At 73.0% G+C, this 56682-nt stretch carries 52 protein-coding genes (2 of these 52 only partly in view); 25 read left to right on the top strand and 27 right to left on the bottom strand.

Features of this window, described 5'->3' with window-relative positions; genetic code table 11:
- Positions 1 to 1901, bottom strand: the 5' portion of a protein-coding gene (locus tag QP090_RS32985) for a SpoIIE family protein phosphatase (protein WP_285943578.1). 589 nt of this gene lie to the left of the window's left edge; 1901 of the gene's 2490 nt are visible here — the first part of the coding sequence; its start codon is at positions 1899 to 1901; the stop codon falls past the left edge of the window.
- A gap of 237 nt (positions 1902 to 2138) precedes the next feature.
- Here QP090_RS32985 and QP090_RS32980 point away from each other — a divergent pair, with 237 nt between their 5' ends.
- The 5 genes from QP090_RS32980 (at position 2139) to QP090_RS32960 (ending at position 8524) form a co-directional block, all read left to right on the top strand.
- The gene (locus QP090_RS32980; protein WP_285943577.1) at positions 2139 to 3248 is read left to right on the top strand and encodes a M24 family metallopeptidase; all 1110 of its coding nucleotides are present in this window, start codon (positions 2139 to 2141) and stop codon (positions 3246 to 3248) included.
- A 339-nt stretch (positions 3249 to 3587) separates the two neighbouring features.
- The gene (locus QP090_RS32975) at positions 3588 to 4820 is read left to right on the top strand and encodes an ABC transporter ATP-binding protein (RefSeq protein WP_285943576.1); all 1233 of its coding nucleotides are present in this window, start codon (positions 3588 to 3590) and stop codon (positions 4818 to 4820) included.
- Positions 4817 to 6157: an ABC transporter substrate-binding protein gene (locus QP090_RS32970; RefSeq protein WP_285943575.1), complete on the top strand. Its 1341-nt coding sequence runs from the start codon at positions 4817 to 4819 to the stop codon at positions 6155 to 6157. Before QP090_RS32975 ends, QP090_RS32970 begins: the two co-directional genes overlap by 4 nt.
- 10 nt (positions 6158 to 6167) lie before the next feature.
- Positions 6168 to 7583 (top strand): carbohydrate ABC transporter permease, encoded by a 1416-nt coding sequence (locus QP090_RS32965; protein ID WP_285943574.1) that lies wholly within the window; start codon positions 6168 to 6170, stop codon positions 7581 to 7583.
- Entirely contained in the window at positions 7580 to 8524 is a 945-nt protein-coding gene (locus QP090_RS32960; protein ID WP_285943573.1) for a carbohydrate ABC transporter permease, read from the top strand. The genes QP090_RS32965 and QP090_RS32960 overlap by 4 nt, the downstream gene beginning before the upstream one ends.
- Before the next feature lie 71 nt (positions 8525 to 8595).
- Here the strand turns inward: QP090_RS32960 and QP090_RS32955 are convergent, their stop codons facing one another.
- Complete coding sequence (locus tag QP090_RS32955) at positions 8596 to 9867, bottom strand: ABC transporter ATP-binding protein (RefSeq protein ID WP_285943572.1); 1272 nt, start codon at positions 9865 to 9867, stop codon at positions 8596 to 8598.
- Positions 9868 to 10026: 159 nt separating this feature from the next.
- On the opposite strand from QP090_RS32955, the gene QP090_RS32950 reads away from it, so the two are divergent.
- Both QP090_RS32950 and QP090_RS32945 read left to right on the top strand, forming a co-directional pair.
- Entirely contained in the window at positions 10027 to 11106 is a 1080-nt protein-coding gene (locus QP090_RS32950) for a LacI family DNA-binding transcriptional regulator (RefSeq protein WP_285943571.1), read from the top strand.
- 91 nt (positions 11107 to 11197) lie between these two features.
- Positions 11198 to 11638 (top strand): Lrp/AsnC family transcriptional regulator, encoded by a 441-nt coding sequence (locus QP090_RS32945; RefSeq protein WP_285943570.1) that lies wholly within the window; start codon positions 11198 to 11200, stop codon positions 11636 to 11638.
- A 39-nt stretch (positions 11639 to 11677) separates the two neighbouring features.
- Here the strand turns inward: QP090_RS32945 and QP090_RS32940 are convergent, their stop codons facing one another.
- From QP090_RS32940 to QP090_RS32900, 9 genes are all read right to left on the bottom strand, one after another.
- Positions 11678 to 12607: a TIGR03619 family F420-dependent LLM class oxidoreductase gene (locus tag QP090_RS32940; protein WP_285943569.1), complete on the bottom strand. Its 930-nt coding sequence runs from the start codon at positions 12605 to 12607 to the stop codon at positions 11678 to 11680.
- Positions 12608 to 12654: 47 nt separating this feature from the next.
- Complete coding sequence (locus QP090_RS32935; RefSeq protein WP_285943568.1) at positions 12655 to 13689, bottom strand: N-acetylglucosamine kinase; 1035 nt, start codon at positions 13687 to 13689, stop codon at positions 12655 to 12657.
- Entirely contained in the window at positions 13689 to 14936 is a 1248-nt protein-coding gene (locus QP090_RS32930; protein WP_285943843.1) for a 6-phospho-beta-glucosidase, read from the bottom strand. The genes QP090_RS32935 and QP090_RS32930 overlap by 1 nt, the downstream gene beginning before the upstream one ends.
- Before the next feature lie 5 nt (positions 14937 to 14941).
- Positions 14942 to 15865 (bottom strand): carbohydrate ABC transporter permease, encoded by a 924-nt coding sequence (locus QP090_RS32925; RefSeq protein WP_285943567.1) that lies wholly within the window; start codon positions 15863 to 15865, stop codon positions 14942 to 14944.
- Positions 15862 to 16836, bottom strand: a complete 975-nt coding sequence (locus tag QP090_RS32920) for a carbohydrate ABC transporter permease (protein ID WP_285943566.1) — start codon at positions 16834 to 16836, stop codon at positions 15862 to 15864. The genes QP090_RS32925 and QP090_RS32920 overlap by 4 nt, the downstream gene beginning before the upstream one ends.
- 2 nt (positions 16837 to 16838) lie before the next feature.
- The gene (locus tag QP090_RS32915) at positions 16839 to 18167 is read right to left on the bottom strand and encodes an ABC transporter substrate-binding protein (protein WP_285943565.1); all 1329 of its coding nucleotides are present in this window, start codon (positions 18165 to 18167) and stop codon (positions 16839 to 16841) included.
- Positions 18168 to 18211: 44 nt separating this feature from the next.
- Positions 18212 to 19417 (bottom strand): ROK family transcriptional regulator, encoded by a 1206-nt coding sequence (locus tag QP090_RS32910; RefSeq protein WP_285943564.1) that lies wholly within the window; start codon positions 19415 to 19417, stop codon positions 18212 to 18214.
- A gap of 169 nt (positions 19418 to 19586) precedes the next feature.
- Positions 19587 to 20126, bottom strand: coding sequence for an FHA domain-containing protein (locus tag QP090_RS32905; protein WP_285943563.1), 540 nt, complete (start codon positions 20124 to 20126; stop codon positions 19587 to 19589).
- Between the two features lie 448 nt (positions 20127 to 20574).
- Positions 20575 to 21795, bottom strand: a complete 1221-nt coding sequence (locus QP090_RS32900) for a hypothetical protein (RefSeq protein ID WP_285943561.1) — start codon at positions 21793 to 21795, stop codon at positions 20575 to 20577.
- Between the two features lie 463 nt (positions 21796 to 22258).
- Between QP090_RS32900 and QP090_RS32895 the strand changes: the two genes are divergently transcribed.
- Positions 22259 to 22570 (top strand): hypothetical protein, encoded by a 312-nt coding sequence (locus QP090_RS32895; RefSeq protein WP_285943560.1) that lies wholly within the window; start codon positions 22259 to 22261, stop codon positions 22568 to 22570.
- An 89-nt stretch (positions 22571 to 22659) separates the two neighbouring features.
- Positions 22660 to 22878 carry a hypothetical protein gene (locus tag QP090_RS32890; protein WP_285943559.1) on the top strand — a complete coding sequence of 73 codons (219 nt, stop codon included), beginning with the start codon at positions 22660 to 22662 and terminating at the stop codon, positions 22876 to 22878.
- Between the two features lie 99 nt (positions 22879 to 22977).
- On the opposite strand, the gene QP090_RS32885 is transcribed toward QP090_RS32890, so the two are convergent.
- Positions 22978 to 23166: a YegP family protein gene (locus QP090_RS32885; RefSeq protein WP_285943557.1), complete on the bottom strand. Its 189-nt coding sequence runs from the start codon at positions 23164 to 23166 to the stop codon at positions 22978 to 22980.
- Positions 23167 to 23348: 182 nt separating this feature from the next.
- Here QP090_RS32885 and QP090_RS32880 point away from each other — a divergent pair, with 182 nt between their 5' ends.
- Entirely contained in the window at positions 23349 to 23987 is a 639-nt protein-coding gene (locus QP090_RS32880) for a sulfotransferase family protein (RefSeq protein WP_285943556.1), read from the top strand.
- Positions 23988 to 24068: 81 nt separating this feature from the next.
- On the opposite strand, the gene QP090_RS32875 is transcribed toward QP090_RS32880, so the two are convergent.
- The 5 genes from QP090_RS32875 to QP090_RS32855 all read right to left on the bottom strand — a co-directional run bounded on the left by QP090_RS32875 (position 24069) and on the right by QP090_RS32855 (position 30515).
- Positions 24069 to 25298 (bottom strand): acyl-CoA dehydrogenase family protein, encoded by a 1230-nt coding sequence (locus tag QP090_RS32875; RefSeq protein WP_285943555.1) that lies wholly within the window; start codon positions 25296 to 25298, stop codon positions 24069 to 24071.
- Positions 25299 to 25365: 67 nt separating this feature from the next.
- Complete coding sequence (locus QP090_RS32870; RefSeq protein WP_285943554.1) at positions 25366 to 26475, bottom strand: DUF3616 domain-containing protein; 1110 nt, start codon at positions 26473 to 26475, stop codon at positions 25366 to 25368.
- A gap of 81 nt (positions 26476 to 26556) precedes the next feature.
- Positions 26557 to 27594: a hypothetical protein gene (locus QP090_RS32865; protein ID WP_285943553.1), complete on the bottom strand. Its 1038-nt coding sequence runs from the start codon at positions 27592 to 27594 to the stop codon at positions 26557 to 26559.
- A 94-nt stretch (positions 27595 to 27688) separates the two neighbouring features.
- Positions 27689 to 29047, bottom strand: a complete 1359-nt coding sequence (locus tag QP090_RS32860) for a cytochrome P450 (protein ID WP_285943552.1) — start codon at positions 29045 to 29047, stop codon at positions 27689 to 27691.
- A 43-nt stretch (positions 29048 to 29090) separates the two neighbouring features.
- Entirely contained in the window at positions 29091 to 30515 is a 1425-nt protein-coding gene (locus tag QP090_RS32855) for a KamA family radical SAM protein (protein ID WP_285943551.1), read from the bottom strand.
- Between the two features lie 170 nt (positions 30516 to 30685).
- Here QP090_RS32855 and kdd point away from each other — a divergent pair, with 170 nt between their 5' ends.
- Positions 30686 to 31780, top strand: a complete 1095-nt coding sequence (gene kdd, locus QP090_RS32850; protein ID WP_285943550.1) for an L-erythro-3,5-diaminohexanoate dehydrogenase — start codon at positions 30686 to 30688, stop codon at positions 31778 to 31780.
- A 51-nt stretch (positions 31781 to 31831) separates the two neighbouring features.
- Positions 31832 to 33163, top strand: a complete 1332-nt coding sequence (locus QP090_RS32845) for a DUF2252 domain-containing protein (protein WP_285943549.1) — start codon at positions 31832 to 31834, stop codon at positions 33161 to 33163.
- 68 nt (positions 33164 to 33231) lie between these two features.
- On the opposite strand, the gene QP090_RS32840 is transcribed toward QP090_RS32845, so the two are convergent.
- The gene (locus QP090_RS32840; protein WP_285943548.1) at positions 33232 to 34893 is read right to left on the bottom strand and encodes a TROVE domain-containing protein; all 1662 of its coding nucleotides are present in this window, start codon (positions 34891 to 34893) and stop codon (positions 33232 to 33234) included.
- 452 nt (positions 34894 to 35345) lie between these two features.
- Between QP090_RS32840 and QP090_RS32835 the strand changes: the two genes are divergently transcribed.
- Positions 35346 to 37712, top strand: a complete 2367-nt coding sequence (locus QP090_RS32835; RefSeq protein ID WP_285943547.1) for an excinuclease ABC subunit UvrA — start codon at positions 35346 to 35348, stop codon at positions 37710 to 37712.
- 684 nt (positions 37713 to 38396) lie between these two features.
- On the opposite strand, the gene QP090_RS32830 is transcribed toward QP090_RS32835, so the two are convergent.
- Positions 38397 to 39164: a bestrophin-like domain gene (locus tag QP090_RS32830; RefSeq protein WP_285943546.1), complete on the bottom strand. Its 768-nt coding sequence runs from the start codon at positions 39162 to 39164 to the stop codon at positions 38397 to 38399.
- 587 nt (positions 39165 to 39751) lie between these two features.
- On the opposite strand from QP090_RS32830, the gene kamD reads away from it, so the two are divergent.
- The 6 genes from kamD (at position 39752) to QP090_RS32800 (ending at position 46366) form a co-directional block, all read left to right on the top strand.
- The gene (gene kamD / locus QP090_RS32825) at positions 39752 to 41377 is read left to right on the top strand and encodes a lysine 5,6-aminomutase subunit alpha (RefSeq protein WP_285943545.1); all 1626 of its coding nucleotides are present in this window, start codon (positions 39752 to 39754) and stop codon (positions 41375 to 41377) included.
- Positions 41374 to 42189, top strand: coding sequence for a lysine 5,6-aminomutase subunit beta (gene kamE / locus QP090_RS32820; RefSeq protein WP_285943544.1), 816 nt, complete (start codon positions 41374 to 41376; stop codon positions 42187 to 42189). Before kamD ends, kamE begins: the two co-directional genes overlap by 4 nt.
- Entirely contained in the window at positions 42186 to 42581 is a 396-nt protein-coding gene (gene kal, locus QP090_RS32815; RefSeq protein WP_285943543.1) for a 3-aminobutyryl-CoA ammonia lyase, read from the top strand. The genes kamE and kal overlap by 4 nt, the downstream gene beginning before the upstream one ends.
- Positions 42582 to 43205: 624 nt before the next feature.
- On the top strand, positions 43206 to 44951 hold the full coding sequence (gene lnt / locus QP090_RS32810; protein ID WP_285943542.1) for an apolipoprotein N-acyltransferase: 1746 nt from the start codon (positions 43206 to 43208) through the stop codon (positions 44949 to 44951).
- Between the two features lie 5 nt (positions 44952 to 44956).
- Positions 44957 to 45703 carry a polyprenol monophosphomannose synthase gene (locus QP090_RS32805; RefSeq protein WP_285943541.1) on the top strand — a complete coding sequence of 249 codons (747 nt, stop codon included), beginning with the start codon at positions 44957 to 44959 and terminating at the stop codon, positions 45701 to 45703.
- Between the two features lie 126 nt (positions 45704 to 45829).
- Entirely contained in the window at positions 45830 to 46366 is a 537-nt protein-coding gene (locus tag QP090_RS32800; protein ID WP_285943540.1) for an FxsA family protein, read from the top strand.
- A gap of 113 nt (positions 46367 to 46479) precedes the next feature.
- Here the strand turns inward: QP090_RS32800 and QP090_RS32795 are convergent, their stop codons facing one another.
- The 3 genes from QP090_RS32795 to QP090_RS32785 all read right to left on the bottom strand — a co-directional run bounded on the left by QP090_RS32795 (position 46480) and on the right by QP090_RS32785 (position 48217).
- Positions 46480 to 46824: an RNA polymerase-binding protein RbpA gene (locus QP090_RS32795; protein WP_285943842.1), complete on the bottom strand. Its 345-nt coding sequence runs from the start codon at positions 46822 to 46824 to the stop codon at positions 46480 to 46482.
- A 143-nt stretch (positions 46825 to 46967) separates the two neighbouring features.
- Positions 46968 to 47573: an ATP-dependent Clp protease proteolytic subunit gene (locus QP090_RS32790; RefSeq protein ID WP_285943539.1), complete on the bottom strand. Its 606-nt coding sequence runs from the start codon at positions 47571 to 47573 to the stop codon at positions 46968 to 46970.
- Positions 47573 to 48217, bottom strand: coding sequence for a ClpP family protease (locus QP090_RS32785; protein ID WP_285943538.1), 645 nt, complete (start codon positions 48215 to 48217; stop codon positions 47573 to 47575). The genes QP090_RS32790 and QP090_RS32785 overlap by 1 nt, the downstream gene beginning before the upstream one ends.
- Before the next feature lie 81 nt (positions 48218 to 48298).
- On the opposite strand from QP090_RS32785, the gene QP090_RS32780 reads away from it, so the two are divergent.
- Entirely contained in the window at positions 48299 to 48589 is a 291-nt protein-coding gene (locus QP090_RS32780) for a type II toxin-antitoxin system Phd/YefM family antitoxin (protein ID WP_285943537.1), read from the top strand.
- 59 nt (positions 48590 to 48648) lie between these two features.
- Here QP090_RS32780 and QP090_RS32775 read toward each other — a convergent pair whose 3' ends face one another.
- Complete coding sequence (locus tag QP090_RS32775) at positions 48649 to 49446, bottom strand: glycerophosphodiester phosphodiesterase family protein (RefSeq protein WP_285943536.1); 798 nt, start codon at positions 49444 to 49446, stop codon at positions 48649 to 48651.
- A gap of 142 nt (positions 49447 to 49588) precedes the next feature.
- On the opposite strand from QP090_RS32775, the gene QP090_RS32770 reads away from it, so the two are divergent.
- Positions 49589 to 49813 carry an EF-hand domain-containing protein gene (locus QP090_RS32770; RefSeq protein ID WP_285943535.1) on the top strand — a complete coding sequence of 75 codons (225 nt, stop codon included), beginning with the start codon at positions 49589 to 49591 and terminating at the stop codon, positions 49811 to 49813.
- Here the strand turns inward: QP090_RS32770 and QP090_RS32765 are convergent, their stop codons facing one another.
- From QP090_RS32765 to QP090_RS32755, 3 genes are all read right to left on the bottom strand, one after another.
- Positions 49814 to 51868 (bottom strand): hypothetical protein, encoded by a 2055-nt coding sequence (locus QP090_RS32765; protein ID WP_285943534.1) that lies wholly within the window; start codon positions 51866 to 51868, stop codon positions 49814 to 49816.
- A gap of 74 nt (positions 51869 to 51942) precedes the next feature.
- The gene (locus tag QP090_RS32760) at positions 51943 to 53136 is read right to left on the bottom strand and encodes an MFS transporter (protein WP_285943533.1); all 1194 of its coding nucleotides are present in this window, start codon (positions 53134 to 53136) and stop codon (positions 51943 to 51945) included.
- A gap of 125 nt (positions 53137 to 53261) precedes the next feature.
- Positions 53262 to 53942, bottom strand: coding sequence for a TetR/AcrR family transcriptional regulator (locus QP090_RS32755; protein ID WP_285943532.1), 681 nt, complete (start codon positions 53940 to 53942; stop codon positions 53262 to 53264).
- 120 nt (positions 53943 to 54062) lie between these two features.
- Here QP090_RS32755 and QP090_RS32750 point away from each other — a divergent pair, with 120 nt between their 5' ends.
- Positions 54063 to 54905 carry an SDR family NAD(P)-dependent oxidoreductase gene (locus tag QP090_RS32750; RefSeq protein WP_285943531.1) on the top strand — a complete coding sequence of 281 codons (843 nt, stop codon included), beginning with the start codon at positions 54063 to 54065 and terminating at the stop codon, positions 54903 to 54905.
- Positions 54906 to 55053: 148 nt separating this feature from the next.
- A complete protein-coding gene (locus QP090_RS32745) occupies positions 55054 to 55392 on the top strand; it encodes a hypothetical protein (protein WP_285943530.1) in 339 nt (112 codons plus the stop codon).
- A 139-nt stretch (positions 55393 to 55531) separates the two neighbouring features.
- On the opposite strand, the gene QP090_RS32740 is transcribed toward QP090_RS32745, so the two are convergent.
- The gene (locus tag QP090_RS32740; RefSeq protein WP_285943529.1) at positions 55532 to 55924 is read right to left on the bottom strand and encodes a PPOX class F420-dependent oxidoreductase; all 393 of its coding nucleotides are present in this window, start codon (positions 55922 to 55924) and stop codon (positions 55532 to 55534) included.
- A gap of 99 nt (positions 55925 to 56023) precedes the next feature.
- Here QP090_RS32740 and QP090_RS32735 point away from each other — a divergent pair, with 99 nt between their 5' ends.
- Positions 56024 to 56284: a hypothetical protein gene (locus tag QP090_RS32735; protein ID WP_285943528.1), complete on the top strand. Its 261-nt coding sequence runs from the start codon at positions 56024 to 56026 to the stop codon at positions 56282 to 56284.
- A gap of 249 nt (positions 56285 to 56533) precedes the next feature.
- Positions 56534 to 56682 carry the 5' end (the start) of an MFS transporter gene (locus tag QP090_RS32730; RefSeq protein WP_285943527.1) on the top strand. It continues 226 nt past the right edge of the window, so the window shows 149 of its 375 coding nt (coding positions 1–149); its start codon is at positions 56534 to 56536; its stop codon lies off the right edge, out of view.

Raw genomic sequence — 56682 nt, 5'->3', positions numbered from 1 at the left:
CCGACCCGGGTGTGCCGCTGGGCCGGCAGGTAGCGGACGGCGGCCCGCATACCGGGCAGCGTGCGGGCGCCGCGGGGGAGCGGCAGGATCGCGCGCTGGAGCTCCACCGCGATGTGCCGCTCCTCGGCGATGTGCCGGCGCTCGCGCTTGAGCTGGAGCCGGGTCGCGGCGAGCACCTCGTCGGTGCGGCGCCGCTGGCTGACGTCCTGGAACACCGTGTGTAGCGCGACCGGCGCGCCGAGCGGGTCGAGGATCGGCTCGGCCATCACCCGCAGGTGCCGCAGGTCGGGCCCGGCCTGGACGCGCAGCTCGACCTCGGCGGGCTCGCGGCGGCCGAGCAGGGTGCGCATGAGCTGCTCGGCCTTCGGCAGGTCCTCGGGCACCACGTGCTCGGCGAGCCGCTCGAGCGCCAGCGGCCCCTCGGTCCGGGGCCGGCCGAAGATGGTGTAGAGCTGCTCGGACCAGCGGACCTCGCCGGTCAGCAGGTCCCAGCGGCTCCAGCCGAGGTTGCCCAGGCGCTGCGCCTGGGCCAGTTGCGCGGCCAGGTCGGCGGTGTCGTCGTGGAAGCGCCAGCTGGCCAGCACGCCGCCGCCGAGCCGGCACGCCCGCACGCTCAGCGTGGCCGGCACCACCCGGCCCGCGTCGATGCTGGCGTAGTCGCGCGGGCCCCGGCGCAGCGGCGTGCCGGTCTCGAGCACTTCCACGTACGCGCCGAACAGGCCGGACAGCCCGAGCCCCGGGTAGCTCTCCAGCAGCCGGACGCCGATGATCTCGTCGCGGTGGCGCCCGAGCAGGTCGGCGGCGTCGGCGTTGACGGCGTCGACCTGGAAGTCGACCACGGTGCCGTCCCGGTCGCGGATCGGGGACATCAGGGCGCTCGGCGCCTGGGTCGTGTCGAGGACCGCGCGCAGCCAGGGGGCGTCGGCGCCGCCGGTCGCGGGCGCCAGCTCGCCCAGCCGCCGCGCGCACGTCGCCAGAACCGCCAGGACGTAGCGGCGGGTGCCGTCGTCGGTGACCGAGCCGAGCGTCCAGCCGATCTCGGCGGCCCCGATGATCCGGCCGCCGGCGACCAGCGGCAGGCACGAGTGCGGCCCCTCGTGCCCGGCCGCCGCGCCGACCAGGGCGAGCGCGCCGGGGTCGGCCGACCAGACCGGCGTCGCCTCGCGGACGGCGCGGACCAGGCCGATGTCGCTGTGCGGCGGGATCCGCGCCCACTCGGAGACCACGTGCGCGGGCAGGTCGTGCGCGCCCGCGACCCGCAGCGCGCCGTCGGGCTCCAGCAGTGTGAGCAGTGCGGACTGCGCGCCGAGCCACCCGAGGGCCTCCTCGGTGAGCCGCCGCGCCAGCTCGTCGGCACTGCGGCACGCGGCGAACGCCGCGGCGGCCAGATGACGGGCGGCGGCGAGCGGCGCCGGCAACGGCCCGATGTCGTCGGACGCGGCGGCGCGCCCGGCCGGGCGCGCGCCGTCGCCGGGCGGGCCGCCCTGCGGGGGAACGGACGCCGAGAGGGGCGCCGGGTCGGACGCCCCGCCCTGCGCCCCGCCCGACGTGCCGCCCGACGTGCTGCCGGGTGGGGGCGGCGCCGCGGAGGCGCCGGGCGGCTCCAGGTAAGTGGCGGGCTCGAAGACCGTGCCGCGCGGGCGGGCCGCCGCGTCGGCCGGGGCGTCGGCGTCGGTGCCCAGCAGCAGCGCGGCGGCGACCGCGGGCTCCACGGCGGCCTCGACGGCCAGCTCCAGCAGATGGTCGTAGGCGGTCTCGATGCCGCAGCCGTGCCGTTCGGCGAGCAGCCCCTTGGCCTGCTCGATCACGGTACGGGCGCGCCATGCGCTGCGCTCGGCCTGCAATTCCAGGCGGAGCCGTTCGATGGTGGCGGCCAAGGCGACGGTCTGGCTCTGGTGCATCGGCGGCTCCGGCGGGGGCGCGGTTACCGGGCGGGCCCCGGCCGGGCCGGGCCCCTCCCGGCGCGACGGGACCAGGCGGGACTTGCCATCCTGGTGTCGTGCCCGAAGTGCGCGATCCTGTATCGGAGCACCTACGGAATGTAACAGTACCTGGTCATAGGGGAGGGAGGAAGTGGTATTTCCGTCGTGCGGCCCCGTGTCGCGGCCGGAGCACCACTACCGAGAATGGAGACGGATGTGACAAAGGAGTTGTATCCGCGTGAGCGGCTCGGACGCGTCCAGGAGGAGGCGGCGCGCGCGGGACTGGGCGCACTGTTCCTGACGCCCGGCCCCGACCTGCGCTACGTCACCGGCTATGACGCGCTTCCCCTCGAGCGGCTGACCTGCCTGGTGGTCCCGGCCGAGGGCGAGGCGTTCATGGTCGTGCCGCGGCTCGAGCTGCCCGCGGCGCGGGAGTCGCCGGCGGGCGGCCTCGGCGTGGAGCTGGTGCCCTGGGACGAGACCGACGACCCGTTCGCGCTCGTGGCGGGCCGGCTGCCGGGCGGCCTGGCGAAGGTGGGCGTGGCCGACCGGATGTGGGCGGTCATGGCGCTGCGGTTCCGCGCCGCGCTGCCGGGCGCCGAGCAGGTCGCCGCCGGGCGGGTGCTGAGCGGGCTGCGGATGCGCAAGAGCGCCGCCGAGATCGCGGCGCTGCGCGAGGCCGGCGCGGCGATCGACCGGGTGCACGCGCGGGTGCCGGGGTTCCTGAAGGCCGGCCGCACCGAGCGCGAGGTGGGCCGGGACATCGCCGACGCCATCATCGCCGAGGGGCACGCCGCGGTGGACTTCGTGATCGTCGGCTCCGGCCCGAACGGCGCCAGCCCGCACGCCGAGCTGTCGGACCGGGTGATCGGGGCCGGTGAGCCGGTGGTGGTCGACATCGGCGGGACGATGCCGAGCGGCTACTGCTCGGACTCGACCCGCGACTACTGCGTGGGCGAGCCGCCGGCCGACTACCTGGCCTATTACGAGGTGCTGAAGGAGGCGCAGCAGGCGTCCTGCGACGCGGTCCGGCCGGGCGCGACGCCCGAGGCGGTCGACGCGGCGGGCCGCGAGGTGATCGCGGCGGCCGGGTACGGGGAGTACTTCATCCACCGCACCGGCCACGGCATCGGGCTGGAGACGCACGAGGAGCCCTACATCGTGGCAGGCAACACCGAGCCGCTCGAGGCCGGCATGGCGTTCTCGATCGAGCCGGGCATCTACCCCGGCCCGCACGGCGCGCGCATTGAGGACATCGTGGTGTGCACCGCCGACGGGCACGAGCGGATGAACCGCACCGGCCGGGGGCTGGTGGTCGTCGGCTGAGCGGAATCCGGACGCGGCGTGGCCGCTTCCGGACACGCGCGGACGGCGCGCGGGCGGGCGTGCCGAGGGGGCGCGGACGGCCGGCGCCGGGGGCGCGCGGACGCGGGCGGGGGCCGGACGGCCCCCGCCCGCGTCATGTCTGGAACGAGCAGATAACGATCTCTGCACCAAATGTGACGACGGCCACTGTTGATCTTGCGGCGGGGCCGTCCGGCCCTGTACTTCCTTGGGGTGTTCCGCGGGGGGCGCCGATGCGCGAGCCCCGCGTCGCGGGCGGACATCCGGGGCCCGACCCCGGGCGGCGCCCGACGCAGCCGTGCAGGACGAGGAGGAGACGCCGTGGCAGAGGTCGCCCTGACGGGCGTCGGGAAGGTCTATCCCGACGGGACCCGTGCCGTGACCGACCTGAACCTCACGATCGCCGACGGGGAGTTCCTCGTCCTCGTCGGCCCCTCGGGTTGCGGCAAGACGACCGCGTTGCGGATGGTCGCCGGGCTCGAGGACATCTCGGAGGGGACGGTCACGATCGCGGACCGGGAGGTCAACCGGGTGCCCGCGCGCGACCGCGACGTGGCGATGGTGTTCCAGAGCTACGCGCTCTACCCGCACCTGTCGGTCCGCGACAACATCGGGTTCGGGCTGTCGCTGCGCCGGATCCCCAAAGCGGAGATCCGGGAGAAGGTCGACAAGGCCGCGCAGACGCTCGGGCTCACCGAGCATCTGAGCCGCAAGCCGCGCAACCTCTCGGGCGGTCAGCGGCAGCGGGTCGCGATGGGGCGTGCGATCGTCCGCGAGCCGCAGGCGTTCCTGATGGACGAGCCGCTGTCCAACCTGGACGCCAAGCTGCGCGTCCAGATGCGCGCCGAGATCGCCCGCATCCAGCGCGACCTCGGCGTCACCACCGTCTACGTCACGCACGACCAGACCGAGGCGATGACGCTCGGCGACCGGGTCGCGGTGATGAAGAAGGGGCACCTCCAGCAGGTGGCCGCGCCGCAGGAGCTCTACGACCGGCCGGCGAACCTGTTCGTGGCCGGGTTCATCGGCTCGCCCGCCATGAACCTGCTCCAGGGCAGGCTGACCGGCGACGCGGAGGACCCGCGGATCGAGGTCGGCGGCCAGACCCTGGCGGTGCCGGGACGGGTGCTGCGCGAGCGGCCCGCCCTCGCCGCCTACCTCGGCCGCGACCTGGTCGTCGGGATCCGCCCCGAGGACATGGAGGACTCCGAGCTGGCCGCCGCCGGCGCCGGCGGCGGGGCGTCGCTGACGTCCACCGCCGACCTGGTGGAGGCGATGGGCTCGGACGTCCTGGTGCACTTCGCGGTCGAGGCCGCCCAGGTCGTCACCGAGGACACCAAGGAGCTCGCCCGCGACGCGGGGACCGACGTGCTCGGGCACCTGGAGGCGCCCCGCACCGACCTGGTCGCGCGCTTCAGCCCGCGCACCCGCGTCAAGGTCGGCGACCCGGTGACGATCCAGGTCGACACCGGCCGCCTGCATTTCTTCGACATCGAGACCGGCGCTTCGATCTGGGAGTCGGCCGCCGGTTCGCCCAGGGAGGACGAGGTATGAGGGTCAGCAGGCGTCTGATGAGCCGGCGGGTGGTGAGCGCCGCCGTGGTGGCGGGCCTGCTCGCCTCCGCCGCGGCGTGCGGCGGCGGGGACGACGACAAGGGCGACGGGGCGGCGCCCGCGGGCGGCGGCGAGCTCAAGGGCACCAAGATCGAGATCGCGGCCAAGTGGACCGGGCCGGAGGAGGCCAACTTCCGCAAGGTCCTCCAGGCGTTCGAGAAGAAGACCGGCGCGACGGTCACCTACGCCTCGACCGGGGAGAACACCGACGCCTACCTCGGCCCGCGGCTGGAGGCCAAGAACCCGCCGGACGTGGCGGTCCTGCCGCAGCCGGGGCTGATGCAGCAGTACGCGGACAAGGGCGCGCTCAAGCCGCTCGCCGCCGACGTGGTGAGCGAGGTCGACAAGAACTTCTCCCCGTACTGGAAGGAGCTCGGCTCGGCCCAGGGCAAGCCGTACGCGGTGCTGGTCAAGGCCGCCTACAAGTCGATCATCTGGTATCGGACCGAGGCGTTCTCCAACGCCGGGGTGCAGCCGCCGCAGACCTTCGACGACCTGGTCTCGGTCGCCGGCACCGTCCAGGACTCGGGCACCACCCCGTTCGCGCTGGCCGCCGGGGCGCAGGACTCCTGGACGCTGACCGACTGGTTCGAGAACGTCTACCTGTCGCAGGCCGGGCCCGAGCAGTACGACAAGCTCGCCAAGCACGAGATCAAGTGGACCGACCCCTCGGTCGGCACCGCGCTGGAGACCCTGGCCAAGATCTGGGGCAAGCCGGACCTGATCTCGGGCGGCGTCGCCGGGGCGCGGCAGACCAAGTTCGACGAGTCGGTCACCCAGACGTTCGGCCAGCAGAAGGCCGCGATGGTCTACGGCGGCGACTTCGCCGCGGCCAACATCGCCACCACCAAGGCCAAGGTCGGCACCGACGCCAAGGTGTTCCCCTTCCCCAAGGCCGGGCAGGTCGCCCCGGCCGTCCTCGGCGGCGACATCGCCGTCGCGCTCAAGGACGGGAAGGGCGGGCAGGAGCTGCTGAAGTTCCTCGCCTCGTCCGAGGCGGGCAAGGTCTGGGCCGGGCTCGGCGGCTACCTGACGCCGAACAAGGGCGTCGCCCCGGACGCCTACTCCGACCCGGTCGCCAAAGAGCTGGTCGCCCAGATCCTGAAGTCCGGCGACGCGGCCCGCTACGACCTGTCCGACCTGGCCCCGGCCGCGTTCGGCGCCACGCCGGGCAAGGGCGAGTGGGAGGCGCTCCGCACGTTCGTGCAGAAGCCGACCGACGTCAAGGGCACGCAGGCCAAGCTCGAGGCCGAGGCCGCGAAGGCGTACAAGAGCTAGAGGACCCTTCATGAAGGCCGAAGACAGCGCGCCGCACGAAGACGTGCCGCACGACAAGGTGCCGCCGGCGGACCCGGCCGGCGGCACCGCCGCCGAAACCGAACCCGCGGCCACCGGCCGCCGCCGCGGCGGCGGCCGGGCGGGAGGGATCGCGCCGCCGTCCTGGCTGGCGCTGTTCTTCCTGATGCCCGCGCTGCTGCTGCTCGGCTTCCTGGTGATCTACCCGATCGTCTTCTCGGTGATCCGCAGTTTCCTGGACGCGTCCGGGGACTCCTTCGTCGGGCTGGACAACTACACCGGGATCTTCCAGGGGCACGACAACCTGGTCGCGGTGCGCAACACCGCGGTCTGGGTGGTGTTCGCACCGACCGTGGTGACCATCTTCGGGCTGCTGTTCGCCGTGCTCAGCGAGCGGATCCGCTGGTCGACCGCGTTCAAGCTGGTGGTGTTCATGCCGATGGCGGTGTCCTTCCTCGCCTCCGGCGTGATCTTCCGGCTGGTGTACCAGCAGGACCCCGACAAGGGCGTGCTCAACGCCGTGGCCGTGGGCGTCCACGACACCATCAAGGGCGGTACCGGCTACCCGGGCGCGGGCCCGCACGCCAAGACCGCGCTGGTGCGCGCCGACGGCGGGGCGGTGGTCACGACCGGCGCGTTCGGCGCCGGCCAGACCGCGCTCGTCCCGCTGCTGCGGGTCAAGCCCGAGAACCTGCCCAAGGACGCCAAGCCCGCCGCGCAGCCGCCCGCCGCCAAGGCGGGCCAGGTGACCGGCACGGTCTGGTTCGACTTCACCAAGGGCGGCGGCGGCGAGCTGGACAAGCCCAACACCGGCGAGAGCGGGCTGCCCGGCGTCCGGATCGAGGCGGTCAGCGGTGGCAAGGTGGTCGCCAAGGCCACCAGCGCCGCCGACGGCACCTTCACGTTGAAGAAGCTGCCGTCCGGCTCGGTCACGCTGAGGCTGCCGGAGGACAACTTCACCGCCCCCTACGGCGGTGTCCAATGGCTCGGCGGCACCCTCATCACCATCTCGATCATGGTGGCGTACCTGTGGGTGTGGGCCGGCTTCGCGATGGTGCTGATCGCCGCCGGGCTCGCCGCCATCCCCCGGGACGCCCTGGAGGCGGCGCGGGTGGACGGCGCGACCGAGGGGCAGGTGTTCCGGCGGGTCACCATCCCGCTGCTGGCGCCGGTCCTGGTCGTGGTGCTGGTGACGCTGGTCATCAACGTGATGAAGGTCTTCGACCTGGTGTACATCATCGGCGGCGGTGATCCGACGGCCGGCGTGCTGGCCCTGCGGATGTGGACCGAGTCGTTCGGCGGGGGCAACGACCCCGGGGCGGGCAGCGCGATCGCGGTGCTGCTGCTCCTGCTGGTGGTGCCCGCCATGCTGTTCAACATCCGGAGACTGCGGCAGGAGCGCTCATGAGCACCGCGGGAACCCAGGCGGGCACCGCCGCGGACGCCCCGCGTCCCGGTGCCGGGAGCGCGGCCGGCGCGCCCCGGCGCAGCGTGGTGGCCCGCGTCGTCGGCCGCGTCGGCGGCGGCGCCGTCCAGGCGGTGCTGGCCGTCATCGCGCTGTTCTGGCTGGTGCCGACGTTCGGGCTGCTCATCGCCTCACTGCGGTCCAACGAGGACAACAACGGCGGCGGCTGGTGGCAGGTGTTCAGCAAGCCGTCGCAGCTCACCTTCCAGTCGTACTCGGCGCTGCTCGACAAGTCCGACTTCGTCGACTCGTTCTGGAACACGGTGCTGATCACGGTGCCCGCCACCACGCTGGTGGTGGTGATCGCCTCGCTGGCCGCCTACGCGTTCGCGTGGCTGGAGTTCCCCGGCCGGGACTGGCTGTTCCTGCTGGTGGTGGCGCTGCTGGTGGTGCCGGTCCAGCTCGGGCTGATCCCGGTCGCCAAGCTGTACGGGCAGATCGACTTCGGCGGGTTCAAGATGGCCGGCTCGATCACCGGCGTGGTGCTGTTCCACGTCGCGTTCGGGCTGCCGTTCGCCATCTTCCTGCTGCGCAACTTCTTCGCCGCGATCCCGCGCGACCTGCTGGAGGCGGCGCGGATGGACGGCGGCTCGGAGTGGACGATCTTCCGGCGGGTGGTCTTCCCGCTGGGCGGCCCGGCGATCGCCTCGCTCGGCATCTTCCAGTTCCTGTGGGTGTGGAACGACCTGCTGGTGGCGCTGGTGTTCGCCGACCCGAGCTCGCAGCCGATGACGCAGTGGCTCCAGTCGCAGATGCGGCAGTTCACCGGCAACATCGACGTCCTGGCGCCCGGCGCGTTCCTGTCGCTGATTATCCCGCTGGTGGTCTTCTTCGCCTTCCAGCGCTACTTCGTGCAGGGGGTGCTGGCGGGCTCGGTGAAGTGACCGCGCCCCGCGTCCGGACGTGACGGTGCCCGCGCCCCTCCCCGGGCGCGGGCACCGTCACGTCGGCGTGCTCACGGCTTCTTGGCCGGCGCCTTCCCGGTGTCGACCGGCGGGGTGTCGGCCGCCTCGGCGGGGGCCGCCGGGGCGAGCCCGATGGCCAGGCCGCTGGCGGGGTCGAAGAAGTGCAGGCGGCGGGTGTCGACGGCCAGGCTGATGTCCTGGCCGGGCCGCACGTTCGAGCGGGCGTTGACGCGGGCCGTCCACAGCGCCTTGTTGTCGGTCAGCGGGATCGCCATGTCGGTCTCGCCCTCGGTGGCGTCCTCGGCCAGGTCGGCGGTGTCCTTGTGCTCGACCGGGGGCGCGTCGATGGCGAAGATGACGTTGATCTCGCTGCCGAGCTCCTCGGTGACGCTGGAGCGGGCCGCCATCGGCGCCCATTCCGGCTTGGCGTGCGCGGAGTCCTCGAAGTCGGAGGGGCGGACGCCGAGGATGAGCTTCTTGCCGAGCCAGTCCTCCAGCCCGGGGCGCTCGGCCAGGACCGCGTCCGGGACGGGCAGGGTGTAGCCGGCGAACGCGACCTGCGCGCCGCCGTCGCCGCGGGTGAGCTCGGCGGTGGCGAAGTTCATCGCGGGCGAGCCGATGAAGCCCGCGACGAACAGGTTCACCGGGTTGTCGAACAGCCGCTGCGGGGTGTCGACCTGCTGGAGCCGGCCCTCGCGCAGCACGCAGACCCGCGAGCCGAGCGTCATCGCCTCGACCTGGTCGTGGGTGACGTACACGGTGGTGACGCCGAGCCGCTCGTGGAGCTGGCTGAGCGAGGCGCGCATCGAGACGCGCAGCTTGGCGTCCAGGTTGGACAGCGGCTCGTCCATCAGGAACGCCTGCGGCTGGCGGACGATGGCGCGGCCCATCGCCACGCGCTGCCGCTGGCCGCCCGACAGTGCGGCGGGCTTGCGGGCCAGGAACTGCTCGAGGCCGAGCATCTTGGCGGCGTCGAGCACCTTCTCCTTGATCTCGGACTTGGGGGTGCCGCGCAGCTTCAGCCCGAAGGCCAGGTTCTGCTCGACGGTCATGTGCGGGTAGAGCGCGTAGTTCTGGAACACCATCGCGATGTCGCGGTCCTTGGGCGCCAGGTCGTTGACCACCCGGTCGCCGATGGTGACCTCGCCGCCGCTGATCTCCTCCAGGCCGGCGACCATCCGCAGCGCGGTCGACTTGCCGCAGCCCGAGGGGCCGACCAGCACCATGAACTCACCGTCGCGGATCTCCAGGTCCAGCCCGTCGACTGCCTTGACGCCGCCGGAGTACACCTTGTCCACGCCGTCCAGCACGATCTTGGCCATCAGATCCCCTCTCGATGGAAACGTTTCCCATCAATCCCTGTCCAGCAGGGCATTCGTACCAATGGGTGGATTAAACATCATGGAAACGTTTCCAGAGAAAGGTCCGTTGTGGGAAGATCGTGGCGGCCCGCGGTGGTGGGCCGGGACGGGAGGCGGAGCGTGGCGCAGGGGCGGCGGACGGCGACGATCAAGGACGTGGCCGCGGCGGCGGGGGTCGGCATCGCCACCGTCTCGCGGGTCTTCTCCGGCACCGGCTCGGTGAGCGCGCCGACCCGCGCGCGTGTGCTGGCCGCCGCGGCCGAGCTGGACTACCGCCCGAGCGCCCTCGGTCGCGGCCTGAAGCTGCGCAGCAGCGGCGGCATCGGCCTGGTGGTCCCCGACGTCACCGACCCGTTCCGCGCCGAGCTGATCGCCGGCGTGCTGGCCTGCGCCGCCAGCCTCGGCGAGCACGTGGTGCTGGACGTCTCGCATGGCGACGCGGCGCGCGAGGCCGAGATCGTCGACCGGCTCGTCGGGCAGCGGGTCGACGGCATCATCGCGATCCCCGCCGGCGAGACGGCCGAGTGGCGCGCCGCCGCCGGCGTCGGGGCCAGCGTGGTGTTCGCCGACCGGGCCCTGCCGGGGCTGCCGGAGATCCCGTCGGTCCGGGCCGACGACGGCGCCGGGGTCCGCGCGCTCGCCGAGTACCTGGTGGGCCTCGGCCACCGCCGCGTCGCCTTCCTCGGGGCGGCGGCGCCGCGGGCGGTCCAGGGCGTGCGGGAGCGGGCCTTCCGCACGGCCCTGGGCGAGCTGGGCGTCCCGGTCGACGAGGACCTGGTCGTGACCGCCCGGCCGTCCCGCGACAGCGCCTACGCCGCGGCGGCGGGCCTGTTGCAGCGGCGGCAGGACGCGACCGCGGTGCTGGCGGCCGGGCACCTGCTCGGCGAGGCGGCCGTGCTGGTCGCCCGCGAGCTCGACCTGCGGGTGCCCGCCGACGTCTCGATCGGGATGGTCGACGACGCGCCGTGGGCCGAGCTGTGCGACCCGCCGCTGACCGCCGTCGCGCGGCCCGCCCACGACATCGGCTACCGCGCCACCGAGCTGCTGCTGCGCGACCGCAGCCGCCGGGGCCGGACCGGGCCGGTGCTGCTGCCGACCGAGCTGGTCGTCCGGGGGAGCTGCGGTCCGCCGAGGACGGGGCGGGGGCCGGGCCGGGGGACGGGACGCGGCGGCGGGCGGGGGCCCGGGCGCGCCTCCTGACCTGCCCGGGGCCCCGCCCGCGCGCGATGGCGCCGATCTGTGATACCCCGAGGGGTCGGCAGGGCGCCCGCGGGCACGCTAGATTTCCGGGGTGGAGGAGATCGATCGTCAGATCCTGGCCCTGCTCGCCGACGACGGCCGGATGAGCTTCACCGATCTGGCCAAGGAGACGGGGCTGTCGGTATCGGCCGTGCACCAGCGGGTGCGGCGGTTGCAGAAGCGCGGCATCGTCACGGGCTTCACCGCCCAGCTCGACCACCAGCAGATCGGGCTGCCGCTGACCGCGTTCGTGTCGATCAAGCCGATCGACCCGGCCGCGCCCGACGACGCGCCCGAGCGGCTGGAGGGCCTCACCGCCATCGAGGCGTGCCATTCGGTGGCGGGGGAGGAGAGCTACATCCTCAAGGTGCGAGTGGCCTCGCCGAACGAGCTGGAGGAACTGCTCCAGCAGATCCGCGCCGCCGCCAACGTCGCCACCCGCACCACGGTCGTGCTCAGCACCCCCTGGGAGGGCCGCCGACCGTCGCTGTGATCCGCCGGCGGCGGGGCCCGGCGGGCCCCGCCGCACCGGTCACAGCCGCGGCGGGGCGAAGGCGTCCAGCGCTTCGCGCGCGAGGTACATCGAGTCCCAGGGGTCGGCGTCCGGACCGGTCAGCTCGGGGTCGAAGTTCACGTCCACGAACAGCTCGGTCACGCCCTGCTCGGCGAGCACCCCGAAGTCGGACCGGATCTCCTCGTGCGACCCGGTCAGCGGCCGGCGGCCGGGGGCGCCCGCGGGACGCACCCGGACCGCACCCCGGCACACGAACCGCAGCGCCGCCGGGTCGCGGCCGGCCTTCTCGGCCGACTCCCGGACGATCTCGATCGAGCGCCCGATCCCGGCCAGGTCGGCGCGGCTGGAGCTGACCCAGCCCGCCGCGAGCCGGCCGGCGCGGCGCAGCGCCGGCTCGGACGAGCCGCCCATCAGGATCGGCGGCTCGGGCGACTGGAGCGGCTTGGGGTCGAACAGCACCGGCGGGATGTCGTAGAACTCCCCGTGGAACTCGCTCACCTCGTCGGCCCACAGCGAGCGCAGCGCCGCGACGAACTCCTCGGCGCGGGCGCCGCGGCGCTCCATCGGCACGCCGGTGGCGGCGAACTCGGCGGGCATCCAGCCGAGGCCGAGCCCGAGGTCGAGCCGCCCGCCGGTGACATGGTCGAGCGTGGCGGCCTGCTTGGCCAGCAGCGGCGGCGAGGTGAACGGGACGTTGACGATGGCCACGCCGAGCCGGACCCGGCTGGTGTACCCGGCGAGGTAGGCCAGGGTGATCAGCGGATCGGACACGTTGCGGTAGGTGTGGTCGGCGGTGTCGGCCGGGTTGACCAGCCGTTGCAGCGTCCACAGCGAGTGGTAGCCGAGCTCCTCGGCCCGCTGGGCGATCAGCACCTGGTTGGCCGGGGTGGCCCACGCTCCCGACACCGGCACGGCGAACCCGATGAGCACGGCGCTCCTCCTCGTCATCGTCGAAAGGTCCGACCCTATCTCCGCCCGGGCCGCGCCTTACAGCGTCAAGGCCCGTGCCCCGGCGCACCTCGATGATCTAGCACGGTCCGCGCCTGCACCGGGGGCGTCCGGCGATGGAACGCGGCGCGCAGCGCCGCGTACGCGGCGGGCGGGGCGGCCAGATGGTCCAGGCCGAGTAGGGCGGCCCCGAGCAGCGGCGGTTCGCCGGGGACGACGAGCCGGGCCCGCGGCGCCAGGCGCGAGTACCATTCCCGAACGGCGTCCATCAGGACGGGGCGCCGGGCGGCCAGCACCCCGCCGCCGAGCACGACGTCGGCGGGGATCTCCAGCAGATCCAGCCGCCGCAGCGCGACCGAGCCGAGCAGCGCGACCTCCTCGGCGAGCCGTCCCGCCACACCGAGCGCGACCGGGTCGCCGGCCGCGGCGGCGTCGAGCAGGACGGGCGCCAGCCCGGTGAGCCGGCTCTCGGCGATGTGGCCCCGGTGGACGCCGAGGCCCGCGTCGATGGCACGGTCCACGCCGAAGTGCGCGGCGACCGCGGCCGACAGCGCGGTGTGCGGGCCGCGGCCGTCCTCGGCGCGCACCGCGTGCCAGAGCGCGGCCCGGCCGAGCTCGCCGCCGCCGCCCCAATCGCCGGTGTGTGCGCCGAGGGACGGGAAGCGGGCGGTGCGGCCGTCGGGCGCCACGCCCGCGCAGTTGATGCCCGCGCCGCAGACCACCGCGACGCCCCAGCCCTCGGTGGCGGCGCTGCGCAGCAGGGCGAAGGTGTCGTTGCCGACCGTGACGTCCGGCGCGACGCCGCGGGCGAGCAGGAGCCCCTTCAGCCGCTCCTCCTCGTCGGGGAGGTCCACGTTCGCCAGGTACGCGGCCAGGTGGACGACGTCGCCGGCCGCGGCGCCCGCGGCGTCGAGCGCGCCGCCGATGGCGGCGGTCAGCCCGTCCACCGCGGGGCCGAGGCCGCCGAGGTGCGGGTGGAACCCGCCGCCGCGGGCGGTGCCGAGCAGCTCCCCGCCGACCCCGGCCACGGCCACGTCGGTCTTGCTGTTGCCGCCGTCGACCGCGACCAGCACCGGCGGCATCAGGTGGCCCAGGGCAGGTGGGCGCGGTTGGCGGCGATCAGGTCGCGGGCGAGGCGCTCGGCGGTGCCGGCCTGCCCGACCAGCGGGTGCGCCAGCAGGGCGGCGGCGACGCGGTCGGCGCCGCCGCGCAGCGCCGCGTCCAGGGCCAGCTCCTCGTAGGCCGACACGTGCGCGATCAGTCCCGCGTAGAGCGGTTCCACCGGGTCCACGGGCAGCGGCACCGGCCCGGCGGCGGTGATCCGCGCCGGGACCTCGATGACGGCGCGCGGGTCCAGGAACGGCAGCGTGCCGCCGTTGCGGACGTTCACCACCTGGGTGTCGCCCCGGTCGCCGAGGAGGGACGCGACGAGCTGGACGGCGGCCTCGGAGTAGAAGGCGCCGCCGCGCTCCTCCAGCCGGGCCGGCTTGGTGTCCAGGGCCGGGTCGGCGTACATCGCCAGAAGCTCGCGCTCGAGCGCCGCCACCTCCTGCGCGCGTGAGGGCGAGCCGCGCAGCTCCTCCACGACCTGGTCGTGCGCATAGAAGTAGCGCAGGTAGTAGGACGGGACGGCGCCGAGCCGCGCGATGAACGGTGCGGGGAGCCCGGTCCCGGCGGCGACCGCGTCCAGGTGCTCCGACAGCAGCCGGGGGAGTGCGTCGGTCCCGTCGACCCGGGCCGAGCGGGTCCAGGTGAGGTGGTTGAGGCCGACGTGGCCCGCCTCGACCCGGTCCGGGGGGACGCCCAGCAGCGCGGCGAAGCGCCGCTGGACGCCGATCGCCACGTTGCACAGCCCGACCGCGCGGTGCCCGGCGTCCAGCAGCGCCCGGGTGACGATGCCGACGGGGTTGGTGAAGTCGACGATCCACGCGTCCGGGGCGCGGGCGGCGACGCGGGCCGCGATGTCGAGCACGACCGGGACGGTGCGCAGCGCCTTGGCGAGCCCGCCCGCGCCGGTGGTCTCCTGCCCGACGCACCCGCACGCGAGCGGGATCGTCTCGTCCAGGTGCCGGGCCGCCTGCCCGCCGACCCGCAGTTGCAGCAGCACGACGTCGGCGCCGTCGACCGCCCCGTCGAGGTCGGTGGTGGTCCGGACCGTCCCGGGATGGCCCTCGCGGGCGAACATCCGGGCGGCCAGGCCGCCGACCAGGGCGAGCCGTTCCGCGTCCGGGTCGGCCAGGACCAGTTCGCCGACCTGCGGCTCCGCGCGCGTACGGGCGAGCCCGTCGACCAGTTCCGGGGTGTAGGTCGAGCCTCCCCCGACGACCACCAGCTTCAACCCTTGACTCCCGTCAGTGTGATGCCCTGCACGAAGACGCGCTGGGCGAGGAGGAACACGACGATCACCGGCAGCACGGTGAGCAGCGTCGCGGCCATGGTCAGGTTCCATTCGACGTTGTGCGCCGCGCGGAAGGTGGCGATGCCCACGGCCAGCGGCCAGGCGTCGGGCTTGGCGTACACCAGCGGCCCGTAGTAGTCGTTCCAGCAGTAGAAGAACTGGAACAGCGCCACCGCCGCCAGCGCGGGCCGCGCCATCGGCAGGACCACCCGCACCATGGTGGTGAACTCGCCGCAGCCGTCCACCCGGGCCGCGTCGGCGTAGTCGCGCGGGATCGTCACCAGGAACTGCCGTAGCAGGAAGATGGAGAAGGCGTCGCCGAACAGCAGCGGCAGGATCAGCGGCCACAGCGTCCCGGTGAGCTCGAACCGCGCCCAGACGATGTACAGCGGCACCACGGTGATCTGAGGGGGCAGCATCATCGTGGTGATGACCAGCACGAACGCCACCTTGCGGCCCCGGAACCTGAACCGGGCCAGTGCGTAGGCGACCGGGACGCTCGACAGCAGCATGAACAGCGTGCCGAGCACCGCGTACAGCAGGCTGTTGCCGAGCCAGCGCGCCATGTCGCCCGACAGCACCTCGGTGAAGTTGCCCCACTGCCAGTGCGCGGGCCACAGGTCGCCGCTGAGTGTCTGCTCGTCCGACATCACCGCGGTGAGGAACATGAACAGCAGGGGCGCCAGGAACATCAGCGACAGCGCGATCGCGACCGCGTGCGCGGCCACCCACAGCAGCGCCCGGCGCCCGCGCGGGCCGCCGGGGCCCCGGCGCGGACGGCCGCCTGCCGGCGCGGTCGCGGTGCGGGTCAGTGCGCGGGCCGCGGTGCGAGTCAGTGCGCGGGCCGCGGTGCCGGTCATGACGCCTCCCCGTCGGCGAAGGAGTGGAACTGCCGGAGCAGCAGCAGGGTGAAGAGCATCGCGACGGCGAACAGCAGCAGCGCCAGCACGCACGCGTAGCCCATGTTGAACTGCCGGAACCCCTCGTCGTACAGGTACTGCGGGAACGTCAGCGTGGAGCCGCCGGGGTAGCCGGGCGCGAGCTGGGTGCCGGGCTGGTCGCTCTGCCCGGCCGCGACCTTCCCCGCGACCATCGCCTGGGTGAAGTACTGGAGGGTCTGGATGACTCCGGTCACCGCGGCGAACGCCAGCACGGGGGAGACGGTGGGCAGGGTGATGTGCCGGAACCGCTGCCAGGGGCCTGCACCGTCGATCTCGGCGGCCTCGTAGAGCTGCCGCGGCACGTCCAGCACGGCGGCCAGCAGGATGATCATCACGTCGCCGACGGCCCACAGGCCGAGCAGCGCGAGGCCGGGCTTGCTCCAGTCGGGGTCGTTGAACCAGTCGGGCAGCGGGATCCCGGCCAGGTCCGCGAGGTGGTCGACCGGCCCGGTCCCCGGGTTCAGCACGAACACGAACGCGACCGTCGCCGACACCGGCGGGACCAGGTAGGGCAGGTAGAAGATCGAGCGGAACAGGCCGCCGCCGCGTTTGAGGTGGGCCAGGAGCTGCGCCGCGCCCAGCCCGAACAGCACCCGCAGCGGCACCATGAGCGTGACCAGCCACAGCGTGTTGAGCATGGACCGCCGGGCGTCCTGGTCGCCGAACAGGTACCGGTAGTTGGTCAGGCCGACGTACTCCAGGTTGAACAGGTCGTACCGGGTGAACGAGAAGTACACCGTGGCCAGCAGCGGATACCCGAAGAACAGCGTGAAGCCGATGAGCCACGGCGACAGGAAGGCCAGCACCCGGAGCCGGCGGTGGCGCCGCGCCCGCGCGCCGGCCGTCCGCCCGCGCGGTGCCGCCGCGGAGGCGCCGGTGACGGCGGCCATCCTCAGCCGCCCGCCAGCTCGAGCGCCTTGTCGACCTTCGCGTCGAGGTCGCGAAGCCCCTGGTCGGGGTCCTTGACCTTGCCGGTCTCCCACTCGTCCTGGACGAACCGTTGGAGCTGGACGAGGTAGTCGCCGCCGTTCGGGCTGGACGGGCTGGTGGTGGTCGCCGGGTGCTTGAACACGTTGAGGAACGTCCCGAACTGCGCGGGCAGCTTCAGTCCCGGCGACGACAGCGCCGGCAGCGTGCTCGGCACGTTGCCGAGCGCGTTGGCCATGGTGACCAGCGAGCCGGTGTCGGTGGCGAGGTATTTGACGAACGCCCAGGCGGCCTCGGCGTGCTTGGAGCCGCGCGGGATCCCCATGATGGTGCCGAGGGTGAAGCCGCCGCCGTACTGGGCCGCCCGGTCGTCGGAGACCGGCGGCGGGGCGGTGCCGTAGTCCAGCGCGGGCGCCTCCTTCTGGATGAACTTGGTGCGCCACTCGCCGTCGACGGCCATGGCGACCTTGCCCTTCTGGAAGGGGTTGGACGCCTCGAACTCCTGGCCCATGCTCCGCATGAACTTCTTGGCGTTGTCGTAGCCGTACCAGTCGAGCAGGTCCTTCTCCCACTTCAGGTACGCCTTGAACGCGGGGTCCTTGGAGAAGTTCGCGGTGCCGGCGGGGGTCAGCCACTTCACTCCGAAGCTGGTGGCGATGTGCTGCGGGGTGTGCTCGTAGTACTGGACCGACGGCATGAACCCGGCGACCTTGATGGTCCCGTCCGGGGCGCGCACCGTGAGCTTCTTGGCCAGCGCCGTCAGCTCGCTCATGGTCTTGGGCGGCGCGTTCCCCTTCATCAGCGCGGTGTTGTAGTAGAGGCCGTAGGCGTCGGCGAGCAGCGGCAGGGCGCAGCGCCTGCCCTTGAACTGGGTATAGTCCTGGACGGCCTTCGGGAACATGTTCAGGTCGACGCCGTCCTCGCGCAGCCGCGGCGTCAGCTCCTGCCAGGCGCCGCTCTGGCAGAACTGCCCGAGGTTGTCGGTGGTGAAGGAGGCGACGACGTCGGGCGGGTTCCCGCCGCGGATGGCGTTGGTGATCTGGTCGTCGGTCTGGTTGCCGGTGACCTTCACGGTGATGTTCGGATGCAGCTTGCGGAAGCCGTCGACCGCGTCCTCGAACCCTTTGACCTCGTGGTCGGCGCTCCAGCCGTGCCACACCTGGAGGGTCTGCTTCTCGTCGGTCTTCGGGCCGCCGCCGGTTCCGCCGCCGCCGCCGGCCGTGCAGGCGGACGTGAGGCCGAGGCCCAGGGCGGCCAGGGCCACCGTGATCCGGCGTGGTGTGGGGGTGCGCACTCCGGTTCTCCTTCGGGGGAGGGACGGCCGGGGCGGCCGTCGGGTCAGGAGGTGGTGTCGGAGAAGACCTCGTCGCGGGTCTCCTGGAGGGCCTGCTGGAGCGCCCCGGCCAGGACGGGGTTGTCCTGGAGGGAGCTGAGCCGCACCGCGGGACGCGGGACGGCCAGTGCGTGCAGATGCCGTTCGACCCGCGCGCGCAGCGGCTCGCCGCCGGCCCGCAGGACCTCGCCGGTGAGGACGATCAGTGCCGGGTCCAGGACCGCCACGACGGCCGCCAGGGTCGTGCCGAGCCGCGCGGCCAGCTCGGCCAGCGCCGCCTCCGCGGGCCCGTCCGGCGCCTTCTCGGAGGCTCCGGCCGCCGCGGCGGCGCGGGTGAGGGCGGTGGCGGCGTCGCGTCCCCGGAAGCCGTGCTCGCGCATCAGCCTGAGCACGGCCGCGCCGCCCGTCAGGCCCTGCACGCGCCCGGTGTGGGCGAGCCGCGCGTCGTGGTCGCGCGGCCCGCCGGCCGCGGGCATGTAGGCGATCTCGCCCGCGCCGCCGGTGGCGCCCCGGTGCAGCGCACCGTTCAGCACCACGGCCATGCCGACGCCGTCGGCGACCCAGAGCAGCACGAAGTCGCCCGCCCCGGCGGCCTGCCCGCCCGCCAGCTCGGCCAGGGCCGACAGGTTGACGTCGTTCTCGATCGCGACCGGCAGGCCGAGGCCGGCGGTGAGCGTGCCGACCAGGCCGGGGACGTGCCAGCCGGGGATGTGCGCGGCGTAGCCGAGCCGGCCGGTGCCCGGGTCCACCGCGCCCTGGATGCCGATCACGGCGCGCCGCAGCCGGGACCGGGTGAGGCCGGCCGCCGCGGCCGCTCCGTCCAGCGCGGCGCCGACCCGGGCCACGACGTCGACGCCGGACCGGCCCGGCGTGGGCAGGGTGTGCTCGCCCACGACCGTCCCGGTGAGGTCGGCGACGCGGGCGAGGACGCGGGCCGGGGTCACGTCGGCGCCCGCCACGTGCGCGGCCCCCGGGTTGATCCGGTAGAGCCCGGCGGTGCGGCCGGGCAGCCCCTCGCGGATCCCGTCCCGGACGACCAGCCCGGCCTCCTCCAGCCGCGCCAGGAGCTGGGACGCGGTCGGCTTGGAGAGGCCGGTCAGGTCCGAGAGCTGCGGCCGGGTGAGCGGGCCCCGCGACAGCAGCGCCTCCAGGGCCGCGCGGTCGTTGATGGCCCGCAGCATGCTGGGGGTTCCCGGCGTGGGCGTCGGCACGGGCGCCGCTCCCTCCTGAGTTAGGAAGGTTTCCTAACTTGGACGAGAAAGTAAACAACCCTTACGAACGGGTCAAGGGAGGTGGTGTGGCCGGGACCGGCCGCGCACTCCGCGCCGGGGCGGCACGGGTCCGGCTCAGGAGCGGCTCGGGGGGCGCTTCAGGAGTGCCTCAGGGGGCGGCGACGATGAAGCTGGAGTTGCCGAAGCCGACCTCGTCGCCGGCGCGGACGCGGGCCGGGCCGGTCAGCCGCCAGCCGTTCACCCGGGTCCCGTTCATCGAGCCGAGGTCGGAGACCATCCAGGACTCCTCGTCCTGGTAGATCTCGGCGTGGAACCGCGACACGGTCAGGTCAGTGAGGATGAACTGGCAGCCCGGCGCGCGGCCGACCACGATGCGGGTCAGGCCGGCCGGGGGGAGCATGAACCGGGGCAGCCGCGGCGCCCGCCAGGCCGCCTCGATGCGCGCGGTCGCCTGGGACACCGAGGAGATGATGCCGGTGAGCCGGTTGACCACCCTGCCGGTGGGCGGCAGGTCGTGCACGATGTCGGCGAGCTCGGCCTGGCTGCGGGCGCGCAGCACCTGGTCGACACGGCGCTCGAACGTCTCGTTCGACATCCGGCCCTCGGCGACCTGGTCGCCGAGCATCTGAAGGGCCCGGTCCCGCTCCATGTCGGACGCTCTCACCGGATATGAGGGCTGACCGTCCATAGCTGTGAGTATCCAGATCCTGTCGTTTACTGTCTAGCGAGAAGGTAGAAGATCATTGATCACGCGCACTCTGGCATGTTAGACGCCCTTTGGACACGGGAAGTTCGCTCTCGCCCGTCTCGAGCCCCTTCGCCTGCGGAGCGGTCGGGAGACGATTGGGAGACGATCTTCCGCCGGGTCTCCGCCGGGTCTCCGCCGGGTCTCCGCCGGCCGCGTCTGGAGCGCCGCGACCAACTCGGCCCGCATGTGGTCGGACACGTGTGCGCAGGTGCCGCCGATGCCGGGCATCGCGCGTCCGAGGCGGTCCCGTTCGAGGATCTCCGGTATCCCGTCCTCGTCCATCCAGACGCGCAGCGGGCCACAACGGCAGCACCGCGCACCGCGCGCCTACGCCGCCCAACTTCGCCAGGTCCTGCATAACGCCCGACCCGCGCTGAAGAGACGGCCGTCAACGGGGCATCGATCTGGCGACGTCGGTGGCGACGGCATAGGCACGGCGGGCCATCTGGTCGTACGACAAGTATTCTCCGTCCTTTGTCCTGCCCGCGTACCAGACAGTCGCCAGGACGTTGCTTATCCGGAAGCTGAGCTCCGCGCATCCCCTGTCCCTCGGCCGGGTAGGGCAGTTCTCGTAGTCAAGCGATCTGATGGACGCCTCCTCGCCCGGCCCGCGCAGCAGACTGAAATTCTTGTTGTCCTGGGAAACAGGGAATCTGGACCAGTGCCGGCGCTTCGCGATGTCCGCGCCGATTCCCGGAACCTCATCGGGAGTACGGATGCTCGCCGCCGTGAATCCACCGAGACCCGCCTCTTGGACCCACTCGCAACTCGCGATTTCCGTACCCGACTGCAGCCCCTTCCCAAAGCCGAGGTTCCTGTCCTTGTGCACCGGAGTTCCCGGCTTGGGGCCGCCCAGCTTGTCCAGGGTCGCCTTGGTGACCAACCCGCACGGCCCGGGCAGCTTCCCGAGCGGCGGCGTCCCTCCCGCAGGCTTCGTGATCTTCGGCTCGGCTCCGGCGGTGGACCCCAGGTTCCGGGCGGCGTCCACCGCCGCAGCGAACACGCGAGGCCGCAGGCTCTCCATCGGAGGCAGGGTCAACCGGCCACCGGAATGGTCTTCGCCAAAGTACTCGACCTTGACGGTGATGTTCTTCACGCGAAATACCACAGTGACGTAGGAATGCGCACCCCAGGTTTCCGCGCCGTAGTAGATCGCTTCCTCGCCGACGCCCGTGAGGCTCTCCGGCTTTGGCCGCCGCCTGTCTTCCACGTTTGTTTTGTTTTTGAAGAACGTGTAGGCCATATCCCGTTCCTGCCTGAACGACTCCATGGCGCCGGGTACCGATTCCGACCGTGTGACGAACGCCTGAAGAACTCGCTTCTTTCCGCCGACGTCCCTCGCCTGATCATTGGATCGCCAGACGCAGCCCAGACGATCCGACGCGCTGAGGCCGCTGATCTTGGCCGCCTTCGCCTGCGGGGCCACCTTGGCGGCCGTCTTGCGAGAGACGAGGCCGTCACACTTCCTGGGCATCTGGATGGCGGGGGCAAAGGCTGCGGCGAGGTGATTCTTGGAGATTTTCGGGATCGCCGCGAACTCGGGCCCGCCGTCGCCCTCATCGTCACCCGAGCCGGCGCTGACAACCACGACCCCGGCCGACAGGAGCAAGGCGACTCCCACGGCACCCGCGATCAGCCCGCGCTGCCGTCGGTTGCTCGTACGGGGGGTTGACGTGCTGACTTCCGCGGTCGCGTCCGGGCGGGATTCAGGGGATGTAGGGGAGGCGGGGGCGGTCATACCGGTGTCTGACTCCGAAACCGCCAACGAGGTTCGCGATCACCGACTGTTCGGCTGCGACCGGTCCTCTCTGGCGAAGAGTGACGAGCCGGTGCCCCGGCGGCGGCATCCGCCCGGCCGGCGGTAAGGACGCCGACATGGCGGAAGACCTGGCGCGACTCCAGGACGAGGGAGAGGACCTGCGCGTCGGCGTGCCGGTCGAGGAACCGCGCAGGCTGGTCGGCATCGTCCCACTCTGGCCAGCCTGATATCGGTTCGGTGCGGCGCTCTTGCGGATCTCGGCGCTGCCTCTACGGTGAGCCGGGCAAGAGGGTGCCCGCGGAGGGAGTTCGTTGTGGCTGTCGAGTTCACGCGTCCGGGTGCCCCATCGGCCGAGGATCCGGTGATGGTGCAGGCCATGGCCGTGTGGGACGCGTTCACGCCGGGTGAGCGGCGGGACCTGTTCCGGTCGCTTGCGCAGGTCGTGGCCGTGTATGGCCGGACGGAGAATGTTGACCACCTGGTGCGGTTTGCGGAGAGTGTTGACGGGATGGTCCGGCTCGAGTCGACAACCGACCTGCGTCAGACGATCCGGGAGACCCGCGACGTTCCAGGCGAGCCGGCCGAGGTGAGCTTCGCGGACATGGCGAGGCGACTCGAGGGGTAGCCATGCGGCGGCGGCTGCGACCGACCACACGGACTCGGGCACTGGTCACCGAGTGGTCGGCCACGGCGTCAGCCGAGCACCGACGGCGGATGGCCGAACTTCTGCACTCGCTCGGCAGCGGAATCTGGGTGACGCGCTGGTGGTGGGTGCCGTACAGCAGCGACCCCGAGGTGATCGAGATCCGGTTCGACACGCACGCGCATGTGTTCATGCGGGTGTGGCTCGACGAGGACGACCTCCGTGAGTACGCCGACTTCATCTCGATCGAGCACAGCGACCCGGAGAGCGCTGAGAGCGCCGTCGACTAGCCGGGCCGGCTCGTCAGAGCAGGTGGGGCATGGCGCCGGTGCCTCGCCGGACGATCTCCCCGGCGATCGATTCGTTGAACCGGGCCGGCGGCCGAGGGGTCAGGCGGTGGAGGTCGTCAGGTCCTCGACGCGTGCTTCGGCGGAGCGGCGGACCGCGTCGACGCCGTTCAGCGCGGAATCCTTGGTGGTGTAGCCCTGGCTGGCCGCGATGATCTCCCCGTTGGGGGCCTTGAGATGGAAGCGGAACTCGCCGGCGTGGTCCTTGAAGATCTCGAATTTGGCTGCCATAGCCGTCGGCTACCCGCTGGACCTGTGAGAACAACGCTGTTTGGTGAAGGTTTGGGAGTGTCGGGGCCATGTGCGGCCCGTCCGCCACCCCCGCCTCACCGGGAGACGACGCCCAAGAGACTGTCCGGCGCCGACGGTGTCGGAGATGCTGGGAGGAGCGCCCCGACGAAAGGAGCTTCTCTGTGCTCGAGGTCATTGGTGCCGGGTTCGGACGCACCGGCACGCTGTCGATGAAGGCTGCCCTGGAACGACTCGGCTTCGGTCCGTGCCATCACATGCTGGAGCTGGTCGAGAACTCGGCGCAGGGCGATCTGTGGATGCCCGTCGCACGCGGCGAGGACGTCGACTGGGACGTCGTGTTCGAGGGGTACCGGTCCTGCGTGGACTGGCCCAGCGCCGGCTACTGGCGGGAGCTGTCGGCCGCCTATCCGGACGCCAAGATGATCCTCACCGTCCGGGATCCGGGGAAGTGGTGGGAGAGCGTCCATGACAGCATCTACCAGTTCACCCGGCGGCCCGCCCCGCCGGACCCGTCGGGGGTCTACCGGAGCGTGCGCGCCATCGCCGACAAGGCGGTGTGGGAGGACACGTTCGGCGGCCGGTTCGCCGACCGGGCCCACGCCATCGGCGTCTTCGAGGAGCACACCGAGACGGTCCGCCGGGAGATCCCGGCGGAGCGCCTGCTGGTGTTCGAGGTCGCGCAGGGCTGGGAGCCGCTCTGCTCCTTCCTGGGCGTTCCCGTGCCCGACGAGGAGTTCCCCCGCCTGAACGACCGCGCCGCGATCAACGCGATGATGATGGAGAGGTTCGACCAGGCATAGCAGGCCGACCACCGCGGTGCCGGCGCCGTCCGTGTCCGGACGCCGGCACCGCGCCGCCGGTTCGTGCGGCCGGCCGCCCGGTCAGCGCGAGAGCAGGTCCCGGGCGATGTGGGTCACCTGGATCTCGTCGGTGCCCGCGTAGATCTGGAACGACTTGGCGTCGCGGGCGAGCTGCTCGACCCGGTACTCGCTCATGTAGCCGTTGCCGCCGAAGAGCTGGACGGCCTCCATCGCGACCTCGCTGGCGGCCTGCGCCGAGTACAGCTTCATCGCCGACGCCTCGGCGAGGGTGGGGGTGCGCCCGGCCTTCTGCATCTCCACGTGCCGGAACACCAGGTTCTGCACGTTGAGGCGGGCGACCTCCATCTTGGCGAGCTTGAGCTGGATCAGCTGGAAGTCGCCGATCCGCTGCCCCCACAGCTCGCGGGACTTGGCGTACTCGACCGACAGCTTCAGGCACTCCTCGATGACGCCGAGCGACATCGCCGCGACCCCGGCGCGCTCGGTGACGAAGTTCTGCTTGGCCGACTCCCTGCCGCCGCCCGCGCCCGCGGCCAGGAGCCGGTCGGCGCCCGCCCGCACGTCGTCCAGGAACAGCTCGCCGGTGGGGGAGGAGTGCAGGCCCATCTTGCGCAGCGGCCTGCTCTGGTCCAGGCCGGGCATGCCGCGGTCGAGGACGAAGGTGAGGATCTCGCGGTCGCGCGGGTCGCGGCCGTCGTCGAGCTTGCAGTAGAACACGATCGTGTCGGCGTACGGGCCGTTGGTGATGAAGGTCTTGGACCCGTTGATGACGTACTCGTCGCCGACCTTGCGGGCCGTGGCCTGCATGCCGCCGAACGCGTCGGACCCGGAGTCGGGCTCGGTGATCGCCCAGGCGCCCACCTTCTCCATGGTCAGCAGGTCCAGCCCCCAGCGCTCCTTCTGCTCGGCGGTGCCGCGCTTCATGATCGTCCCGGCGGCCAGGCCGAGGCTGACGCCCATCGCCGACACCAGGCCGGGCGCGACCTTGCACAGCTCGATCACCGGGAGCATCGTCATGGATGCGTTGCCGCCGCCCGCCTCGGCCGCGCCGTCCTCGGCTGCGCCGTCCTCGCCCGTGCCGGACGCGGCGGCGCGCTCCTTCTTCAGCCGCGAGTGGAACGACGCGCGCGCCATCTCGTCCATGCCGAAGGTCTTGTAGAGGCCGCGGATCAGGTCGTAGGGCGGCATCTCGCCCGCGTCCAGCGCGTCCAGGTTGGGCCGGACCTCCGCCTCGATCCAGTCGCGCACAGCGTCCCGGATCATCAGGTCTTCGTCGGACCACTCGATCATGCTCGCCTCGCCTTTCGACCGCCTGCCGGATGCGCTGCCCATCCAAGCAGAGATAGCAAGCGCGCACTTACCCCGGGGTGGCGGCCGGGGCCGCGGGCCGCCCGCCCAGCGTCACGATGTCGGCGAGCACACCGCCGCCCGACGTCAGCCGGCCGGGCGCGGGGCTGTCATAGACCACCAGCAGCCGGATGCCGCCGCCGGCCGGGTCGTCCAGGACCCCGATGCCCTCGGCGTGATCGGTGCCCTCGCCGTGAGGGAGGTCGCCGAGCGGCTCCAGCCCGTCCGCCGGGACGACGCACGCCGCGTCGGCCTTGGCCGCCTCCGGCCAGCGCACGACCCGCACCGGCCCGTCCAGGTCCATGCTCGGCCCGGTGAGGACGAGCAGGTCGTCGCCGTGCGGGCACAGGTCGCGGATGCCGAGCCCGCCGAGGTCCAGCAGATGCGTGCGGTACGGCTCGCCGCCGTCGCCGACCGGCGCGAGCCGCAGCCGGGACGGGTCGTCGAGGTGGCTCTCGGGACGGATCTCCAGCAGCACCGCCCAGCCGCGCAGCACGGGCCCCCGCAATCCGATGTAGAGCCGGTCGCCGTGCGCGGCGACCCCCTCGATGTCGATGCCGTTGTCCTTGCTCGGGATCGACAGGAACGGGGCCAGGTGCGGATCGTCCCCCAGCAGGTCGGTGATGGAGTCGCCCCGACCGCCGAGCACGGCGGCGGTACGGCCGCCGTCCTCGCGCACCACCTCGGGCAGCCCGTCCGCACCGGCGGCCAGGGGGAGCCGGACCAGGATGAAGCGGTTGTCCTCGCGCACGATCGAGGCCAGCCTCCGGCGCGCCTTGGCGGGGGAGTGGCCGGGCTTGATCTTCTTGCGCTTGAGGCTGTGCGAGCCGACCGCCCACAGCCACCCGCCGGCGCACGCCAGGCCCTCGATGTCGGCCTCTTCGCCGGGACCGGCCGGCAGCGGGACGAGGTCCGCGAGCGCGACCGAGCGCTGCCCGCCGTAGCCGGTGACCCGGCCCCGCGCGTCGGTGGTCGCGGTCAGCCGCTCGATGGTGGCGGTCTCGTCGCCCGCCACCCACAGGCAGGGCCCGTCCCGCCGGACGGCCGACAGGTTGGTGTGCGTCCCGGCCTCCCGGCTCTCGGCCCCGAAGCGCAGCTCCACCCGGCGTTCCACGATCATGCGCAGATGTTCCCACAGAGCCGGCTCCGGACGGCGGGCTCCGCCGAGGCCGGCGGCCTCCCGGCGGCGCAGTCCGGCGGCTCAGTGCCCGCAGGTCCGGCAGGCGGTGCGGGTGCGGCGGGCGTAGGCGACCGCCGCGACGGCCATCCCGGCGCCCCAGGCGAAGTAGCCAGGGACCGCGAACCAGAAGAACGTCTCGGGCAGGTCCAGGCCGCCGGTGGCCGGGAACGGGTTGCGGCCGTTCAGTCGCTCCCAGAACATCTGGAGCAGCATGAGACCGAAGTAGAGGACCAGCGCGCCGGAGATCCCGGCCCCGGGCCACAGCACCAGCCGGCGCGGGATCCGGCGCCCGGCCGCGCGGGGCGTCCAGCGCGGCCACGTCCGTCCCCAGGAGTGCACGAGGGCCAGCGGCAGCACGCTCCCGCCGAGCACGAACCCGACCTCGAACAGGACGGCCGAGACGCCGGAGGACATCGGGTTCTGCCCGAATCCGACGGCGGCCTGGGCGGCGATCCGCACCAGGCATCCGGCGACCGCGAAGTACGCGGCGGCGTAGGCCCAGCGGGGGGTGCGGTCCAGCGGGCCCGGGGCGGCGGCACCGCCGCAGGCGCCGCAGCCCGCACGCGTGCGCCGCCGGTAGTCGCGCGCCGCCAGCGCCACGAGGACGCCCGAGGCCAGGCAGGCGGACCTGCTGAGCGCCCCGATCGGATAGAACTCGATGCCGAGGCCCGGCAGGATCGCCCCGATCACGTCGAGCAGCAGCAGCGCCGCGCAGGCGGCGAAGGCGATCGCGACGCCCCCGGCGGCGACCAGCAGCGTCCGCCTGGCCGTGCCGTCGAGGCTCAGGGCCCGGCCGGACCCGAGCGCGATGATCACCGGCAGGGCGAGGGCGCACAGTCCCACGGAGTCCCAGCCGTCCAGGACGACCAGATCGGTGCCGACGGGCGAGAGGTCGCCGGGCGCGTGCCCGAGTCGCCAGTAGATCCTCAGCGCCCCGTAGGCCACCACCCAGCCCAGTGCGACTCCGGTCAGCCGTGGGCCGGACAGGCGGGCCGGGCGCCGGGGCGGCGCGGCGGCCCGCCGGCCGGGCAGGACCGGGGCGTTGGGTCCTTGCGTCATCGTCCTCATGCCGACGATGCTTCCGGCGTGGTGCGGCGGACGCCTCCCCGCTGCGGGCGATGAGTCTCCCCCTCGCGGGGGAGGGTACGCGGGGTCAGATGTCCCAGCGGACGTGCACGTGCGGGGGCTTGCGGAAGACCAGCCCGTGCGCCGCGGCGGGCCGCGCGGGGTCCAGCCGCAGGTTCGGCAGCCGTTCCAGGATCGCGTGCAGCGCGGTGCGCGCCTCCAGCCGGGCCAGATGGGCGCCGAAGCAGAAGTGCGGGCCGTGCGCGAACGCCAGGTGGTCGGCGGAGTTGCCGCGCCGGACGTCGAAGCGGTCCGGGGCGGGGAAGACCTCCGGGTCCCGGTTGGCGCCCGCGATCGACACCCGGACGAGGTCGCCCGCGCGGACGGGGGCACCGCCGAGATCGGTGTCGCGGGTGGCGTACCGGTCGACCACCGACGCCGACGGCTCCACCCGCAGCGACTCCTCGATCGCGGCGTCCAGCAGGCCGGGCTCCGCGCGGACGGCCGCGGCCGCGCCGGGGGCCGCCAGCAGGTGGTGCGCCACGTTGACGATCATGCCCTCGGTGGTGTCGATACCGCCGAACATCAGCACCGCGGCGTTGGCGACCACCTCGGCGACCGTGAGTCCCTCGTCCTGGTGGGCGGCCTCGGCGAGCAGCGAGCTCGCGCGGTCCTCGCTTCGCTCTGGTCCGTCCGGCTCCGATTTCCCTGGGGGGCGACCCCCAGACCCCTGTCGGGCTGTCGGGCGGTCCTCGCTTCGCTCCGGTCCGTCCGGCTCCGATTTCCCTGGGGGGCGACCCCCAGACCCCTGTCGGGCTGTCGGGCGGTCCTCGCTTCGCTCCGGTCCGTCCGACAGTGCCGCCTCGACCGCCTCTCGGAGGAGCCCGTGGGCCTCCCGTGCGCGCTCGGGGACGTCGCCGCCGGCGGTGAGGTCGGAGACGGCGTCGACGAACGCCCCGTACCAGGAGCGGATCGTGGCGGCGTCGACCCCCTCGAGGCCGAGCGCCTCGGCGACCACCGCGACGGCCAGCGGCCCCGCGAGGTCGCCGCGCAGCTCGGCCCGCCCGGCCGGGGCGAGCGCGGCGACCAGCCGGTCCACCTCGGCCTGGACGAACGCGGTGAAGCGCTCCCTGGTCTGCGCGGGACGGAACGGCCGGGCGAACGGCTCACGGTGCCGGGTGTGCGCCCGGCCGTCCAGCGACAGCATGCTCGGCCCGACGAGCCGCGCGGTGGAGAAGCGCGGGTCGTCGACGGTGAACGCGGCGGCGTCCCGCATCACCCGGACGGCCAGGGCGTGCGAGGTCACCAGCCAGCCGTCGAGCGCGGGCAGCCAGGACACCGGCTCGTCCGCGCGGAGCCGGGCGAGGAGCGGATGCGGGTCGTCCTCGAGGGAGGCGACCGTCGCGGCGGCGCCGATCGGGAACCGGGCCATCAGGTCGGAAGTCACCCACGTGAGGATATTCCTCCGCCGGAGGGCCCGGCCCGCCAGGTCACCCGGCGGCGCCCTCCTCCTCCGCCGCCCGGTCCCGCCACCACGCCCGGCCCGCCTCGGGCAGCGTGTGGATCGGGTCGTAGTACTCGTACCGGCGGGTCAGGGCGTCGGGGTCGGCGCCGCGCGCTCCGCCGCCCGAGCCCACCTCCAGCCCGGTGCGGTAGTTCTTGGTCCAGTAGGAGACGCCGCGCTCGCGGTCGTAGTCGGCGAGCTGGTGCACCCACCGCTTGCCCACGTACGGGACGTCGCACACGATCCGCGGGGTGGCGAACCCGGGCAGGTAGCCCATGATCGCGTGCTGGAGCTCCTGGGCCTCCCACACCGCCAGCCGCCAGTGCTCGCTGTAGGGGATCATGTCGCACATGTACAGGTAGTACGGCATGATCCCGGCCTCGTCGAGCAGCGCGAACGACAGGTCGAGCAGTGCGGCGGGGGAGTCGTTGACGCCGCGCAGCAGCACCCCCTGGTTGCGCACGTCGCGGACGCCGGCCTCGAGCATCGCCCGCGCGGCGCGGGCGACGAGCGGGGTCACCGACTGCGCGGCGTTGACGTGGGTGTGGATCGCCAGGTGCGCGCCGCGCGCGTGCGCCTTGGCGGCCAGCCGCTCCATCCCGGCCCTGACCTCATCCTGCAACCAGTGCTGCGGCAGGCCCATCAGCGCCTTGCTGGCCAGCCGGATGTCGCGGACGTTGTCGATGTCGAGCAGGTCGCCGACGAACGACTCCAGCCGCGCCCAGGGCAGGTTGGCCACGTCGCCGCCGGAGACGACCACGTCGCGGACGCCGGGCGTGCGGCGCAGGTAGTCGAGCATGGCGCCGAGCCGGTCCGGGGGCTTGGCGGTGAACCTGTGCTTGGCGACCGCCGGCGTCGAGTTGCCGACCAGGTCCATCCGGGTGCAGTGCCCGCAGTACTGCGGGCAGGTGGGCAGCAGCTCGGCCAGCACCTTGGTCGGGTAGCGGTGGGTGAGGCCCTCGACCGCCCACATCTCGGCCTCGTGCAGCGAGTCGCGCGCCGAGCAGGGGTGCGAGGGCCAGTCCGTCCGCCGGTCGGTGAGCACCGGGATCATGTAGCGGCGCACCGGGTCGGCGTGGAACGCCTCGGTGGAGGAGGTGTCCATGGTGTTGAGCATCTGCGGGGTGACCAGCATCGACATCGTGGCGCGCTCGGCCTGGTCGCGTTCCAGGTCGGCGTAGAACGACTCGTCCAGCAGGTCGCCCATCAGCGCGCGGAGCTGCCGCAGGTTCTTCACGCAGTGGGCGCGCTGCCACTGGGCCGACTCCCATTCCGCGGCCGTGACGTCGCGCCAGCCCGGGAGGCGGCGCCAGTCGGGCTCCTCCAGCGGCCGGCGCCGGTAGGCGTAGGGCTGGTCTGCGGCCTGGCCGGGACGGGCGGTGCCCGCTCCGGGGTGCAGGGCGGTGGTCATCGTCGACCCCTCCTCACGGAACGATTGGTCGCATAAAAGTCTTGTATAGACCAGACGTTACGGGAAGACTTTCGTCGAAACCAGTGGTGCCCGGGACATCTTCCGTGGTTACTCAAGAGTGACCCAAGCGGGCGCCAACAGACGCCAACAGTCGGGACGGGGATGGTCAGATGATCGAGGAACGAACCGGGACGGAGACCGCGGTGGGCCTGCACCGCGTGCTGGAGCCGGCGGGCGTGCTGCCCCAGGCGGCGCTCCGGCTGGACCCGGACCCGCGGATCGGGCCGGACGAGGTCCGGGTGCGGGTGGAGCGGCTCAACCTCGACGCGGCGTCCTACCGGCAGCTGCACACCGCCCACGACGGCGACCCCGGGGCGATCCGCCGCGAGGTGCTGGAGATCGTCACCGCGCGCGGGAAGATGCACAACCCCGTGACGGGCTCGGGCGGGATGCTCGTCGGCGTCGTCGAGGAGGCCGGCCCCGACTCCCCGCTCGGCCTCAGGCCGGGCGACCGCATCGCCACGCTGGTGTCGCTCACCCTCACCCCGCTGGCCCTCACCGACGGCCTGGCCCGCTGGGACGGGCTGTCGGAGCAGGTCCCGGCCGAGGGGCACGCCATCCTGTTCGCCCGGTCGATCGCCGCCGTCCTGCCCGGCGACCTGCCCGTCCCGCTCGCCCTGGCGGTCATGGACGTGTGCGGCGCCCCCGCCCTCACCCACCGCGTCGTGGCCCGCGTCGTCGCCGACCGCGCCGCCGCCCGGAACGGCGCGGACGCCGCCCCGTCCGGCCCGGTCGTCGCCGTGCTGGGCGCGGCGGGCAAGAGCGGGTCGCTGTCGCTGGCCGCCGCCCGCCGCGCCGGGGCCGCGCGCACGATCGGCCTGGTCCCCACCGCGGACGAGGAGGCCCGGCTGGCCGCGACCGGGCTCGCCGACGCCGTCGTCCGCGCCGACGCCCGCGACCCCGTCGCCGTCGCCGCGGCGATCGGCGGGCCCGCCGACGTGACCGTGGTGTGCGTGGACGTGCCCGGCTGCGAGCACGGCGCGATCCTGGCCACCGCGCCCGGCGGCACCGTGGTGTTCTTCTCGATGGCCACCTCGTTCTCCGCCGCCGCGCTCGGCGCCGAGGGGCTCGCCGCCGACGTCACCATGCTGATCGGCAACGGATACGTCCCCGGGCACGCCGCGACCGCCTTCGACCTGCTCCGCTCCGAACCCGGGGTTCGTGCGCTGTTCTCCGCCCGGCACGGCGCCGATTCGGCACAATGACCTGATGCGCCCCCGGCGCGGACGCATCAGATCATCGAGGGAGAGAACTGGATGGCGAGCATCACCGAGGACCTGCGGCGGCGGGACCCCCGAGAGCGGCAGGCCCAGATCGTGGACGTGCTCGTCGGCGCGTTCTCGGGCCTGATGGAGCGCAGCCCCGCCGAGTTCCGCCGCCGGTTCCGCAAGATGGCCTCGGACCCGTTCGCCTTCTACCGGGGCAGCGCCTGCCTGTTCTACGCCGACATCGCCGGCGACGAGGACCCGTGGGCCGACGAGCGCACCGCCCGGGTGTGGATCCAGGGCGACCTGCACGCGCAGAACTTCGGCACCTACATGAACGACGACGGCGTGTTCGTCTTCGACGTCAACGACTTCGACGAGGCCTACGTCGGGCACTTCACCTGGGACGTCAAGCGGCTGGTCGCCAGCCTCGGCCTGCTGGCCTGGAGCAAGGCGATCTCCGACACCGACATCCGCCGCCTCATCGAGACCTACGTGCGCGCCTACGTCGACCAGGTCCGGCACTTCGCGGCCAACGACGACGACCACGAGTTCGCGCTGACCCTCGACACCGCCGACGGGCACGTGCGCGGCGTGCTGGTCGCCGCGCTCTCCTCGACCCGCGTCGGGCTGCTGGACGAGATGACGCTGGTCGACCGGCACGAGCGGCGGTTCCGCGACCGCGCCGGCGTGCGGCGCCTCGGCGCCGACGAGCGCGCCAAGGTCGAGGCCGCCTACCGCGACTACCTGACCACCATCCCGCACGAGAAGCGGTTCGGCAGCCTCACCTACGAGGTCAAGGACATCGTCGGCGCCTCGGGGTTCGGCATCGGCTCGGCCGGGCTGTCGGCCTACAACCTGCTGGTCGAGGGGCACAGCCAGGCGCTGGAGAACGACGTCGTCCTGTCGATGAAGCAGGGCAACGTGGCCGCGCCGAGCCGGATCGTCGACGACGCCCGGATCCGCGACTACTTCCAGCACCACGGCCACCGCACCGCCGTCTCCCGCCGCGCGCTCCAGGCCAACACCGACCCCTGGCTCGGCCACACCCAGATCGACGGCGTCGGCTTCGTCGTGCAGGAGCTCTCGCCCTACGAGGAGGACCTCGACTGGTCGGGCCTCACCGAGCCCGAGGAGATGCTCTCGATCCTGGACGACCTCGGCCGCGCCACCGCCAAGGTGCACTGCGTGTCCGACAGCGACTCCGACCACACCCTGGTCGGCTTCCAGGTCGAGGACGCCATCAGCGCCGCGATCGGACCGGACGAGAGCTCCTTCGTCGACGCCATGGTGGCCTTCGGCATGGAATACGCCGCGGTGGCGCGCGACGACCACCGCTATTTCGTCGACGCCTTCCGCAACGGCCAGATCCCCGGCCTCTAACCGAGGAGGCATTCATGGACGGGGAGTTCCCCGAGGACGGCCGGAGCGTCGAGCCGACCATCCGGTGATCAGCGGATGAAGCCGTTCACCACGGTCGGCAGGGACCCGTCGATCCCGGCCATGTTCAGCACGCCGGGGTCGCCGGGGTCGCCGACGCTGTGACCGTTCGCGGCCAGCGCCGCCATGATCACCCGGGTCTGCGGGTTGACCCCGGCCCGGTAGGAGGCCAGGGCCTGCGTCGGGTGCGACGACCCCGCCCACGTCTCGTTGTCGGTGAACACCACGACCCCGTCCACGTCCAGGCGCTCACGCTCGGCCCACTGGAACGGGATCGCGAGGTCCGTGCCACCGCCCGACGGATGCCAGGACCGGATCTCACGCAGGTTCGTGCGGGCCGTCACCTTCGACGGGTGCATGCCGGTGTCGACGTCGATGACGTGACAGTTCGCGCCCTCGATCCGGTTGAGGATGACGGCCATCGCGTTGCCGACCTCGTAGCAGGTGCCCAGCGGGGTCCCGCCCGAGAAGAGCCGGCTCCACCCCATCGAACCGGACGAGTCCACGGCGACCAGGAGCTTGCGGCCGGACGGCTCGATGTGCCCGAACGACAGCTCGTACGCACCCTCCAGAGCGTCGGCGATCGCGGGGACGGGAGCCCACCGCTGCACGGCGGCGTTCATGTTCGGCTGAGCCTGACCGGCCTGGTAGACCCGCAGCGCCAGGAACAGGTCCATCGGATGGACCCGCGCCCTCGAGAGCGCCCCGGCGTCGGTGAGGCGCGCCGCGGCACGCCGCGTCGCGTCGCCCGCCGGCTTGAGCGTCCCGAGCCGCGTCATCCGCGCCAGGTTCCTGATCAGGGCCGTCATCCCGATCGTGTCGACGAGCGAGTCCCACACCTCCGGGTCCTTCAGCGCGGCGTCCGGGAGGAACTCCCACGGCACTCGCCGTTCGCCCACTACGCGAATCGCGTCCGCCGGGGCGGTGGCCGCCTGCGCGATCAGGAAGTCGTCGATCGCCGGCACGAGCCCGCGGGCGTCGGCGTCGCTCACGTTGCCGGCGATCCAGCCGAACAGGGCGCGCCGCTCCGGGCCGTCGGCCTTGGGGTGCGCGATCCGCAGCACGTCCCGCAGTGCCATCGCCTCGCCGGACGGGGTCGTGCGCTGCCGCGCCTTGCACACCCGCCACGCCACCTGGTTCACCTCCCCGGCCAGGAACCACGACCCCAGCGCGGTGCGCATCGCGCGGCCGACCACGGGTGAGGTGCCCTCGGCGCTCGGCTTGCCGCCGAGGTTCTTGAAGTAGCCGAAGAACGACGCGAGATGATCGGTGGTCCGGGCGACCTGGGCCAGCGACGCCTTCACCGCCTGCTTGGTGCCCGCGTCACCGCGCGCCGCGGCGGCGGCGAGCGCGAACAGCGCCGGCCGGTTCTTCGGCGCCCGCGGCGGCCTGGCCGTGGAGATCTCCGTCAGCAGCCGCACGACCCGGACACCGTCGGCCTGAACGGCGTCGAACACGACCCGGGCGTTGTCGGCGGTGAGACGGTCCTGCCCGACGTAGTAGGTGCCGCCGGTCGTGCCGAGGATCAGGAAGTCCTCCAGACGGGTCCACAGGTCCTTGGAGAACCCGTAGCCGCCGGCGTTGTTGCGGACCTGGTCGGCCTCGCGCCCGGGGATCGGGCGCGACTGGGGCGTCGCGATGCCGGACACGGACGCGAGGGGATCACGGGCCATCGTCGGCCTCCGTCTGCTCGACCCGCCGCGGTTGGCGGATGTGGGGGAGTGGCTGGCCCGCGAGGGGAGGACGGATGTGGTGGCGCCCACCGGGATTAAGTGCTCTACCGATTGAGCTACACCGGATTTTCGCCCGGTGGCGGGAATCGAACCCGCAACCTCTCCATTAATAGTGGTAACCGACGGGCTTCGACCCGCCCTCCCCGCACGTTCCAGGTCGGCCCGCAGAGCCGGGCCCACACGGATATGGAGACGGCCACCGGAGGAATCTGGGAAAGATAACCGATGGCCTTCGACCCGTGTGGACACCGAGCCCTGCGTGCCTGAAAGGGAAACTAACACCCGTGAAACGAGTTCGCATTTCGATTAATGGCCGAGGCGGCCTCTCGAATCGCCCGCCGCCCCGCCGCCCGCGCTCTGACCTGCGGCGACGGATCGGTACTGTGTGGATCATGCAGCCTGCGTCCTCCGACCCCTGCGTCCGGGTGCGCGGCGCCCGCGAGCACAACCTGCGCGGCGTCGACGTGGCGATCGAGCGCGACGCCCTGGTGGCCTTCACCGGGGTGTCGGGCTCGGGGAAGTCGTCGCTGGCGTTCGGCACCCTGTACGCCGAGGCCCAGCGCCGCTATCTGGAGTCCGTCGCCCCCTACGCGCGGCGGCTGCTGCACCAGGTGCCCGCCCCCGCGGTCGACGAGATCACCGGCCTGCCGCCCGCGGTGGCACTGGAGCAGCGCCGGTCGGTGCCGTCCTCCCGATCCTCGGTCGGCACCGTGACCACCCTGTCGAACTCGCTGCGGATGCTGATGTCGCGCGCGGGCGATTACCCGCCCGGCGCCGGGCGGCTCGACTCCGACGCGTTCTCGCCCAACACCGTCGCCGGCGCCTGCCCCCGCTGCCACGGCCTGGGGGAGGTGCACGAGGTCACCGAGGAGTCGCTGGTCCCCGACCCGTCGCTGAGCATCAGAGACGGCGCGATCGCGTCCTGGCCGGGCGCCTGGCAGGGCAAGAACCTGCGCGACGTCCTGGACGCCCTCGGCCACGACATCGACCGCCCGTGGCGCGACCTGCCGCAGGAGCAGCGCGACTGGATCTTGTTCACCGACGAGCAGCCGGTGGTCACGGTGCACCCGGTGCGGGAGGCGCCCCGGATCCAGCGCCCCTACCAGGGCACCTACTCCAGCGCGCGGCGGCTCGTCCTGCACGCCTACGCCGATTCCAAGAGCGAGGCCGCGCGCAGGCGCGCCGCCGGGCACCTGATCAGCCGCGTCTGCCCGGTCTGCGGCGGGCGGCGCCTGCGGCCCGAGGCGCTCGCGGTGACGTTCGCCGGACGGACCATCGCCGAGCTGGCCGCGCTGCCCCTGGCCGACCTCGCCGATGCGCTGCGCCCCCACACCGGCGGCGAGGGCCCGGCGGCGGTGCTGACGCGCGACCTCACGGCCCGTATCGAGGTGCTGACCGAACTCGGCCTCGGCTACCTCAGCACCGCCCGGCCGAGCCCGTCGCTGTCGGCGGGGGAGCTCCAGCGGCTGCGGCTGGCCACCCAGCTCCGCTCGGGCCTGTTCGGCGTCGTCTACGTGCTCGACGAGCCCTCGGCCGGGCTGCACCCCGCCGACACCGAGTCGCTGATGTCGGTGCTGGAGCGGCTGAAGGCAGCGGGCAACAGCGTCTTCCTGATCGAGCACGACATGGAGGTCGTCCGGCACGCCGACTGGCTGGTCGACGTCGGCCCGGGGGCGGGCGAGCACGGCGGTCTGGTGCTGCACAGCGGGCCGGTCGAGGGACTGCGCGCGGTCCCCGCCTCGGTCACCCGCCCCTACCTGTTCGGCGAGATCCGCCCGCCGCGCCGGGAACCGCGCGAGCCCGCCGGGGTGCTGCGGCTGCGCGAGGTCACCCGGCACAACCTGCGCGGCCTGGACGCCGACGTCCCCCTCGGGGTGTTCACCGCTGTGACCGGGGTGTCGGGATCGGGGAAGTCGACCCTGGTGGACGTCCTCGGCGAGCGGGCGGTGGAGGCGGGCGAGCACGTCGGCGCCGGGATCGAACGGGTCGTGCGGGTCGACCAGCGGCCCATCGGCCGCACCCCGAGGTCCAACCTGGCGACCTACACCGGGCTGTTCGACGCGGTCCGCAAGCTGTTCGCCGGCACCGCCGAGGCCCGCGCCCGCGGCTACGGCCCCTCGCGCTTCTCCTTCAACGTGCCCGGCGGCCGGTGCGACCACTGCCAGGGCGAGGGCCACATCTCGGTGGAGCTGCTGTTCCTGCCCACCACCTACGCCGTCTGCGACGTCTGCCACGGCGCCCGCTACAACCCCGCCACCCTGGAGATCACCTACCGGGGCGTGAACGTCGCCGGCGTCCTGGACATGACGGTGGACGAGGCCGCGTCGTTCCTCGCCGATGTGCGCCCCGCCGCCCGCTCCCTGGAGACCCTGCGCGAGGTCGGCCTCGGCTACCTGCGGCTGGGGCAGCCGGCGACCGAGCTGTCGGGCGGGGAGGCGCAGCGCATCAAGCTCGCCTCCGAGCTGCAACGCGCCCGCCGCGGCCACACCCTCTACCTGCTCGACGAGCCCACCACCGGCCTGCACCCGGCCGACTCCGCGCTGCTCACCCGCCAGCTGCACGCGCTGGTGGACGGCGGCGCCACCGTCGTCGTCGTGGAGCACGACATGGACATGGTGGCGTCCGCCGACCACGTGCTGGACCTCGGTCCCGGGGGCGGCGACGAGGGCGGCCGCGTCGTCGCGAGCGGAACGCCCGCCGAGGTCGCGTCCTCCCTCGCCGGGCGCACCGCCCCTTACCTGCGGGCCCGGCTCGGCTGAGCCGTCAGCGCGCGAACGCGATGGCCGTGCCGGCGCTGACGACGACCGCTATCACCACCAGTACCAGGGTGGTCTTGAGGGGATCGGAACGCCGCTGTGGCTGCTTCGCCGCCTTCGGCCGCGACCGCGACGATGGGGCCGAGGCCGACGGTGTACCGGACGTCCCGGACGGTGCGGGAACGGGCGCGGCGCGTGAGGGCGCGGGGGAGGGCCTGACCACGGGCGCCGGGCGCGGCACCGGCGGCCTGGGCGCCGGTGCGGCCTGGTGCCCGTTCGGAGGCGGTGACGCGGGAGGCGGCGCCGGAGGCTGCGGCGGCCTCGGCGTCTTCGGTGTCTTCGGCGGGACGACGACCGGCGGCTTCGGAGGTTCGGGCGGCTTGGGCGGATGCGGGGGCGCCGGATGGTGCGGATGGTGCGGCGGGTGCGGCGGGTGTGGGGGGTGTGGGGGGTGTGCGGGATGCGGCGGCTTCGGCGGACGCGGGCAGTGGTGGTGGCCCAGGACACCGACGCTGGCGTGCACGCCCACGATTCCCCCGACGTCGACGCCGACGCACACGCCGATCAGCGGTGTCGACGCGGCGGCGGGCGCCGCCCGTGCGGGCGCGGGGAGGGCGAGCGAGGCCGAGGGGAAGGCCAGCGCCGCGGCGACCACGGCGGGGAGGACCACCGGGCCGGGCCGCACCGTCAGCCACCCCTCGTGATGCGCAGCAGCTCGGCCTGGACGCTGGTGAAGGCGTCCGGATGGACCGCCAGGGCCCCGGTGAACACGTGCGCGATGTCGATCGTCAGGTACATGCCGACCGCCAGCAGCCCCGACATCAGCGCGAGCGGCACCAGCGCCATGCCGCGCGGGCGGGCGCCCACCAGGAACGGCAGCAGGATGATCACCAGCCCGGTCAGCAAGGTCATCACCAGCAGCGCGCGCGGCGGCGTGGTCCGCGCGTCCATCGCGCGCTGGTGGCGCGCGGCGGAGATCTCGGTGAGGTGGTCGAGCACCGCCGCCCTGGCGTCGCGCGACTCGTCGCCCGCGGCCTTCAGAGCGGTGATCTCGCGGCGGATCCGGTCGAGCCGGGCCGACCCGTCGGGGCTCATCCGCCCGTGGGCCATCAGCCGCCACTCGGGCCCGCGCACGACCCGGACGTAGTCGCGCAGCTCGGCCCGGGTGCGCTCGGCGTCGGGGGCGGGCAGCCGTCCCGCCGCCCAGTACGCCTCCACCACGGCCTGGCTCTCGGTGTAGGTGTTGGAGCGGGCGGCGTCGGCGCTGGTCCAGGGCACCACGATCGCGATGGCGAACGTCAGCAGGAACAGCGCCGAGAGCATCGCCCCGGTGTGCGACGAGGTGGGCCCGTCGGGATCGGCGTCGTCGGTGCCGAACCGGAGCCGGAGCACCATGCGGCTCGCGATGAGCACCACGCCGATCGCGCACGCCGCGGCCAGAAGATAGACGATCATGACCCTCTTCCCCGAACGGAGGACGCCTCCGGCCGGCCCGCGCGCGGTCCGGCCGCTACTTCACGTGATAGTAAACTCACGATTAGTAGTTGGAGTGGATATTTCACCGACCGTCATCGAACGGTTACGTCAGCGGGTGCAGGGCCGCCGTTCGGCGGGCAGGTCGGCCTTCTTGTGGATGGAGCTGAGTCCGAGCCGCCGCGCCTGCGCGCAGAAGCGGTCCAGGGCAGCTCGTACTCGGCGTGGAACACCGGCTTGCCGTCCTCCTCGCTCCGCCCGTGCCCGTGCCCGTGCCCGCGGCCGCGCCCGTGCCCGCGGCCGTGAGCGGGAGCGCCAGGAGCGGCGCCGCCAGGGGGCGAGCCACGCGGGGCGCCCTGAGGATGGACAAGGAGGGCTCCCGTCGCGAGGATCGGCTTCTTTCGGCCGCCCGGAGCGGGGTCGGGACACTGATCATCCCCCAATTTCCGGGGGCGGAGAGTTCTTGCGGATATCGGGGTACATCCCGGAAGATCTCCTGTAACGGTCAAGCTGGGACGGACGATTGCCGGGTCCGGCTTGGAGGCAGGGACGAGTGAGGGGAGACGGCAATGGCGCCGCAAGGGAAACTCGATCTCGATCCGGAGGTGGTGCGCGCCGCCCGGGGGCTGGCCGCGCGCGCCGCGGAACCGATCATCCGGATGGCCCGCACCCACACGACCGTGTCGGTCGAGCGCGCGCTGCTGCGCCTGGCGGGGATGTCGGGTGCCGATGACGGCGGGCGCCCCTGGGTCAACCACCTCGCCGACGCGGTCCGCGACCAGGTCGGCCTGGAGCACGGCGTGGCCCTCCCGGTGTGGGACGCGCTGCTGAACGGCCCGTACGGCGATCTGGGCGAGCTGGCCCGGGCCGCCGCGCGGGGCCGCGTCCGCTTCCGCCTCCCGGCCGGGGCCGACGCCGGCCACGCCGCCGACGCCGCCCGGCAGGCCGCCCGCACCGGCATGAACCGCATCGACCGCCGCCGCGCGGAACGCGACCGGATGCTCACCGGCGGCGCCGGCGGCCGTCCCTCGCCGGGGACGGGGGCCGACCCCGCGCAGCCGTGGATCTACCTCATCGTCGCGACCGGCGACATCTACGAGGACATCCCGCAGGCGCAGGCCGCCGCCCGGGAGGGCGCCGACGTCGTCGCGGTGATCCGCTCGACCGGCCAGTCGCTGCTGGACTTCGTGCCCGAGGGCGCCACCCGCGAGGGCTACGCCGGCACCTACGCCACGCAGGAGAACTTCCGGCTGATGCGCGCCGCGCTCGACGACGTGTCGCGCGAGCTCGGCCGCTACGTCCGGCTCACCAACTACGCCTCCGGGCTGTGCATGCCCGAGATCGCGACGCTCGCCGGGCTGGAGCGCCTGGACATGATGCTGAACGACTGCATGTACGGGATCATCTTCCGCGACATCAACCCCCGCCGGACGTTCATCGACCAGCGGTTCTCCCGGCAGATCCACGCCCGCGCCGGCATCATGATCAACACCGGCGAGGATAACTACCTCACCACCGCCGACGCGGTCGACGCCGCGCACACCGTGATCGTCAGCCAGCTCCTCAACGAGCGGTTCGGGCACGAGGCCGGTCTCGCCGACGCCCAGCTCGGCCTCGGCCACGCCTTCGAGATCAACCCGGCGGTGCCCGAGTCGTTCCGGCTGGAGCTCGCGCACGCGCAGCTGGTGCGCGAGCTGTTCCCCGGGGCGCCGCTGAAGTACATGCCGCCGACCAAGCACATGACCGGCAACATCTTCGCCGGCTACCTGCTCGACGCGTTCTTCAACCTGGCCGGGGTGATGACCGGCCAGTCGATCATCCTGATCGGGATGATGACCGAGGGCATCCACACGCCGTGGCTGTCCGACCGCGACCTCGCGCTGGAGAACGTCCGCTACGTCCGGGACGCCTGCGGGAGCCTCGCCGAGGACTTCGTCCCGCGCCCGGACGGCTTCATCGTCCAGCGCGCCCGGCAGGTGCTGGCCGAGTCGGTCGAGCTGCTCGAGCGCGTCGAGGGCGACGGGCTGCTGACCGCCATCGCCGAGGGCACCTTCGGGATCACCCGGCGGCCCCCGGACGGCGGCAAGGGGCTGGACGGCGTCGTCGAGCGCGCCGACGGATACCTCAACCCCGCCATCGAGATCCTCGACACCGAGGACCCGCACGCCGCCCACGCCGAGGAGGTGCCCGCATGACGATCGAGAGCCCCGCCGGGAGCACGCAGGCCCCCGCCGAGCCCGCCGACACCCGCCAGGTCATCCGGCCGTACGGGGACACCACCGGCGACGGCATGATCCAGATATCGTTCACCCTGCCCGTCCCGGCCGGCAAGCGCGCCGAGGCCGCCGCGCTCCAGCTCGCCGGGAAGATGGGCCTGGACCCGGCCAGCGTCGTGCACGCCAAGCCGATGGGCCCCGACTTCACCTTCTTCATCGTGTACGGCCGGGCCGGCCACCTGATCGACTACGCGAGCATCCCCGCGCCGCCCGAGCGGGAGTTCCCGCTGCTCAGCGCCAAGGAGACCGATCTGGCGATCCGCGCGTCGCTGAACCGGCGGCTGGTCGTGGTGGGCGCCTGCATCGGCACCGACGCGCACACCGTCGGCATCGACGCGATCCTCAACGTCAAGGGGTTCGCGGGGGAGAAGGGGCTGGAATACTACCGCGAGGTCGAGGTGGTCAACATGGGCGCCCAGGTGACCGTTGCCGAACTGGTGGAGCGGGCCAAAGCCGCCGACGCCGACGCGGTGCTGGTCTCCCAGGTCGTCACCCAGCGCAACGCGCACCTGCACAACACCAAGCAGATGGCCGCCGCCTTCCACGCCGAGTACCCGACCGCGGTCGCCGCCGGGATGGGCCGGCCGCTGCTGGTGGTCGGCGGCCCCCGCTTCGACACCGTGTCCGCCGAGGACCTCGGCGTGGACCGGATCTTCGGCCGGGGCACCACCCCCGCCGAGGTCGCCAGCTACCTCGTCCACGCCCTGCTGCCACGAGAGGAGAACCGATGAGCGGTCCGAGCGAGGGGTTCAGCGTCACCCACCGGCGGTACGTCCCGTACGCGCACGCCCACTACGCCGGGAACCTGGTGGACGGCGCCTACGTCCTCGGCCTGTTCGGCGACGTCGCCACCGAGGTGTGCGTCCGCGCCGACGGCGACGAGGGGCTGTTCGCCTCCTACTCCGACGTCCAGTTCCGCGCCCCGGTGCGGGCCGGGGACATGCTGGAGACGACCGCCACGGTGACCCGGGCGGGCCGCCGCAGCCGCACCATGGACTTCGAGGCGAGGGTGGTGTGCCGCGGCCGTCCCGACCGGGGCGACTCCGCGGCCGAGGCGCTCGCCGAGCCGATCGTGGCGGTCACCGCCACCGGGGTCGTGGTGGTGTCGGACACCGGCCGGTGAGCCGCTGACCGGGGCGAATTCCAAGATTGCCCTGATCATGGCGCTGAGCTGGCTGAACATGGAGTCACCGCAGAACATGCGGCGGTTGACAAGGCCGTGGAAGTCGGTAGTTTTGCTGCAGTCCACCACGGGACTCACCGATCGGCCGCTCGAGGCGCCACCGGACACCGCGCCGCGACGGGGGCCACAGCGGATCTCGCGCTGTCCCCGTCCGAGCCAGTGTGGTGACCGGCCACCGCGTCGGAGCGGAGCCGCCCGGTCGGGCGGGGGGTTGGACCCGGGAAGGGCCCGGACATCCAGTAGAAAACGGTGCATCGTTCCCACCGCCTGTGGGGCGACTCCGGCCCGACGGATGTCACGGGCCCTCTTCCGTGTCCGTTGTCGTCCGCGCGCTGTAGAGCGCTCTAACGCGTGCCCCGCCCACCCCGGTCCTTGCCCGCCCCCTGCGGCTGGGCGGACCCTGCGGCGCCGGCCCTCCGCACGGGGACGAGATGATGAACGGCAGAGGGGCGCCCCGCGCGGGCGCGCGGCACCGGTGGCGCCGCGGTCGCCGCGGTCGCCCGGGGCCGGTAGCGTTCCGGCCAGTGGCCCGAGTGAACGAGGTGTGGAGTGGCGCAGGAGACCATGCCGAAACGGCCCGCGGGCACCGGTTCGGACGAAGGCCGGGACGGCTCCGCCCGCACGGGCAGGGGGGCACGGCTGGCCGCCGCGCTGCGCCACGGGGGCCGCGCGGGCTGGCCCCGCACCCTGGTCGCCGTGGCCGCCGGGCTGCTCATGTGGCTGGCCTTCCCGCCCGCCGACCTGATCCCGCTGGCCCCGATCGGCGTCGCGGTGCTCACCCTGGCGCTGCGCGGCACGTCCGCGCGGACGGGCGCCTGGCTGGGCTTCGTGGGCGGCACCGCGTTCTTCATCCCGGTCCTCGACGGGATCGTCAAGATCGGGCCGGACGCCTGGGTGCTGCTGGGCCTGGTGCAGGCCCTCTACCTCGTCCCCCTCGGCGCGGGCGTGGCGCTGGTCACCCGCCTGCCCGGCTGGCCGCTGTGGACCGCGGCGCTCTGGGTCGCCGAGGAGCTGATCCGCGGGCGGGTGCCCTTCGGCGGCTTCCCCTGGGCGCGGCTGGCGTTCAGCCAGACCGACACCCCACTGACGCCGTTCGCCTCGCTCGGCGGCGCGCCACTGGTCAGCTTCCTCACGGCGCTGCTCGGCGGGCTGCTGGCCTACGCCGCCGCGGCGCTCCTGCGGGCCCGCCGCGCGCGCCCCGGCAGCACGGACCCCGGCACCACGGACCCCGCCGGTGCCACGGACGGCCCCGGCAGCACGGACGGCCCCGAGACGGACGGCCTGCGGCCTGACCAGGGGCCGCGGGAGCGGGCAGAACGGGGACCGGGCTACCGGCAGGCGATCCGGCCCGTCGCGGTGGCGCTGGCCGCCGCCGCGCTGATCTTCGGCGGCGGGCTGCTCATCCCCACCCCGTCCGAGGGCGAGCCGGTCACCGTCGCGGTCATCCAGGGCAACGTGCCCCGGCTCGGCATGGACTTCAACAGCCAGCGCAAGGCCGTGCTCGACAACCACGTCCAGCGCACCCGCGAGCTCGCCGCACAGGTCCGCGCCGGCCAGGTGGCCCGGCCCGAGCTGGTGGTGTGGCCCGAGAACGCCAGCGACCTGGACCCCTACGTCGAGCCCGACGCCTACCAGGCCATCGACGGCGCCGTCCGCGAGATCGGCGTGCCGGTGCTGGTCGGCGCGCTCACCGACACACCCGACGGCGAGAAGGTCGAGAACCGCGGCATCGTCTGGGACCCGCGCACCGGCCCCGGCGACTACTACGTCAAGCGGCACCCGGTGCCGTTCGGCGAGTACCTGCCGTTCCGCGACGTCCTCACCAAGCTGATCACCCGCTTCCAGCGGATCCCGCGCGACTTCGCCAAGGGCACCCGCTCGGGGGTGATGCGTCTCGGCCCGGTCACGATCGGCGACGTGATCTGCTTCGAGGTCGCCTACGACCAGGAGGTGCGCGACGTGGCCGGCGGCGAGCTGCTGGTCGTCCAGACCAACAACGCCACCTACGGCATGACCAGCCTCCCGCCGCAGCAGATCGCCATGTCGCGGCTGCGGGCCGTCGAACATGGCCGTACGATCCTGGTGGCGGCGACCAGCGGGATCAGCGCGATCGTCGCCCCGGACGGCCGGATGATCGACCGGTCGAGGGAATTCGTCCCGGACATCCAGGTGGCGAGCGTCCCGGCCCGTACGTCGCGTACGCTGTCCGACCGGTTGGGTGCCCTCCCCGAGTGGGCGCTGGCCGCGCTGGCGCTCGGGGCCGTCGGCGTGGCCGCATGGTCGACCACCAGGAAGAACGAGGGGAATTGACACCGATGGAGATCCCAGCCGACCTCGGCCGGGTGCTCGTGATCATCCCGACCTACAACGAGCGGGACAACATCGAGCGCATCACCCGCAGGGTCCGGGCCGCGGCGCCCCCCGTGGACGTGCTGGTCGTGGACGATGCCAGCCCCGACGGCACCGGCGACCTGGCCGACGCGCTCGCCGCGGACGACGAGCAGGTCAAGGTGCTGCACCGCACCGGCAAGAACGGCCTCGGCACCGCCTACATCGCTGGGTTCCGCTGGGCCGCCGAGCACGGCTACGACGTCATGGTCGAGATGGACGCCGACGGCTCGCACCAGCCCGAGGAGCTCCCGCGGCTGCTCGCCGCGCTGGAGGACGCCGACCTGGTGATCGGCGCCCGCTGGGTGCCCGGCGGCAAGGTCCGCAACTGGCCCAAGTCGCGGGAGGTGCTCTCGCGCGGCGCCAACACCTACACGCGGATGGTGCTGGGCGTCCCGCTGCACGACGCCACCGGCGGCTACCGCGCGTTCCGGGCCGCGACTCTGGAGAAGCTCGGCCTCGACGGGGTCGACTCGCGCGGGTACTGCTTCCAGATCGACCTGGCGCTGCGCGCGCTGCGGCAGGGCCTGAAGGTCGTCGAGGTCCCCATCACCTTCGTCGACCGCACCCACGGCAGCAGCAAGATGAGCCGCGACATCGTGGCCGAGGCCATGTGGCGGGTGACCCAGTGGGGGATGGCCGACCGGGTCGGCAGGCTCCGCTCCCGCCGCTGACCGCGCCCCCGCCCGTATCCGGGGCCGCCGCCGGTTTCTTCGGTCCGTCCCCGATCTGGGGAAACGATCGGAGGCCCGGCGGCGTTGTCCAAGCTAGAGGCACCACCGCCTAGCGAAGATGGAGTCATGCTGCCGCTCGTGCTGGTCCTGGCGTTCCTGCTGATGCCGGCCCTGGAGATCTACGTGATCATCCAGGTGGGGCAGGCGATCGGCGGCTGGTGGACCGTCCTGCTCCTGCTCGCCGGTGCCGCCGTGGGCGCCTGGATCGTCCGGCGTGAGGGGCGGCGCGCCTGGCGGGCCCTCCAGGACGCGCTCCGGCGCGGGGCGATGACCGACCGCCGGCTCGCCGACGCGGCGCTGGTGCTGGCGGGCGGCGTGCTCATCGCCGTCCCGGGCTTCGTCACCGACGTGGTCGGGCTGCTGTTCGTGCTGCCGTTCACCCGCCCGCTCGTCCGCCGGCCGCTGGCCCGCTTCGCCGAGCGGCGGATGCGGGCCGCCGAGGCGCGCGGCGCGATGATGTTCCCGCCCGGCACGACCGACGGCGGGTTCGGGCCCGCGAGGCCGAGAGGTCGCTCTGACGCCGACGGCGGGGCGAGCGTGCCCAGGGGCCCGGTCGTGCGCGGCGAGGTCGTCCACGACGACGACCGCCCCTCCCAGGACTGATCACCGAGGCCCGCCGGGGCCACCGAAGCGGAAGAAGCGGAAGGGGCTCGTGCCGCCGATGGCGGCACGAGCCCCTTCCGACGCATTGCCGGTGCGATACGTCGTTCGATCGGTCAGGCGGTCCTTCTGCGTCCCGCCCGCAGGATCGCCAGGCGCTCGGCCAGGACCTCCTCGAGGTCCTCGAGCGTCCGGCGCTCCATGAGCATGTCCCAGTGGGTGCGCGGCTGCTTCCCCTTCTTGGTCTGGGGGAGCTCGCCGTCGACCCGCAGGGCGGTGGCGCCGCAGCTACGGCATTCCCAGGTCATGGGCACCTCGGCCTCGGCTGCGAGCGTCACGGTGAACCGGTGGCCCTTGGTGCAGGTGTAGTCCACCTCTTGCCGAGGGGCCAGATCGGTGTTGCGATCGTTCTCGTAGCTCGTCGCTCCGAGTCGGGTGCCGCGAAGTGCGCGCTCGGCCATCGTCAAGTGCCTCCCAGACGGCTTGAGGTCTTGTCCAGACCAACGCTGGATCCCGTCTCAAGATTCCCGCCCGGGGCCTGATCCAACCCTGCTCTTTGCGGCCTCCCGCCCGGCGCCGGCGGAAATCTCCGGCGCCGTCCCGGCTAGCGGCTGGTGAGCACCTCGTCGATCAGCCCGTACTCGCGCGCCTCCTCGGCGGTGAAGTACCGCTCGCGATCCAGGTCGCGGCGGACCGTCTCGGGATCGCGGCCGGTCGCCTCCGCCAGGATCGACTCCATCTCGGCGCGGAGCCGCAGGATCTCCCGCGCCTGGATCTCCAGGTCGCTGGACTGCCCGCGGGAGGTCCCGACGGCCGGCTCGTGCAGCAGGATCCGCGCGTTGGCCAGCGCGGCCCGGGTGCCGGGCTTCCCGGCGGCCAGCAGGATCGCCGCGGCCGAGGCGGCCTGCCCGACGCAGGTGGTCTCGACCTCCGGCTTGATGTACTGCATCGTGTCGAGGATGGCCATCATCGCCGTGAAGGAGCCGCCCGGCGAGTTGATGTAGAGGTAGATGGGCCGGTCGGGGTCCATTCCCTCCAGTGCCAGGAGCTGCACGGTGATGTCGTTGGCGCTGGTGTCGTCGACCGGCGTGCCGAGGAACACGATGCGGTCCTCGAACAGCTTGTTGTACGGCGTGCTCTCCTTGGTCCCGTACGAGGTCCGCTCGACGAAGGAGGGCAGGATGTAGCGGCTCTCGGCGCTCGGGCCCATCAGGAGCCCACCCGGTCGGTGTTGTCGATGACGTGGTCGACCATGCCGTACTCGCGGGCCTGCTCGGCGGTGAACCAGCGGTCCCGGTCGCTGTCGGCCTCGATCCGCTCGAGCGGCTGCCCGGTGTGGAAGGCGGTCCGCTCGGCCAGCGTCCGCTTGAGGTACAGCGACTGCTCGGCCTGGATCTTGATGTCGGAGGCGGTGCCGCCGATGCCGCCGTGCGGCTGGTGCATCATCACCCGCGCGTTCCGGAGCGCGTAGCGCTTGCCGGCCGCCCCGGCGCACAGCAGGGTCTGCCCCATCGAGGCGGCCATGCCCATCGCGACGGTGGAGATGTCGTTCGGGACGAACTGCATCATGTCGTAGATCGCCATCCCGGCGTCGACCACGCCGCCGGGGGAGTTGATGTAGATCGTGATGTCCCGCCGGGAGTCCTGGGCGGCCAGCAGCAGGAGCTGGGCGTTGATCTGGTTGGCCACCCCGTCGTCGATCTCCTGGCCGAGGAACACGATCCGCTGCGCGAGCAGCCGTTCGAACAGCGCCGCCTGCGCGAGCTGCGGGATCTCGGCGGCCTGTGCCCGCGACCGTCCGACGTAGGTCTCCGGCCGTTGCGGGGTGAACCCCGGTTCCGGTGATGTGCGCATGAGCCCTCCCAAAGATGATCTGTACAGACCGTACATCTCACGGGGGTCGGCACCAAGCCGGTTCGCTATACGATGAATCCCGTGGATGTTCCGGTAACGGAAGCTCGAGCCCAGTTCGCCGACCTGGTCAACCGGGTCGCCTACACGGGTGAGCCGGTCGTGCTCACACGGCGCGGCAAGCCGATGGCGGCCCTGGTGTCGGCCGAAGACCTGGAGCTTCTTGAGAGCCTACGGGCCCAGCGCGCCGATCTGACCCGGACGGGCACGGCCGCGCCGCAGGCCGAGCGGCCGGGGCCGGGGCCGGCGCCGCTGGGCATCGCGGCCGAGTACCGCCCGCCCGGCCCGCCCCGTCCGCCCGGCTTCGGCCCCTGAGCGCGCGGCGGCACCGCACCGGCTGACCGGCCGGTCCCGTCCGGCGTTGCCCGGCGCTCTCAGCCGGTGCGGTGCCACAGGCCGCGCGCGGCCATGACATGGCGCAGGGTGACCAGCTCGTCGGTCATGATCCCGTCGATCCCGAGGTCCAGGAGCCGGCCCATCTCGGCGGCGTCGTTGACCGTCCAGGCGTGCACCCTGAGGCCGAGTTCGTGGGCCTGGGCGATGAACGCCTCGGTGACGAAGGGGAGCGGGCCCAGCCCGTAGGGGACCTGCGCGCACGCCACGCCGGTGGCCGCGAGCCGCACCAGCTTGGCGGTGGGGCCGCCGTAGGACTTGGCGCGCAGCGCCATCACGCCGCGCGGGCCGAGGGCGGTGCACACGTCCTGGTCGGTGAACAGCGGCAGCCGGGCGCGCATCCGGGCGAGCCGGCGGGTCGAGAACGAGGTGATGCACACCCGGTGCCAGGCGCCGGCGCGGTGCAGCGTCCGGGCGAGCGGGCCGATCACGCCGGGGTCCTTCAGGTCGATGTTGACCCGCGCGCGCGGCCAGGATCCGAGGATCTCCTCCAGCCGGGGGACGGGCTCGGCGCCCCCGATGCGGGCCTTGGCGACCTCGGTGTAGGGGAGCCGGCCGATGACGCCGGTGCGGTCGGTCACCCGGTCGAGGGTGCGGTCGTGGAAGGCGACCACGACGCCGTCGGCGGTCGCGTGGACGTCGGTCTCCAGGTAGCGGTAGCCGAGGTCGGCGGCGCGCTGGAAGGCGGCCATGGAGTTCTCGGGACGGCCGACTGCGCCGCCTCGGTGGGCGAACGGGATCGGCCCGGGGTGATCGAGGAATTCGTACGAGCGCGGCACTCACCCGATTATGGCCGCCACCGGGCGCTCCGGCACTCCAGGCTCGACCTTACAATGTCAAGGCATCGGGCCGGACGCGCGGTCGCGGGCACCGGTGCTACCGTCCTGTCGCCCGACGATCCGCGACCGAGAGGCGGCCCGCATGGCCGATGTGAGCGAGTACAAGGCGACCTTCGAGCTGCTGGACGCCGACGGCGACGGCTACCTCTCGACGGCCGAGCTGAAGAACCTGATGCGCGCGCTCGGGCAGGAGATCACCGACACCCGTGCCGTCGAGGTCGTGGTGGCGGCCGACCAGAACCACGACGGCAAGGTGTCGCTGGAGGAGTTCGCGGCGCTGATGGCGCGCTTCCCCGCCCGGCGCTGATCACGAGGGGCCGCCGGCCGCCCGCGGCGCGTCGCCGTCTGCACCGTCCGCACCTGGGATGGCGGGCTCGCGGGTGGCCGCGCGAAGGGCACGCGCCGCCTTCACCGCGTACGGTCCGGAGTCGTCGGAGATCGCCCGCAGCAGCGTGAGCGCCTGCTCCCGGTGGCCCCCGGCCTGGATCCACCTGGCGTAGTGGAAGGCGGCGCACGCGCCGGCCGCGGGTGCCACGTCCGATTCCTGGGTCTCGTCCGCCAGGTGATGGGCCTGCCGTGCCGGCGTGCTCTCGCCCGCTTCGGCGAGCAGGTCCCCGAGCTTGCGGATCGACCATGCGGCGTGTTCGTCCGAGCCGAGTTCGAGCCGTGCGTGCCAGAACGCCGCCCGCGTCCAGGCGGCGGACGCCGCGGCCCGGTCGCCCTGCCCGTTCAGCAGTTCTGCCAGGCGGCACGCCGCCCGCGCCTTGTCGCCCAGGTAGACGAACCCGTTCTCCGCCTGGCCGAACGCGTCGCGGGCGCCGTCCGGGTCGTCCTGTCCGGCGAGGACGACGCCGAGGTCGTAGGCGGGGCCCGCCGCCGCGTCCTCGTCGGGCTCGGTGAGCGCGGCCCCGCGGCGCAGCCACCCGGCCGCCCGCTGCGGGTCGTCGCGTTCGATGCCGGTGACGCCGAGGAAGTGGAAGGCGCTCGCCGCGACCCTCGGGTGGGCCGGCTCCGCGGTCTGCGCCAGCCGGGTGACGCCGTCGAGGTCGCCGCTGTCCTTGAGTAGTCGGAGCAGGTGGAACACGACCTTCTCCGGCTTGGACATGGGCCCCGAGACGGTGCCGACGAGACCTTCCGCGAGGGCGCGGCGGTATCCCTCGGCGGGCCTGCCGGTCGCCATGACCGCCAGCATGGCCTCGTTCACGGCGGCGTCGTCGTCCTCGCGCGTCCGGACGGCCGCGAGGTCGAGCCCGATGGCGGCGGCGGTCTCCAGTTCGGCGGGGTCGGTGAGCCCTGCCAGCTCGGTTCGGGCCCGGTCGTTCTCCCGTTCCGTCAGGGCCACGCCGAACCGGGCCGCCGCCGCTGAGCCGCAGGCGTCGGCGAGCGTCCGCTCGGCGTCGTCCCGGCCCGTCTCCTGGAGGGCGCGGCAGGTTCGCTCGACCCAGGTCTCCGTATTGGCCAGCCGGCGGGCTTCCCGCACCAGGCTGAGGCCGCGCGCCTCCTGGGCGGCCTCCTCGGCGAGCGCGTACGCGGCCTGGGCCCCGTCTTCGTCGCCGCTCGCCCGCAGGAGGGCGCCGAGGCCGAGGGCGGCGTGGGACCGGTACAGATTCTGCGTCCAGACGGCCTCGCAGGCGAGGGCGTCCTCGTACGCGGCGCGGGCCGCGTGCGTGTCGTCCTGGCCGGCGTGCAGGGCCGCGAGATAGAGGAGGGCCTTGGCCCGATCCCCTTGGTCGTCGGTTCCGGCCGCCTGCCGGTAGGCCAAGGCGGCGCCCTCGGTGTCGCCCCGGTCCTGGCGGAGCCAGCCGAGGGCGAACGCGGCGCCTGTGTCACCGCCCGCGGCGAGCGCGGCGTACTCCGCCTCGAGGCCGTCGGCCTTCTCGGGCGGGGGCGCGGCGTTGGACGGGTAGAACGTGGTGCCCCAGCTCTGGCCGGGACGCAGCGTGGCCATCCAGCGGGAGTCGGTGACCTGGACGTCGTAGTCGCCCTGGGCGAGCAGATGCTCGTCCTGCCAGCCTCCGTCGCGCTCGTAGTAGAACATCGCCAGGCTTTCGAAGGCGTCGTCGTCGACGGGGTGGTTGCGGGTGGCCAGGCGTTCGACGTGCGAGACGAAGCGGTGGGTGTGGCGGTCGACCCACTCTTCGTCGAGCAGCTCGCGCCAGCCGATCAGGTCGGTCAGCCGCTCCCGCTCGTGGGAGTCCTGGGCGCCCTCCCACAGGGCGCGGAAGAAGAAGCTCGGGTCGTTCGGCAGCAGGTCGCCCGTTCCCCAGGACGGCTCGTAGTAGACGACGAACACCCGGAAGCGCACGCGCCGCCGCTCGTGGTCGAGATCGAGGACGCGCAAGCCGAACAAGTCGGTGGACATCGGGGCCTTCCGGCGTGGGAGCGAACGGTCAACATAGCCGAGGCCACCGACAAAGATCGTCCGATCGTCGCGCGTCACCGAGTGGTCCGTCGTAGGGCGGTGACCGCAGCCACCGTGAGCAGGGGGACGGTCGCCAGCGGGAAGCAGAGGGGGAGCGGGACGGTGTCCGCGAGCGGTCCCGCGGCGGCCGTCCCGGCCGCCGAGCCCGCGTTGAACGCGGCGTTGACCCACGCGCCGGCCCGGGTCCGGTCGTGCGGCGCGGTGAGCTCGTCGGTCAGCAGGTAGGCGGTGGTCAGGACCGGCGCGACGAACACCCCGGCGGCGCCCGCGGCCAGTGCCAGCCACGGCACCGAGGGGGCGAGGCTGGCCGTGGCTGTGATCAGGCCGGGCCCGGCGGCGAGCAGCGGGAGGCGCATCTGCGCGGGAAGCCGCCACGTGATCGTCCCGTGGGCGAGCCCACCGGCGGCGCTGCCTGCGGCCAGTGCCGCCTCGATCCAGGCGACCGCGGCCGGCTGGTGGTGCCGTGCGGTGAAGACGACGAGGAGCAGGGTGAACGCGCTCAGGCACGCGCCGAGGCCGGCGGCCACCGCGATCGGCCGCCAGAGCGTGGCGGCGATCCGCGTCCCCGCGCGTTCGGCCGGTGCCGCGCGGGTCCGGTCACGGTCGCGGACGAACGGGGACGTGGTCAGGGCGAGGGTGCCGGCGAGCACGAGGGCGGCGCTCGCGGCGACGCCCAGTGCGGGCGTGGTGAGCGCGGCGGCCAGTCCGGCGAGCAGGGGGCCTGTGACGAAGAGCAGCTCTTCGGCGACGGTGTCGAGGCTGTAGGCGCGTTGCAGCAGGGGCCGGTCGGGCAGCAGGTCGCTCCAAAGCGTCCGCATCACGGGGCCGAGTGGGGGAGCGCAGGCGCCAGCCGCGCACGCGAGGGCCGATAGGAGGGCGGCGGGCGCGCCGGGGTGCCAGGTGAGTGCTGAGATGGCCGCCAGCAGTCCCGAGTAGGCGACGGCCATCGGGGGCAGGGTGCGGTGCGGCCCGTGCCTGTCGATGAGCTTGGCGCGCAGCGGCGACAGCAGGGACGAGGCGGCGCCGTTCAGGGCCAGTGCCGTGCCCGCCTGGGTGTAGGAGCCGGTGGCGTGGGCGAGCGCGAGGATCAGGGAGAGGAAGACCGTCCCGTAGGAGAGGCGGCCCAGCAGCGCGGCGGTGAAGACGCGGCGGACGTGCGGGGTCAGGAGGACGGCGGCGTACGACGGAGCCCGGGTAGGCGAAGGCACAGGGGGGTCCTCGGACGTGCTCGGCGCGCGGCGCGCGCGGTGTGCAGGGACGCCGGAGTGCCGCGCGGGTCGTCAGCGCGGCGGGGCCGGGGTCCTACGCACGGGGGAGGAGCACGGGCGCGAGTCTAGTCCGGTGGCGGGCCCGGTGCCACGGGCTCGGCGGCGAACGCCCGGAGGAAGGTGTCGACGGCGGCGCGCGTCATGGCGGTCAGTTCGGCGTCGGGCAGGGGCCGGGTGCCGAGGCGGGCGCGGGTGTCCATCGTGCCGGTGAGCAGGGCGGAGAGGTGTTCGGCGGCCAGGAGCGGGTCGGCGGTGCGCAGCCGGCCGGCGAGCGAGAGGCGGCCCAGGCGGTCGGCGAGGGCCTGGAGGACGCGGTCGGCGGCGCGTCCCTGGACGATGTCGATGAGGTCGGGGAACTGGCCGATCTCGGCCGACAGGAGGCGACGCAGGGCCCACGAGGCGTCGTCGACGTAGCAGCGGAGCAGTTGCCCGCCGACCTCTTCGAGCATCGCGCGCAGGTCGGGGCCGTCGCCGGTGAGGCGTTCGACCGCGGCCATGTTGCGGGCCAGGGCCCGGTCGGAGTGGTCGGCGATGGTCTGGCGGAGCAGGGTCTCCTTGTCGCCGAAGTGGTTGTAGACGGTGGCCTTGGCGACGCCGGCCTCGGCGGCGATCACGTCGACGCCGGCCTGGGCGTAGCCCTCGCGGGCGAAGACGGTGAAGGCGGCGTCCACGATCGCGCGCCGCTTGTCGATGCGTCCGCGCGGGGCGCCCGCGGTCTGGACGGCTGGGGTTCCTGCTCCGCTCATGGGCCGCATCCTAGCGGACGGAACCCTGAACTATACCGACGGGTCTGGTTTTCTGGACGCACTTGGCTAAGACTGCTTCGTCTACTAATTTGGACTCATCAGTCTGGTTTAGGGAGTGCAATGAGGACATTGGTGATCTCAGGCGGCACCGACGGGATCGGCAGGGCGCTCGCGCTCGCCTCCGTGCGGCGGGGCGACACGGTCGCCGTCATCGGGAGGAGCGAGGACAGGGGCCGCGCGTTCCTGCGGGACGCGGCCGGGGCGTCCGGCCGGGCGCATTTCGTCCGGGCCGACCTCAGCCTGCTGAGCGAGAACGAGCGGGTGGTCGAGGAGGTCACGGCCCGGTTCCCCGTCGTGGACGCGCTCGTGCTGTGCGCTCGGCACTACCGGTCGGCGCGGGCGGTGACCGCCGAGGGCTTCGAGGCCAACTACGCGCTGTTCTACCTGAGCCGGTTCCTGCTCGGCCACGGCCTGGTGGGGCCGCTGGAGAAGGCCGGGGCCCCGGTCGTGGTGAACGTGGCCGGGCCCGGCGCGGGCCTGTCGGCGCTCCGCTGGGACGACCTCGGGCTGGAGCGCGGCTATCACGGCGCCGTGGCGCTGGCCCAGGGCGGGCCGCTGAACGACCTGCTCGGCGTCGCCTTCGCCGCTGAGCACGGGACGGGCCCGATCCGGTACGTGCTGGTCCATCCGGGCACCACCGCGACCGGGTTCTCGGGCGAGTACGACGCGGAGACGGCGGCGCTGATCGCGAGGATGAGGCGGAGCGGCAAGCCGGTCGCCGAGGCCGTGGCGCCGATCGCCGCCGTCATCGACGCTCCCCCTCGCGAGCCGCTGAGCGCGTTCGTGGAGGGAGCGCGGATCCCGGTGGACGGCGCGTCGTTCGACCGGGCCGCAGCGGCGCGACTCCAGGACCTCACCCGGCGGCAGTTGCGGCTGCGGGCGTCCGGGGGGCACGGTGCCTGAGTCCCCGACGCCGGCCGCCGCCGGGCCCGCGGTCGCCGCGCCGCCCCCGGGCGGGGAGGAGCCGCCGTGCCCCCGGGGTTCGACGTGGGTGAAGACGGTCAGAACCGGACGGTGGTGACCCGCACGGGGCGACCGCCTGGAGCGGTTCATGCCGTCGGCCGACCACAAGCGCCGCCGGGTCTTCACCACCCGCTACATGCGCCAAGGCAACGGGGACCAGTTCAGCGCCCGCGACGCGATGGCGGCCGCGCGAGCGGCGATGACCTCGATGAAGGACATGCACCGCGCGACCACCTTCGAAGCCGCCAACCACCACTCGATCGCCCAGACTGAGTTCCAGGCGATAGCCCAGGCCGCCGACGAGTGCATCACCAAAGTCGCCGGCATCGACAGACTCGGGCCCCAAGCGGTCCGGCGCGAGAACACCAGCCTGCTCACCCAGATGATCGCCGACCTCGAAGCCCGCCTCACCGAAGCCGCAGGCTGAACCATGTCCACGATCCGGCTCGCCACCCTGACCGGCAGATTCACTCAACTACCCCAGATAACCATCGGAGGAGCGGTCGGTCGCGGCGGGACACCGCTACCGACCGCTCAGCTTCCCAGACCGAGATCGCCCCTGATGTTCAGGGGGTGAAGTGGATGACCTTTTCGGGCACCACGCGAACGATCAACCTGACCTCGCCGGGCTCGGGCTTCGGCGGGTCCTCGCCGAGGTATCTCTGTGAGAGCTCATGCGGCAACCGTTTGTCTTCGTCGAGGGTCAGTTCAGCGGCGCCGCGAATCTCCGCCGAGTCATAAGGGTTGGCCAGGTCGAAGACTGAGACGCTGACACGGGGGTCGACGGCGAGGTTCTTGGCCTTCTGCCGGCCCTTGGTGGTGGAGAACAAAATCGTGTCGCCGTCTCGCTTGATCCAGACGACGGACGCCTGGGGTGAGCCGTCGGGCCCCAAGGTCGCGACGGTGGCGAAGTTCTTCCCGTCCAGGATCCTTCGCACAGGTTCTTCCAGGATCGTCATACACCCTCCTCGATAGGAACACATGGGACCTTAGCATATAATCCGCAAGCGGATTATATGCTAAGGTCCCATGTTCCTCAGATGAGTCGCCTCGCACCCGTGCGGCACCCGCGAGCCGAAACCCAACCGCTTCGGCGACGGGCCCCGTCCGGTTTCCACGGACAAGCCACGGGTGAGACCTTCACCGGGAGGGGCAAGTCCGACATCCTGCTGCGGTGGATCACCGCCGACGACCAGGCCAAAGCCTCCTTCGCCGGGTTCGTCGGCACCGCGGGCTATGACGCGGCCGGCCCCGGCACCGACATCGACCGGTTCGGCTTCCTGCTCGGTCCCAACGACGGAGAGCACCTGCTCGCATAGGTCCTCACCCGACGGCCATCACTGGCAGACCTTCACCGACCGCCGTCCCGGCACCGCATGGATCAACGCCATGGCCGACGGCGCCCTCCGCTGGGCCGACCGAGGCCTCACCATCACCCGATGAACCAGGCAAGACCGCGGATCACCTTCACCTACGTGTCTTACATGGCTGACAGGCCACCAAGCCCCTGACCGGCAGGTTCACTCAACTACGCCAGATAACGATCGCTCCGGTGGTTCGCCGCGGTCGTGCTGATCGCGGCGAACCTGATGGACCTGCTGGACGTGACGATCGTCAACGTCGCGCTGCCCACCGTCCAGCGGGACCTCGGGGCGAGCCCGACGCAGCTGGAGTGGGTCTCGGCGGCCTATCTGCTCGGCTTCGCCGGGGGACTGAT

Origin of the sequence: Actinomadura xylanilytica (genome assembly GCF_030283145.1) — a bacterium.
Classification (GTDB): Bacteria; Actinomycetota; Actinomycetes; order Streptosporangiales; family Streptosporangiaceae; genus Spirillospora; species Spirillospora xylanilytica.
The sequence above is the reverse complement of the archived record's forward strand: the minus strand, read 5'-3'. Positions and strand labels throughout refer to the sequence as shown.

Coding starts and splice junctions, on each gene's coding strand:
- QP090_RS32970 (WP_285943575.1), top strand. CDS start 4,817: ATGAGGGTCAGCAGGCGTCTGATGAGCCGGCGGGTGGTGAGCGCCGCC.
- QP090_RS32965 (WP_285943574.1), top strand. CDS start 6,168: ATGAAGGCCGAAGACAGCGCGCCGCACGAAGACGTGCCGCACGACAAG.
- QP090_RS32960 (WP_285943573.1), top strand. CDS start 7,580: ATGAGCACCGCGGGAACCCAGGCGGGCACCGCCGCGGACGCCCCGCGT.
- QP090_RS32955 (WP_285943572.1), bottom strand. CDS start 9,867: ATGGCCAAGATCGTGCTGGACGGCGTGGACAAGGTGTACTCCGGCGGC.
- QP090_RS32940 (WP_285943569.1), bottom strand. CDS start 12,607: ATGACGAGGAGGAGCGCCGTGCTCATCGGGTTCGCCGTGCCGGTGTCG.
- QP090_RS32935 (WP_285943568.1), bottom strand. CDS start 13,689: ATGCCGCCGGTGCTGGTCGCGGTCGACGGCGGCAACAGCAAGACCGAC.
- QP090_RS32925 (WP_285943567.1), bottom strand. CDS start 15,865: ATGACCGGCACCGCGGCCCGCGCACTGACTCGCACCGCGGCCCGCGCA.
- QP090_RS32920 (WP_285943566.1), bottom strand. CDS start 16,836: ATGGCCGCCGTCACCGGCGCCTCCGCGGCGGCACCGCGCGGGCGGACG.
- QP090_RS32905 (WP_285943563.1), bottom strand. CDS start 20,126: ATGGACGGTCAGCCCTCATATCCGGTGAGAGCGTCCGACATGGAGCGG.
- QP090_RS32890 (WP_285943559.1), top strand. CDS start 22,660: ATGGCCGAACTTCTGCACTCGCTCGGCAGCGGAATCTGGGTGACGCGC.
- QP090_RS32885 (WP_285943557.1), bottom strand. CDS start 23,166: ATGGCAGCCAAATTCGAGATCTTCAAGGACCACGCCGGCGAGTTCCGC.
- QP090_RS32875 (WP_285943555.1), bottom strand. CDS start 25,298: ATGATCGAGTGGTCCGACGAAGACCTGATGATCCGGGACGCTGTGCGC.
- QP090_RS32870 (WP_285943554.1), bottom strand. CDS start 26,475: ATGATCGTGGAACGCCGGGTGGAGCTGCGCTTCGGGGCCGAGAGCCGG.
- QP090_RS32865 (WP_285943553.1), bottom strand. CDS start 27,594: ATGACGCAAGGACCCAACGCCCCGGTCCTGCCCGGCCGGCGGGCCGCC.
- QP090_RS32855 (WP_285943551.1), bottom strand. CDS start 30,515: ATGACCACCGCCCTGCACCCCGGAGCGGGCACCGCCCGTCCCGGCCAG.
- kdd (WP_285943550.1), top strand. CDS start 30,686: ATGATCGAGGAACGAACCGGGACGGAGACCGCGGTGGGCCTGCACCGC.
- QP090_RS32845 (WP_285943549.1), top strand. CDS start 31,832: ATGGCGAGCATCACCGAGGACCTGCGGCGGCGGGACCCCCGAGAGCGG.
- QP090_RS32840 (WP_285943548.1), bottom strand. CDS start 34,893: ATGGCCCGTGATCCCCTCGCGTCCGTGTCCGGCATCGCGACGCCCCAG.
- QP090_RS32835 (WP_285943547.1), top strand. CDS start 35,346: ATGCAGCCTGCGTCCTCCGACCCCTGCGTCCGGGTGCGCGGCGCCCGC.
- QP090_RS32830 (WP_285943546.1), bottom strand. CDS start 39,164: ATGATCGTCTATCTTCTGGCCGCGGCGTGCGCGATCGGCGTGGTGCTC.
- kamD (WP_285943545.1), top strand. CDS start 39,752: ATGGCGCCGCAAGGGAAACTCGATCTCGATCCGGAGGTGGTGCGCGCC.
- kamE (WP_285943544.1), top strand. CDS start 41,374: ATGACGATCGAGAGCCCCGCCGGGAGCACGCAGGCCCCCGCCGAGCCC.
- kal (WP_285943543.1), top strand. CDS start 42,186: ATGAGCGGTCCGAGCGAGGGGTTCAGCGTCACCCACCGGCGGTACGTC.
- lnt (WP_285943542.1), top strand. CDS start 43,206: ATGCCGAAACGGCCCGCGGGCACCGGTTCGGACGAAGGCCGGGACGGC.
- QP090_RS32805 (WP_285943541.1), top strand. CDS start 44,957: ATGGAGATCCCAGCCGACCTCGGCCGGGTGCTCGTGATCATCCCGACC.
- QP090_RS32800 (WP_285943540.1), top strand. CDS start 45,830: ATGCTGCCGCTCGTGCTGGTCCTGGCGTTCCTGCTGATGCCGGCCCTG.
- QP090_RS32795 (WP_285943842.1), bottom strand. CDS start 46,824: ATGGCCGAGCGCGCACTTCGCGGCACCCGACTCGGAGCGACGAGCTAC.
- QP090_RS32790 (WP_285943539.1), bottom strand. CDS start 47,573: ATGGGCCCGAGCGCCGAGAGCCGCTACATCCTGCCCTCCTTCGTCGAG.
- QP090_RS32785 (WP_285943538.1), bottom strand. CDS start 48,217: ATGCGCACATCACCGGAACCGGGGTTCACCCCGCAACGGCCGGAGACC.
- QP090_RS32770 (WP_285943535.1), top strand. CDS start 49,589: ATGGCCGATGTGAGCGAGTACAAGGCGACCTTCGAGCTGCTGGACGCC.
- QP090_RS32765 (WP_285943534.1), bottom strand. CDS start 51,868: ATGTCCACCGACTTGTTCGGCTTGCGCGTCCTCGATCTCGACCACGAG.
- QP090_RS32755 (WP_285943532.1), bottom strand. CDS start 53,942: ATGAGCGGAGCAGGAACCCCAGCCGTCCAGACCGCGGGCGCCCCGCGC.
- QP090_RS32750 (WP_285943531.1), top strand. CDS start 54,063: ATGAGGACATTGGTGATCTCAGGCGGCACCGACGGGATCGGCAGGGCG.
- QP090_RS32745 (WP_285943530.1), top strand. CDS start 55,054: ATGCCGTCGGCCGACCACAAGCGCCGCCGGGTCTTCACCACCCGCTAC.
- QP090_RS32740 (WP_285943529.1), bottom strand. CDS start 55,924: ATGACGATCCTGGAAGAACCTGTGCGAAGGATCCTGGACGGGAAGAAC.